Source organism: Paenibacillus sp. J22R98 (genome assembly GCF_059383835.1).
Genome location: NZ_JBXENW010000005.1, coordinates 346,030 through 403,700 on the forward strand (window position 1 = coordinate 346,030; position 57,671 = coordinate 403,700).

Annotated in this window: 44 protein-coding genes (2 of these 44 only partly in view); 12 read left to right on the forward strand and 32 right to left on the reverse strand. The window is 50.3% G+C overall.

Annotated features, from left to right (window positions below):
• The 6 genes from AC50Y3_RS17105 to AC50Y3_RS17130 all read right to left on the reverse strand — a co-directional run.
• Window positions 1-677 carry the 5' portion of a proline iminopeptidase-family hydrolase gene (locus tag AC50Y3_RS17105; protein ID WP_494819936.1) on the reverse strand. Its footprint begins 223 nt before the window's first position, so only the first 677 of its 900 coding nucleotides appear in the window; it begins with the start codon at window positions 675-677; its stop codon lies beyond the left edge, outside the window.
• A 105-nt stretch (window positions 678-782) separates the two neighbouring features.
• On the reverse strand, window positions 783-1,340 hold the full coding sequence (locus AC50Y3_RS17110; protein WP_494819937.1) for a QcrA and Rieske domain-containing protein: 558 nt from the start codon (window positions 1,338-1,340) through the stop codon (window positions 783-785).
• 140 nt (window positions 1,341-1,480) lie between these two features.
• Window positions 1,481-2,785, reverse strand: coding sequence for an alpha-L-fucosidase (locus AC50Y3_RS17115; RefSeq protein ID WP_494819938.1), 1,305 nt, complete (start codon window positions 2,783-2,785; stop codon window positions 1,481-1,483).
• 20 nt (window positions 2,786-2,805) lie between these two features.
• Complete coding sequence (locus AC50Y3_RS17120) at window positions 2,806-4,785, reverse strand: right-handed parallel beta-helix repeat-containing protein (protein WP_494819939.1); 1,980 nt, start codon at window positions 4,783-4,785, stop codon at window positions 2,806-2,808.
• Window positions 4,786-4,795: 10 nt separating this feature from the next.
• Complete coding sequence (locus AC50Y3_RS17125; protein WP_494819940.1) at window positions 4,796-7,708, reverse strand: beta-galactosidase; 2,913 nt, start codon at window positions 7,706-7,708, stop codon at window positions 4,796-4,798.
• A gap of 141 nt (window positions 7,709-7,849) precedes the next feature.
• Complete coding sequence (locus tag AC50Y3_RS17130) at window positions 7,850-12,466, reverse strand: fibronectin type III domain-containing protein (RefSeq protein ID WP_494819941.1); 4,617 nt, start codon at window positions 12,464-12,466, stop codon at window positions 7,850-7,852.
• 409 nt (window positions 12,467-12,875) lie between these two features.
• Here AC50Y3_RS17130 and AC50Y3_RS17135 point away from each other — a divergent pair, with 409 nt between their 5' ends.
• Window positions 12,876-13,358 carry a DUF2975 domain-containing protein gene (locus tag AC50Y3_RS17135; protein ID WP_494819942.1) on the forward strand — a complete coding sequence of 161 codons (483 nt, stop codon included), beginning with the start codon at window positions 12,876-12,878 and terminating at the stop codon, window positions 13,356-13,358.
• Between the two features lie 52 nt (window positions 13,359-13,410).
• Here the strand turns inward: AC50Y3_RS17135 and AC50Y3_RS17140 are convergent, their stop codons facing one another.
• From AC50Y3_RS17140 to AC50Y3_RS17200, 13 genes are all read right to left on the reverse strand, one after another.
• Window positions 13,411-15,792: a beta-mannosidase gene (locus AC50Y3_RS17140; RefSeq protein ID WP_494820037.1), complete on the reverse strand. Its 2,382-nt coding sequence runs from the start codon at window positions 15,790-15,792 to the stop codon at window positions 13,411-13,413.
• Window positions 15,793-15,897: 105 nt separating this feature from the next.
• Window positions 15,898-17,667 (reverse strand): type 2 periplasmic-binding domain-containing protein, encoded by a 1,770-nt coding sequence (locus tag AC50Y3_RS17145; RefSeq protein WP_494819943.1) that lies wholly within the window; start codon window positions 17,665-17,667, stop codon window positions 15,898-15,900.
• Between the two features lie 90 nt (window positions 17,668-17,757).
• Window positions 17,758-18,636, reverse strand: coding sequence for a carbohydrate ABC transporter permease (locus AC50Y3_RS17150; RefSeq protein ID WP_494819944.1), 879 nt, complete (start codon window positions 18,634-18,636; stop codon window positions 17,758-17,760).
• 19 nt (window positions 18,637-18,655) lie between these two features.
• Window positions 18,656-19,561: an ABC transporter permease subunit gene (locus tag AC50Y3_RS17155; protein ID WP_494819945.1), complete on the reverse strand. Its 906-nt coding sequence runs from the start codon at window positions 19,559-19,561 to the stop codon at window positions 18,656-18,658.
• Window positions 19,562-19,723: 162 nt separating this feature from the next.
• Window positions 19,724-21,421, reverse strand: coding sequence for an extracellular solute-binding protein (locus AC50Y3_RS17160; protein WP_494819946.1), 1,698 nt, complete (start codon window positions 21,419-21,421; stop codon window positions 19,724-19,726).
• A 43-nt stretch (window positions 21,422-21,464) separates the two neighbouring features.
• Complete coding sequence (locus AC50Y3_RS17165) at window positions 21,465-23,297, reverse strand: cache domain-containing sensor histidine kinase (RefSeq protein WP_494819947.1); 1,833 nt, start codon at window positions 23,295-23,297, stop codon at window positions 21,465-21,467.
• Window positions 23,294-24,922, reverse strand: a complete 1,629-nt coding sequence (locus AC50Y3_RS17170) for a response regulator (RefSeq protein ID WP_494819948.1) — start codon at window positions 24,920-24,922, stop codon at window positions 23,294-23,296. The genes AC50Y3_RS17165 and AC50Y3_RS17170 overlap by 4 nt, the downstream gene beginning before the upstream one ends.
• A gap of 100 nt (window positions 24,923-25,022) precedes the next feature.
• A complete protein-coding gene (locus AC50Y3_RS17175; RefSeq protein WP_494819949.1) occupies window positions 25,023-25,475 on the reverse strand; it encodes a MaoC/PaaZ C-terminal domain-containing protein in 453 nt (150 codons plus the stop codon).
• A gap of 25 nt (window positions 25,476-25,500) precedes the next feature.
• Window positions 25,501-25,824: an L-rhamnose mutarotase gene (locus AC50Y3_RS17180; protein ID WP_494819950.1), complete on the reverse strand. Its 324-nt coding sequence runs from the start codon at window positions 25,822-25,824 to the stop codon at window positions 25,501-25,503.
• Window positions 25,825-25,838: 14 nt separating this feature from the next.
• Window positions 25,839-26,681 carry an amidohydrolase family protein gene (locus tag AC50Y3_RS17185; RefSeq protein ID WP_494819951.1) on the reverse strand — a complete coding sequence of 281 codons (843 nt, stop codon included), beginning with the start codon at window positions 26,679-26,681 and terminating at the stop codon, window positions 25,839-25,841.
• A gap of 18 nt (window positions 26,682-26,699) precedes the next feature.
• Window positions 26,700-28,022 carry a CaiB/BaiF CoA transferase family protein gene (locus AC50Y3_RS17190; RefSeq protein ID WP_494819952.1) on the reverse strand — a complete coding sequence of 441 codons (1,323 nt, stop codon included), beginning with the start codon at window positions 28,020-28,022 and terminating at the stop codon, window positions 26,700-26,702.
• A gap of 34 nt (window positions 28,023-28,056) precedes the next feature.
• The gene (locus tag AC50Y3_RS17195) at window positions 28,057-29,214 is read right to left on the reverse strand and encodes a CaiB/BaiF CoA transferase family protein (RefSeq protein WP_494819953.1); all 1,158 of its coding nucleotides are present in this window, start codon (window positions 29,212-29,214) and stop codon (window positions 28,057-28,059) included.
• The gene (locus AC50Y3_RS17200) at window positions 29,211-30,368 is read right to left on the reverse strand and encodes an ABC transporter substrate-binding protein (RefSeq protein ID WP_494819954.1); all 1,158 of its coding nucleotides are present in this window, start codon (window positions 30,366-30,368) and stop codon (window positions 29,211-29,213) included. Before AC50Y3_RS17200 ends, AC50Y3_RS17195 begins: the two co-directional genes overlap by 4 nt.
• Window positions 30,369-30,604: 236 nt before the next feature.
• On the opposite strand from AC50Y3_RS17200, the gene AC50Y3_RS17205 reads away from it, so the two are divergent.
• Entirely contained in the window at window positions 30,605-31,312 is a 708-nt protein-coding gene (locus AC50Y3_RS17205; RefSeq protein WP_494819955.1) for a FadR/GntR family transcriptional regulator, read from the forward strand.
• A 335-nt stretch (window positions 31,313-31,647) separates the two neighbouring features.
• Here the strand turns inward: AC50Y3_RS17205 and AC50Y3_RS17210 are convergent, their stop codons facing one another.
• From AC50Y3_RS17210 to AC50Y3_RS17220, 3 genes are all read right to left on the reverse strand, one after another.
• Window positions 31,648-32,415, reverse strand: coding sequence for a class I SAM-dependent methyltransferase (locus AC50Y3_RS17210; protein ID WP_494819956.1), 768 nt, complete (start codon window positions 32,413-32,415; stop codon window positions 31,648-31,650).
• A 165-nt stretch (window positions 32,416-32,580) separates the two neighbouring features.
• Window positions 32,581-33,339 carry a ThiF family adenylyltransferase gene (locus AC50Y3_RS17215; protein ID WP_494819957.1) on the reverse strand — a complete coding sequence of 253 codons (759 nt, stop codon included), beginning with the start codon at window positions 33,337-33,339 and terminating at the stop codon, window positions 32,581-32,583.
• Window positions 33,339-33,947: an N-acyl amino acid synthase FeeM domain-containing protein gene (locus AC50Y3_RS17220; protein ID WP_494819958.1), complete on the reverse strand. Its 609-nt coding sequence runs from the start codon at window positions 33,945-33,947 to the stop codon at window positions 33,339-33,341. The genes AC50Y3_RS17215 and AC50Y3_RS17220 overlap by 1 nt, the downstream gene beginning before the upstream one ends.
• A gap of 457 nt (window positions 33,948-34,404) precedes the next feature.
• Here AC50Y3_RS17220 and AC50Y3_RS17225 point away from each other — a divergent pair, with 457 nt between their 5' ends.
• From AC50Y3_RS17225 to AC50Y3_RS17245, 5 genes are all read left to right on the forward strand, one after another.
• Window positions 34,405-35,478, forward strand: coding sequence for an HD-GYP domain-containing protein (locus AC50Y3_RS17225; protein WP_494819959.1), 1,074 nt, complete (start codon window positions 34,405-34,407; stop codon window positions 35,476-35,478).
• 121 nt (window positions 35,479-35,599) lie between these two features.
• Entirely contained in the window at window positions 35,600-36,214 is a 615-nt protein-coding gene (locus AC50Y3_RS17230; RefSeq protein WP_494819960.1) for a hypothetical protein, read from the forward strand.
• A 92-nt stretch (window positions 36,215-36,306) separates the two neighbouring features.
• Window positions 36,307-36,765 carry a hypothetical protein gene (locus AC50Y3_RS17235; protein ID WP_494819961.1) on the forward strand — a complete coding sequence of 153 codons (459 nt, stop codon included), beginning with the start codon at window positions 36,307-36,309 and terminating at the stop codon, window positions 36,763-36,765.
• Window positions 36,766-36,854: 89 nt separating this feature from the next.
• Window positions 36,855-37,718 (forward strand): SDR family oxidoreductase, encoded by an 864-nt coding sequence (locus AC50Y3_RS17240; RefSeq protein ID WP_494819962.1) that lies wholly within the window; start codon window positions 36,855-36,857, stop codon window positions 37,716-37,718.
• Window positions 37,719-37,780: 62 nt separating this feature from the next.
• Complete coding sequence (locus AC50Y3_RS17245; protein ID WP_494819963.1) at window positions 37,781-38,305, forward strand: hypothetical protein; 525 nt, start codon at window positions 37,781-37,783, stop codon at window positions 38,303-38,305.
• Window positions 38,306-38,358: 53 nt separating this feature from the next.
• On the opposite strand, the gene AC50Y3_RS17250 is transcribed toward AC50Y3_RS17245, so the two are convergent.
• From AC50Y3_RS17250 to AC50Y3_RS17265, 4 genes are all read right to left on the reverse strand, one after another.
• The gene (locus AC50Y3_RS17250) at window positions 38,359-39,633 is read right to left on the reverse strand and encodes an MFS transporter (RefSeq protein ID WP_494819964.1); all 1,275 of its coding nucleotides are present in this window, start codon (window positions 39,631-39,633) and stop codon (window positions 38,359-38,361) included.
• Between the two features lie 90 nt (window positions 39,634-39,723).
• On the reverse strand, window positions 39,724-40,608 hold the full coding sequence (locus AC50Y3_RS17255; RefSeq protein WP_494819965.1) for a stalk domain-containing protein: 885 nt from the start codon (window positions 40,606-40,608) through the stop codon (window positions 39,724-39,726).
• Window positions 40,593-41,183, reverse strand: coding sequence for a hypothetical protein (locus tag AC50Y3_RS17260; protein ID WP_494819966.1), 591 nt, complete (start codon window positions 41,181-41,183; stop codon window positions 40,593-40,595). Before AC50Y3_RS17260 ends, AC50Y3_RS17255 begins: the two co-directional genes overlap by 16 nt.
• A gap of 328 nt (window positions 41,184-41,511) precedes the next feature.
• The gene (locus AC50Y3_RS17265) at window positions 41,512-41,856 is read right to left on the reverse strand and encodes an iron chaperone (RefSeq protein ID WP_494819967.1); all 345 of its coding nucleotides are present in this window, start codon (window positions 41,854-41,856) and stop codon (window positions 41,512-41,514) included.
• Window positions 41,857-42,263: 407 nt separating this feature from the next.
• On the opposite strand from AC50Y3_RS17265, the gene AC50Y3_RS17270 reads away from it, so the two are divergent.
• From AC50Y3_RS17270 to AC50Y3_RS17280, 3 genes are all read left to right on the forward strand, one after another.
• On the forward strand, window positions 42,264-44,978 hold the full coding sequence (locus AC50Y3_RS17270) for a hypothetical protein (protein WP_494819968.1): 2,715 nt from the start codon (window positions 42,264-42,266) through the stop codon (window positions 44,976-44,978).
• A gap of 120 nt (window positions 44,979-45,098) precedes the next feature.
• Entirely contained in the window at window positions 45,099-46,079 is a 981-nt protein-coding gene (locus AC50Y3_RS17275) for an aldo/keto reductase (RefSeq protein ID WP_494819969.1), read from the forward strand.
• Between the two features lie 126 nt (window positions 46,080-46,205).
• Window positions 46,206-47,363 carry an acyl-CoA dehydrogenase family protein gene (locus AC50Y3_RS17280; RefSeq protein WP_494820038.1) on the forward strand — a complete coding sequence of 386 codons (1,158 nt, stop codon included), beginning with the start codon at window positions 46,206-46,208 and terminating at the stop codon, window positions 47,361-47,363.
• Here AC50Y3_RS17280 and AC50Y3_RS17285 read toward each other — a convergent pair whose 3' ends face one another.
• The 5 genes from AC50Y3_RS17285 to AC50Y3_RS17305 form a co-directional block, all read right to left on the reverse strand.
• Complete coding sequence (locus AC50Y3_RS17285) at window positions 47,364-48,071, reverse strand: PIG-L family deacetylase (RefSeq protein WP_494819970.1); 708 nt, start codon at window positions 48,069-48,071, stop codon at window positions 47,364-47,366.
• The gene (locus tag AC50Y3_RS17290; protein WP_494819971.1) at window positions 48,068-48,379 is read right to left on the reverse strand and encodes a DUF1806 family protein; all 312 of its coding nucleotides are present in this window, start codon (window positions 48,377-48,379) and stop codon (window positions 48,068-48,070) included. Before AC50Y3_RS17290 ends, AC50Y3_RS17285 begins: the two co-directional genes overlap by 4 nt.
• Before the next feature lie 540 nt (window positions 48,380-48,919).
• A complete protein-coding gene (locus AC50Y3_RS17295; RefSeq protein WP_494819972.1) occupies window positions 48,920-51,964 on the reverse strand; it encodes an Ig-like domain-containing protein in 3,045 nt (1,014 codons plus the stop codon).
• A 434-nt stretch (window positions 51,965-52,398) separates the two neighbouring features.
• The gene (locus tag AC50Y3_RS17300; RefSeq protein ID WP_494819973.1) at window positions 52,399-53,598 is read right to left on the reverse strand and encodes a sugar efflux transporter; all 1,200 of its coding nucleotides are present in this window, start codon (window positions 53,596-53,598) and stop codon (window positions 52,399-52,401) included.
• Window positions 53,599-53,816: 218 nt separating this feature from the next.
• On the reverse strand, window positions 53,817-54,701 hold the full coding sequence (locus AC50Y3_RS17305; protein ID WP_494820039.1) for an AraC family transcriptional regulator: 885 nt from the start codon (window positions 54,699-54,701) through the stop codon (window positions 53,817-53,819).
• Between the two features lie 211 nt (window positions 54,702-54,912).
• Here AC50Y3_RS17305 and AC50Y3_RS17310 point away from each other — a divergent pair, with 211 nt between their 5' ends.
• Both AC50Y3_RS17310 and AC50Y3_RS17315 read left to right on the forward strand, forming a co-directional pair.
• Window positions 54,913-55,764: an aldo/keto reductase gene (locus AC50Y3_RS17310; protein WP_494819974.1), complete on the forward strand. Its 852-nt coding sequence runs from the start codon at window positions 54,913-54,915 to the stop codon at window positions 55,762-55,764.
• Window positions 55,765-56,165: 401 nt separating this feature from the next.
• Window positions 56,166-57,020, forward strand: coding sequence for an alpha/beta fold hydrolase (locus tag AC50Y3_RS17315; protein WP_494819975.1), 855 nt, complete (start codon window positions 56,166-56,168; stop codon window positions 57,018-57,020).
• Window positions 57,021-57,175: 155 nt separating this feature from the next.
• On the opposite strand, the gene AC50Y3_RS17320 is transcribed toward AC50Y3_RS17315, so the two are convergent.
• A protein-coding gene (locus AC50Y3_RS17320) for a Gfo/Idh/MocA family protein (RefSeq protein ID WP_494819976.1) crosses the window boundary here: on the reverse strand, window positions 57,176-57,671 show its 3' end. The gene runs 632 nt beyond the window's last position; only the last 496 of its 1,128 coding nucleotides appear in the window; its start codon lies off the right edge, out of view; its stop codon occupies window positions 57,176-57,178.

The window sequence follows — 57,671 nt, forward strand, 5'->3', positions numbered from 1 at the left end:
AGCTGCGCCGTGACATCGTAGGTCTTCAAGCTGCCGGTCGGGCAAAATTCAGAGGGTCCCCACATGGACAGATAAACCTCTTTGTTCCCTTTCGGTCTGCTCTCCGCCATAATGTCCGGCCAAGGATCAAGTCGGCACACATGCCGATTGTAATAAGCTTTAATAGCTTCCCCATATTCATCGGAATCCGTAGTCCCTGCCGCTTCATGATGCGCAATAGCCTGCTGCATCTCTGCCGGCAGCTGCGCAAGCAAACGGTCCGCATCCTGTTTCCAGCGAAGCGCACTTAAGCATGGACTGGACAAAATCAAGCTCCGGATACCTATTGGTTTCCGCTGTATGAAATAAGAGGCTGCCAGCATCGTTCCCCACGAATGCCCAAGTAAATACACGTCATCCAGTTGGAGCGCTTCCCGTATGCAAGCAAGCTCCTCCACGAACCGTTCGGTATTCCATAATGACGGGTCCTCGGGACGATCGGAATGGCCTGATCCCAGCTGATCATAGAAAATAACCGGTCGCTCGTCAGCTAACGCACGCAGCGCCGACTTTAAAGGATCATGTACATTTCCAGGTCCGCCATGCAGCACTAAGAGCGGTGTTTTACCTGAATCACCTACTTGCACGTACCAGACTTTACCACCCGGCACTTCAATATATCCTTCATGATTGATCACAATGAGTTCCTCCTACATGACATAGAGCTGTTTCTTTCTTGAAAATCGCTTGTCTATCTCTTAGATCCTACCTGATTGGAGAGGAACTCTGCAACAGCGTTAACGTTACGTCTGCTGAGGATCTTCCTGCATATTCGGTTTCATGATATCCATATAAACGTTGCCGCCGGAGAGGATCGGTTCATATAAGTCGAGTCCTCTTGTTACGACATAGGTAGCGTTTCCGAATCGATCAAATTGTGCACCGTGACAGGGGCAATTAAAGAACGTCGATTTGTCCTTCGCCGCACTGATCTGCGCCTCAGTCGCCGGCTCGATCGTACATCCGAGGTGCGAGCAGGCAGGCGACATGATCCGCAGCTTGCCCTCTGTATCTACCGACACGTAGACGAACCCCTTCACTGGCTTGGAATTCCAAGCATCTACGTAAATTGCGGAGTATTCAATTTTCTTTACACTATTTAACGACATTAATGAATTATGATCACCTAGCAGCGCGTAGCTCTCCGGTAAACCTTCATTAACATTCCCACGGTGCTTGATCGCCCCATAATAGAATAAACCACTCGTTGCGGCCAATGCGCCAACTACCCCAATAGTAAGCTTTCCGGATGTGCCGATAAAGGCTCTTCGCGTCATTTTGTTAGGTCTGATCTCGTCCATAACAATCACCTCCACTTCTTCCATAATACCCCACGCAGGTACGAAAAAGAAGAACAGCATTACGATCGAAGCCCCGACGCTAATTGCTTAAGCCGGTTTTTCAAGAGTAATACTGTCCCATGCAGAAACGTTTAATGCAATTAATTATCCAAAGCATTCTCCAGTAATTCCAGCTCCACAACGGTATCGATGTCATCAGGGAGTGAAGCACCGCTGAAGCTTATGAACGCATCATGCGGATATTCCCAGGCATTCCACGGTGTTTCCACTTTGATCTCCGTGCCGTCTGCGAGCAGGCGTGCACGTTTGATTTTGCCATTCAAGCCGCGGAAGTTAATCGGTCCCATGCCTCGATCGTAGATATGGGCGTATAAGTAGTTGCCATTCTGTGTATAGCGGCCCCACTCCGGTTTCTCCAGCTTGGCAGCTCCGCTGCCATATAGGCTGCCGCCGTTGTCCTCCATCCATCGGCCGACTTCAGCTAGAATCTCCAGGGATTGCCGTGGAATTTCTCCTTTGGCATTCGGACCGACATTAAGCAATAGGTTACCGCCTTTGCTCACGCATTCGACGAGTCCGCGAATGACGGTCTTCGGCGACTTGTAGTTGTTGTCACCTGCGCAATAGCCCCAATGATCGTTTAGCGTTATGCACGCCTCCCAAGGAAGCGGCTCACCGGCTTCATTTACAACGCCTTCCGGCGGCAGAAGCTGCTCCGGACTCATAAAGTCTCCTGCATACACTTCGGGTTCAGCCGACTTCTTATCGCCGCCAAGCCGGTTATCGATTACGATGTCCGGCTGCAAGCTGCGCATCATCTGCACGAGCTCCGTAGCCTTCCATTTCTCGCCCGTCATGTCATCATAGGAGAAATCGAACCACATGACATCTATCGTCCCGTAATTCGTAAGCAGTTCTTTCACTTGTCCGTGCATGTAAGTAAGATAGCGGTCAAATTCAATTCGGTGATCCCGATACTCTTCGTTATCCCGCATGGGATGGATTTTGTCCCCGAAGTGAGGATAATCTTCATGATGCCAATCGATGATGGAATAATAGAGCCCTACACGCAGACCCTCCGAGCGGAAGGCTTCTATATATTCACGGATCAAATCCCTGCCTGCCGGGGTATTGGTCGCTTTATAGTCGGTCAGCTTGCTATCGAACAAGCAGAAGCCATCATGATGTTTGGCCGTCATCACCGCATACTTCATGCCTGCCGCCTTAGCAGCCCTTGCCCACTCTTTCGGATTATACTTAACGGGGTTAAATTCCTCGAAGAACGGCTCATAATCTGCTACAGACAGCTTCTCCAGACTGCGTACCCACTCCCCGCGCGCCGGAATCGCATAAAGTCCCCAATGGATAAACATGCCGAACCGATCGTCCATAAACCATTTCATATGTGGTGCAGCGGTGCTAGTGCTCGTACTCGTGCTTGCCATATCCATACGCCCTCTCTTCGTTATCTTTTGTTCTCCCCATTGAACCGTTCAAACACCTCAGCGAATCGTCCGTTACAGCCTACATCAACAAACGATATCGGCCGAATTCCGCGTGACCATGCCATAGAACTCGCCTCGAACGCAAAATCTCCCGCAGCGGCTCCTGTTATCAGAGGGTCCGTAAACAGGTTCCCGTCTTTCTCTTGCAGCTCATATTCTTGGATCGACTTATAATGAAAATATCGCTTAAACCGCCTCGATTGTTTCCGACTTACCAACATATTGTTCTGTAAGGAGACGATCCCATCCGACGAGGAAAACGTGCTCATATAGGGATGCGAGTCATACTCCTCCGAAATCAAGCCTTCCGGATTCCCCTGCGGTGTATGAATTTCGATTGCGTCAGCAAGGAGAATATTTCGTTCGAATCTCGTGCCGGATGAATTCAAAACCGACACAACCTGCAGCCCTTTATCCATAAAAATATTGTTCTCGAAGCTGCAATCACGCGTCATATGACTGAGCATTGGAACACCGAGATTTACGGCTAAATTGTCCTGGACGATACAATTCGTGCATTTCTCATCCAAGTAGTACGCGTATCTGCGTACTTTATCGGAACCGTTATATAATGCAAATACCGCATTGCCGCTTACTGTCACGTCGTCGCTATACCAGCAGATATAGATCGCGGAGCCGTCCTTCATAAATTGCATCGTATTATATAGCAGATTACCGCTAATCACCGTGTTCGGACTGCTGCTTGCGATTCCGCTATAGGGCGTATTATTAATCTCGTTGTGGATGAGGGTATGATTCATGCCATCGCTGTTGACTGCGATCGAGCTTTGATACGTCAGCCCAATGTCATGGATTCGTGATCGCTCCAGCCGAACGCCTTCGCCTTTCCACTTGATGCCGCCCGCTCCGGTATGGTGGATGTGGCACTCGTGCAAGTGAAGCTCTTTACCGCTTAGGTTGAACGCCCACCCGCCCGTATTCCGTACGGTTACGCGATCGAATGCGATCCTTTCAACTTCTTCACCGTGGATAGCGGCGCTCACCGCGATTGCCCCAAAGCCTCCGGCTGAGAGAGGCGTTGCAGCACAAGCGAAGGTTAGTCCTTCAAACCGAACATCATGGGTTCCGGGCTCCAAAGAGAGGATATGCTCCTTCGAAGGAACGATGAGCTGAATGCGGTCTATCTCCTCACCGGGAAGCGGCCAGTAAACCAGCTTCTCGCTCGTTCGATCTAAGAACCACTGTCCCGGCTGCTTCAAACCTTCGCGCACATTCCAAACCACATAGGTTCGTGCATTCGCATTGCGTTCATAGAACGCACCCGGAGGGTGTCCCGGCGCATTCAAGAATTGAATGTCAGCCTCTTCACCTTCTGACCGAATACACGCAACACCGACAAGCGATTCATCCCATTCATGATAAACGGTCAGCTCCGCATTACGAGCGTCAAGCCAGTCCGAGACATCCTCCCGTTTCACGCGCAGTGACATCATTTCTTCATCCGTCGGCGGACGCTTCCAACCACCGGCGAATGTAGATAGCCACTCCACCTTAAATTCGTTCAAGTGTTGGAATGCTCCCTGCTCAGGCAGCCGTGACCGCTGTCGGTACATCCCATCCACTTCGATCAGGCGAAAATCCAGCTCCCGATCCAACACGCCGGCAATCGGTGTCGTGATCCAATCCCCTTCCCGCTGCCAGGACGTGACGGGAGCACCGCCGAACAAGATCGGTTGTTCTTTCGGATAGGCCGTAATCTGCAGTCCCGCATCTTCTTGACTGAGCGTCAAGCTGACATCGTAATAATGCCCGCCACGAACGAAAATACGTTTCACAGCAGCGGCATCACTACCACCAGCGTTCATTGCTCTCGTGCGTTTCAGCGCTTCACCTAGTGTCCCTACCGGCAGTTCCTCCGTTCCGGGATTGGAATCCAGCCCACTCGGAGCCACATAAATGGAATTAATCATCGTAGTCATCACTCCGAATTCACCTCTTGTGAGCTTCACATTGCTCGAATTGCAGCTTCACGCTGCTCCAATCGCCTGCTTCGCCAAACACGAGCGACGTGTTCTGCGGATTTAATCCAAGCTCCTCGAAGATAATGAGCTCATTATTATCCGGCTTCATCCAGCTTCTCGGTAAATAATAACGATCCTGCGTGCCGCCATACGCCCACATACGGCCGACATTATGACCATTCAAGAAAATTTGCCCTTTCTGCAGCTCACCGATCTGAAGATAGACTGGGCGATCGCCATCCGGCAGCTTAAAATGAGTCTGTAGATAAGCCGGTTTCAAGGATCTGCCTTTCCGGGCAACCCTGTTTCCGACCGGAAGCAGTACAACCAGCCCTTCCTCTTCCTTGGCGTTGCCGTTCATGAGCTGCGAAGCCGAGAAGTCGCCGCTCTCCTCCCAAGGCTTCCACTGCCAGTTGGTCAGTTCACCTGATTTCGGCGCCACATAGACAGCCAAATTCTCCTTCACGGCATCCGGTACATTCTCAGCGTAATGAATCCGCACTTTGAGGCTGCCGCCGATTTCCGCTGTCACGGGAAGCTGCCACGTGATCCATCGTTTGATTTGGGAGAACATCGTCCAAGGAGAGTCCGGATAAGATAACGGCAGCACTTCTTCACCATTCACCGTCACCCATGCCTTCACGCCATGAATCATAATGAAAGCTTGCTGATCCGCCTGCAGGGAAAGCTCGAATTCAATGGCCGGCAGCGGCTCTTGTTCGCGGTAGAAGCGGTTATATAAGAAATGGAATGCTTGAGCGGACATCGGCTGCGGGCTCACTTCACGGAAGGTCTCGATCTGAACGCTGCGCGATCCGACTACTACCGGCCCCTGGATACCGACTGCTATAGGCACGTCATAATTGTGACCGAGATCATCGGATAAGAAGACGAAACGATTCGTTCCCTTCTTCAGCGTGACCGTAATTTCCTCAAACGCCCAATCCGCCGGATGGCCGTATTCGTCTCTCATTCGCACGGATCGGCCTTCCGCATGAATGCCGCACAATTTCCCATTCACGAACACCGTTGCCCGAGTGGGAGTATGACTGAGCAGCATCGTCTCAACACCGTCTTTATCCCATTCCAACTCCGCACTGTACCAGAGATACCCTTGAACGACGCCTAAGTCCTCATGGGACCGAGGCTTTTCAAGTGCAGTCCAACCAGCCGAGTCCCCGCCTGTGTGAAGCTCCGGGCAAGGTGCTATTTTCCAAGAATCAAGCTCTGGCAAGGCGATTTGTAGTGCCTGATGCTTGAAGGTGCGGCTGACCGGAATCCCATTCGCATCGAGATAAACCACCTCAGGTGTCCCATTGCTTACCCGGATATCAAGCGAACCATCGTGCTGCCGTTCAGCTACATAATCGGGGCCGAAGACGATTTGATCCTCGACGATCCAGCATCTTCTGGCCATCTCTTCATCAACAACGATGATAGTAACGCCATCGATAACCGTGTGCTGGACCTTCCGCCTCTTCACGGACAAATCGTATTCCATTCCGTTCACGCTTATCACGCCATCAGTCCCAGCCGGCCCGTACAATAGCAGTGCTTCCTTCGTTTCATGGCAAGCCAGCAGGCACAAATTGCTGTAATTGACCGTTACGCCATTGCCCTCCAAACTACCAAACAACTGCAGCTCCACCGGAAGAACCGCGGCAGCCACCTCGCCAAGATGAACCGTCAGCTGTTTCCCGCCTTTGGTTGTTATCGAAAGCTCCCGCTTCGCATCGGCTGTCGATACAAACGCGAGCGAGCCTCTGTCACTCTCACGAACAATAAGTCGCACGCCTTCTTCGCATGCCATGCCTCCGCGATCTTCCAGTTCCGTGCTATCCGTGATGTATTCACTGAAATGAGTGATAAACAAGTTAGCCGGACGCACCGCATAATATTTGTCCGTCAGCTTCCCGCCTTCACCGACCGGATAGCCGGAGGCATACGAGGTGGCAATATTGTTGCCGCCCCAGAACCCGAAGTTCGTTCCGCCTTCGAACATGTAGTAACAAACCTGCGTAGCGGATGACGTATACTCATAGACCGCTCTTGCCAGATCAAGCCGGTTCGGCCAGTCGCTGATTTGATTGCCCCAATAAATCGGCGCACCGCACCAGAATTCCGTCGTAATCAATGGCGCGTTCGGCTGCTTGCTCTTCAGATCGTAAACGGGCTCAACCTCAACGTGATGGTTGTAGGTCAGAATCATACTCTCGTCGATAAACTGGTCGGCAGCATCCGTAGAGTCATTGATTTTAACGGTCGTCGGGGTAGCGCCATGGACATTACAGGCCAGAATCGGGATATCGATGCCATGTCCATAATAAATTTCATTGATTTTATAGAGATAACGGCGCATGGATTCATCCCAGCCGCCCGGATACTCATTCTCGTTCTGAATGGTGATGACAGGACCGCCCCGCGTAATCTGACGTTCGCTGATCAGTGGTATAAGCTGATCGAACCAGCTCTCTACAGCTGCCATATAGACCGGATCGTCCTCCCGGAATCGAAGCACCGGATTCGCGCACAGCCAAGCCGGTATTCCGCCGCCATCCCATTCACTGCAAATGTAAGGGCCCGGCCGCAGCATCGCATACATGCCCAGTTCCCCGATAAGGTCGATGTAAGCGGCAAGATCCTTATCGCCTGCGAAATCGACTTGACCTTCCTTCACTTCATGAAAATTCCATGCCACATACGTGCATATCGTATTTAATCCGGCGCGTTTTGCCCGGAGCAGCACGTCTCTCCATTCCCTTCGCGGATGACGGAAATAATGGATTTCACCGCCTACAATCCAAATCCGCTCGCCGTCCTTCATAAATGATTTGCCGTCATACGTCAGCTTCATCCTTACACCTCTATCTTCAATAGTCATGGAATCCCACTCTCACACTTTCGAGTATACGAGCCGGAAGCAGTACCCAATATGAAGTAATCTACGATTTTTGGACGATTTCGCTCTATGGAAATAGAAAAAGCGGCCAGCGCACGCATGCACTAACCGCTCTCTCTACTGTTACTGCGAAATCTGGATTTTATCGAAAGAAGCTACGCCGGAGTACCACATGTTGCTGGCATATGAAATCTGTGAAACGCTTGTAGCTGAAGCCATTACCGGCGCATTCGTTAATACAGCTGTGCCGTTGATCGACAGACTAAACGTTCCTGCGGTCAAATTCACAACGATATGGACATCGTACCACTGGTTCGCCGCATACGACATCGTGGTGTCCGTCCATGCGATACTTGAATTGACATAGCCGAACTTTCCGTTCTCCCGGAAAGCGAACTGCACGATAGGCGTTCCGCTGCCGTTCGACAGCGTAGGACCGGCGATGAGCGCATTCGTTTGATTCGCTTTCATCCGCGTATCGATCGTGATCGTTCCCGAAGTGGATGCGAACGACTTCACCGCGCTAACGTCCGCAACGCCATAGTTCGTTTGCGTCAACGTTAACGCGCGATTCGTCGTGTTGGTCCCGTCGGCAACCTGCTGTACCGACGCTGCGCCGCCCGCGGTGTTAACCGTCCAGCCGGCAGGCATTTGCCCAATTGTCGTGGCATCAAACATTTCCGCGAAAATGTTCGTTTTCGCATTAACCGAACTGCTGGCAGCCGACAGGTTGGTTGCGGCATCGTACGCTTTTACCGTATACGCGTAGGTTGTATTCGCCGTCAATCCGCTGTCCGTATAACTGGTGCCGGACGGGGAGCCCACTTCGACGCCATTGCGGTAAACCTTGTAACCCGTCACGCCGACATTATCCGTCGATGCCGTCCAAGTTAACGAGGCAGTTGTGTCCGTTACCGAGGCGGCAGCCAAACCGGTTGGCGCGGTTGGTGCTTGCGTATCTCCGGTACCGACTTGAATATTGTCGTACGAAACCGCACCCGTGTACCACATGTTAGATGAGAAACTAATTTGCGACAGGTTGTCGGATGAAGCCATCACAGGTACATTCGTTAATACAGCTGTACCATTGATCGTCACACTAAACGTTCCCGCAGGCAGATTCACCACAATATGAACGTCATACCATTGGTTCGCCGCATACGACATCGTCGTGTCCGTCCATGCCATGCTCGAACTAACGTAAGCGAATTTGCCGTTATCTCGGAAGCCGAGCTGCACGATCGGCGTTCCGCTGCTGTTCGACAAGACCGGGCTGGCGGTGAGCGCGTTCGTTTGATTCGCCTTCATGCGCGTATCGACCGTTACCGTTCCCGTTGCTGCGGTGAACGACTTCGTGGCGCTGACATCCGCCACACCATAGCTGCCTGACGATTGCGTTAAAGTCAATGCGCGATTCGTCGTGTTGGCGCCATCAGCGACTTGTTGGACAGACACCGCGCCACCCGACGTGTTGACCGTCCAGCCGGCAGGCATCTGCCCGATCGTCGTGCTTTCGAAATTCTCCGAATAGCCGCTCGATCCGGCCGTTGTTGTAGCGTTCACCGAGTTGCTGGCTGCCGATAGATTGGCTGCGGCATCGGTTGCTTTTACCGTATACGTATACGTCGTACTTGCCGTTAAGCCGCTATCCGTAAAGCTGGTTCCGGTTGGCGTGCCCACTTGCGCGCCATTACGATAAACTCTGTATCCCGTCACGCCTACATTATCCGTGGATGCCGTCCATGTCAGCGAGGCGGTTGTATCTGTTACCGAAGCTACCGCCAGACTGGTTGGGGCACTTGGAGCGGTTGTGTCGCTGCCGGATAGCGCCGTCGTCGCCGATAACATAATGTCATCGACGAAAGCATATCCGCCGGTCGTCGGCTTCAATCCGTAAATCGTCGCACTCGTATTGGCGGCTCCGGTCGTAAAGGTAAACGTCTTATTCACCCATGAAGTTGTGGTGTTCTCTTGATACGTGTCGCTGCCGCCGTAATTTTTGACGCCAAGCCGGACGGTTTGCCCGGAGGAGCCGGCCCGCAGATAACCGGAAAGTTCATAGGTCGTATTAGGCGTTAAGCCCGTGATCGTCTGCTCGATTCCATCTGCCCCCGTTCCCAAGCTGGCGCCGGTCTCATAGCTGAATCTAGTCGATACCTTGCCTCCTGAATAGTCATAGGCAGGCTGCGCCGTCAATGAATTCGTCTTAGTCCAGCCGTATAAGCTATCCATCGCCGGATGACGCATCCGGTTCATGTCTAAGCTGCCGTTTACCACCAGATTCTTGTAATCCGTATCCACCAGCTGATAGGTCGGACTTGGCGGGCTGGCAAAATTAACACCGGCCGTCCATGTTGTGCCGCCATATTCATAAGCCCCCGCATCCGGTGCCGTGCCGGTAAAACCATCCGTTATTCCTCTGATCGGCAATCCGATGTCTTTGGCTCCCGAACCGGACTGCAGCTGGAAATTATTCGTCGCCGTATTCACATATAACGGTGTACCGGAGGTCATATTGTTGCTGAACACCGCGCCGATGGCGGAAGCACCGGTTCCCAGCTCTTGAAGCGCAATATTGTTTGCTATTCGGTCTTTGTAAGCATCGATCCCATAAGTAGGCTCCGAAACTCGGATACCCGAGAAATTATACGTCGTGTTGTTATAGACCATGACATAGTCGGAGAGATGATTGACGATCACGCCAACCCAGGACAAATTCCAAGTCACGTTCTTATAAATGAGAGCATTGGCCGAGGATTCGTCCAGGTAGACCCCGCCTGTCCAGCCGCCTGAGCCGTTGGCATCTGCATTGGCACGGCTGACGGAATCATGCCAGAAATTGTGGTGAATCTCGGAGTTCCCGAGATCATTATGGGCTGTATACAGCATCGCGGTATCCTTGGCAAAATAGTTCCCGTGATGGAAATCGTTATATTGGATGACCGTCGCGAAAAATTCGCCGCCGATAAGCGATCTTCCTGAGTTGTAGACCGTATTGTGGCTGATCAGGTGGCCTCTGCCGGTAATATCTACGACGGAGTTGAAGACGATCGGTCCATAAGTTCCGTCATGGATCGAGTTATTAATGAGCTTGTTGTTATCGCCTTTGATGGTCACGATCGCACCGGATGAATACTGCAGCTCGCTGTTCTTGAGCGTATTGTTCGTCCCGCACAGGCACACCCCGGCTGAATAGGTGATCGCGCGGTTGAACTCCGAGACGTATTTGGCATTGATGCCGTCGATAACATTGTTTGAACCGTCTGTCGTATCAATGGCCGCTGCGAATAGTTTCACATTCTTAATGACGATATTGGATTTGCCCGACAAATCGAAAGCCAAATTCCTCGCTTTATACTCGACCGTATGGGATGCCGGACTATTGCTGGCCGTTGTCCGCAGGTACAGCTGTCCGGCTGTTTTGTCATAGTACCATTCCCCCGGATAATCGAGCGCGGCCAGCTTGCCCATAATAAAATATTCCGCCGCCCCATAGCCCCAGTTGGATAAATCGATGACACTGCCCGGCGGCATTTCCTTGCGGAACACAAGGTAAGCGGTACCTGCGCTTGTCAGCTTCACATCTGCGGAGTAAGTGAAATCTTGGGCCGTGGTCAACGATTCATACCAGGCATTCGTCCCAGAAGTTTGAGGCTGCGTGTAGCCAAGGAGCGTAGCGCCGCTTGGTTTCCAGTACCCGGAAGCTTCCGGCGCGTACCAGCCTTTTATGTTACTCGTGAATGGTGCCGCTTCACGGCCAGTCGCTTGATTCGGATCTTGACTCGAAATCGCAGCGTTAACGTTCGTGAATTCCGCTTTAGCCGCTGTCGTGGAACTGTTCGATTCCACGCCTAACCCGAAGCTTCCTTCTTTCAAATTCGTATCGGTCGCCGTGATGACGGGTGAGGCTCCATTGTTCAGATAGACATTAATCGTGCTGCCGGATGTCGTGACTTTCAGGTTATAGGTCGTGTTCTGCGCGATCGTCACATTGTAGGAGCCTAATACCGCACCGCCTACGCCAAGCAATTTGAGCGTGTTATCATAGGTGGAGAATTTAAGGCTGTATGCATTTTGCGAGGTTTTCAGATTCAAATTACCGGGGGTATAGGTAGTTGCCAGCGCGTTGCTGAAATTCCATTCGCCGGAGTCCTCCACGAAGACGGAAGCATTATCCCAATAACCCGCAGCCTGTGTCAAATTGGTGGAATCGACGAGCAGTCCGCGGTTTGAGGTGTTGTTATAATGATAGAGGGCTGGATCATAGAGGTTGCCGACGGCGGTATTCGGAGATCGGGCCAAATTGTTGGCAATTCCATCGACGTAGACCGAATCCAGGTAGTCGCCCATCGGCAGTGTCGCGCTCGCCTTGTAAATACTGCCGGAGTGGACCGACCACGAGCCGGTTACGAGATTCGCACCGCTGATCGTGACGTCTGCACCGGTATCCGGCTGGAACGTTATTTCGTTGCCCGGCGTTCCCGAATTGGTCGGTTTGACCGTTTCGCGATAGACGCCGGTACGAATTTTGGCAGTGTCGCCTGCCGTCATAATGCTTGCCGCTTTGCTGATCGTTTTCCACGGACTGCCCGTGCTTCCGGTGCCGGTTGTGTCGCTGCCGTTCACGCCATCGACGTAGTACGTGTTTCCTGCTGCGGATACCTTCTGCGGGGCTGCCGTAACGCAACCGGTCATTAGCAAAGCCGCAATCAGAAGATACGAGATGAATCTTCTCCTCATCAATTACACCCTTCCCTCACTGCAAGATTGTATCTCAAACCCCTCGACTTGCGGACTTGAAATCAGCTGGTACACCTAGATCCACTCGAATCTACCTACCTCCTATGACTTAAGAAACTGTGTATTGTCCGACGGCCAACTAAACTTGAAAACGCTTTCTTTTACAACTAAGAGTATACTGCTTCGAGGCGGATAGGTGAATGAAGATTTCTACTATTTTTGGACAATTGAGTTATAGGCGATATGAAACCGAATTGTTGAATTTCTATCGCAATAGGAGATATAATAACAATAATAATATAGTCATAAACGAAATTAATTTATTGAATAACGATAAATGATATGGTAAAGTCATAAAATCAGTTACCGTGCTGTATCCCTAGAAAAAACGAAAAAATGTGAGGTGTTTATGTTGAGAGATGTCACAACCTTGTTTTTAAAAATAGCTGTGTTTATTATTGGACTGCCGGTTCTTGCTGTATGTATATTTTTAGTGCCTCAAATAGCGAATTTCGCGGCAGACATGTATCCAAATATGGTCGCCATAAAATATCTCTTGTTCCTCGTGCTGTATGGAGCGGCTGTACCCTTTTACATTGCTCTCTATCAGGCTTTCAATCTACTGCGGTACATTGATGAGAACACCGCATTCTCGGAACGATCAGTAAATGCGTTAATGAACATAAAGCGCTGTGCGATTACAATCAGCGGTATATATGTTTTAGGTATGCCTCTCTTTCGTTTTATAGCGAGGAAAGTTGACCCTCCTGTTGGATTTTTGGGACTCATCATCATTTTTGCTTCGTTGGCAATTGCCGTCTTTGCTGCTATCCTCCAGCGGCTATTACAAGAAGCGATTAACATTAAATCAGAAAATGATTTGACGGTCTGAGCTGTGAAAAGGCGGCAGTACGCTCCATTCGCGCACTGCCGCCCCCAATTACCTATTCGACCAGATTCCCAACAAACTGTACAATCGGCAGCTCGCGATCTTCCGGCCATGGAATCCGATACGCCATTCCCGGCCATACATCGAAGAAGTTATCAGGCAGCGGCTCTGTTCCATTCAAATCGATACAAACGCCCCATGCAAAGACGTCACTGCGGAACAAGGCGTACGATTCCTCTCTGGACACTTCAATACGAGGTTTATTCCATTTCATCTCTACGAATCGAGGTAAAATCAATCGATTCCGCGCCACCGTGTCCCCTTGTTCATCAAGCAGTCTCGCAAAAACCGCGGAATCGCCAATCCCCGCAACTTCCCACTCTGCGTCGCTGAATTCCATCACACATATGGATGTATTCGGCGGCAATTCTACTTTCCGAAGTTCATCCATCACATATTCGCCGGAGAATCGGAACAAACCGACATTCAACTCCCCAACCCATGTCTGATCGGTCTCGTTGATCCCAAATACACGAACCGTTTGTCCCTCCTTGGCTGCCACGACAGAGATCGGTTGAAAAGCCCGCTTAACCGGATAGAACGCAGGGGTCCGGTTCAAATAATAATCGACGACTGTCCAGCTTCGCGTTGCGGGCCAGCAATCATTGAACATCCAGAAGATCGCCGATGCGCAGTCAAACATGCGTCGGCGGAAATTATCGATGTACTCTCTCAAGCCTTCCCCTTGTATCAAACCGCCGTAATAGACGAATTGCTCGATCGACATGGCCCGCGGATCAAGTCCGATCCAATCGCTGATCTGCTTATCAGGCGCCGACAATGCGAACCAAGAGTCAACGGCATTATCATGCTGCTGCCAGGCATACGAGAGCACGGATCGTCCGTTATTTTCAAACCCGACCGTCCAAGGATGCTGATCGCCCCGATCATTCGCATTGGGATACTGATGATCCGGCGAGAACGGGCTGCTCTGCTGATAATACCTGCCAGGGTCCTCCTCCTGCACGATGCGTGGGAGAATATGATGGTAGAGGGCATAATCCGGATAGATAATGCCTTCTTCTCGATAGAAGGTATGCCACTCGTTCTCATTGTTTCCGCAGTACATCACGAGGCTCGGATGATGCGCAAGCCGCCGAACATTATGGATCGCCTCCTGCTTCACATTGCTCATGAATGAAGCGTCCGTCACCGGATAGTCCGCGCAGGCAAATACAAAGTCCTGCCAAACCATGATGCCATGCTCATCGCAAAGCTCGTAGAAGTCATCCGTTTCGTAGATGCCGCCGCCCCAAACACGCAGGAAATTGAAGTTCGCTTCGAGCGCTCGGCTGATCAGCCCTTCATATCGAGCACGGTCTGCGCGTTGAAATATCATATCCGGCGGGATTGCATTCGCACCTTTCGCGAACACCGGACGATCGTTCACCTCCAGATAAAAATAGCTGCCTCCGGAAGGATGCGGATCTTGGTTAATCCGCAGCTTGCGGAATCCAATTCGCTTCGAGCGTTTACCGGCAAGCTCGTCCGCAGCATACAGTTCGACCTCAACATTAGCTAGATGCTGCTCTCCTTGACCTGCCGGCCACCACAGCTTCGGCTTCGCTATCGTGCACTTCGCTTCAAGCCGCTGTATACCCGGTTCAATTGTATAGTCAAACGACTGAACCGCACTCGTATTCTCGCCGATTCGAACCGATAGATTACCTGTTACCGGATTCTCCCCGCAGCCCTCTACGAATGCGCGAACAGTCACTACCGCTTCATCCATCGTTTCATTGACCTGAGATAGTATTACGACATCATCAAGCCGCACGCTTGTCGCCCATTCAAGCGCAACAGGCTTATGAATGCCAACATTCACGAGGCGGGTTGACCAGTCCCAGCCGAAGGAGCTTTGCGGCTTGCGCAGCCAAATCCGCTTATGGAGCTCATGATCCTGCGAGTTCTCATAGTAGCCATCTACGGATTTGTTCCCAGCCATATGTAGTCCGCTGTCGAGTACGATGACGAGCAAATTCTCCTTGCGCAGCTTACCGGTCACGGCTACTTTGCAAGGACGATAGAAATTGGCGTGCTCGCCAATCAGCTCCTCGTTGAGATAGATCTTCGCATGATAATCCAGCCCTTCGAAGATCAACCAAGCATGATTGCTGATGGCTTCATCCGGTGCGGTGAAGCTTCTTCTGTAGCTCCATAGATTCTCCTCCACCCACCGAGCGGACAAGGCATTCAGTCCTTCTGTCGGTTCCTCTATCAGTCCTTGCTTCATTAACTCGAGGTGAACTTCGCCCGGGACGGTTGCGTCCATCCACTTCGCTGCATCCGTTTCAAATAGGTGATGCGTCTTCACCGCGCCGCGCTGTCCATCCGCTCCGCGCAGCTTCCATGCTCCGTTCAATTCCTGTCTGCCCATATTCAAGTCCGTCTCCTCCCTATAAACAGCAAAAAACACAAGCGCCGGACAAGTTGAATCCTCTCAACAGTCCGGCGCTGCATGTTTTAAGCCAGCTTTTGCCGATTATTCAAATTTCGCTTTTGCCTCGTCGAACGCTTTAAGCTGCCATTGGTAGAACTGGTCTGCGCCTGCATCGTTCAGCTTATCGATCAGCTTCTGCTGTCTGGCTTTATAATCTTCATCATTCTTCGCATGCAGGACGATATCCGGAATGCCTTTCGTAATCAGGTCATCCAGCTTCGTTTGGATCCGTTTGATATCTTCCGGCGGCGGCGCCATAGCAGCCTGCACGTCTTGCGGAATGACATCAAGCGTCTTCACTTTGCCTTCATCGGCATACTTCTTGTATGCTGCGGCAGGGTAAGCAACGCCATAGTGCTCGGAATAATCTTTGTTAAGCGAGTTGAGCTTCGTTGCATATACTTCCGGCGAGTTGAACAGGTTGACCGGGAAGCCGTCGCTCAGAACCGTGTTGTCGGAGAGACCCTGTTGGTTCGCCATCATGTTAATGCCCGTTTTCTTCCATGGGTCGCCGCCTGCTGCAGCCAGAGCTACAACTTCCGGCTTCATTTGCGGTTTGCCGTCTACCATATCCCAGTGAACGCCTTGAACGCCGCTTTCAATCAGACGGGAACCTTGCTCCGAGGACAGGAAGTTGATCAGATCCATAGCGCGCGCCGGATCTTTACAGTTCGACGTAATCGCCCAAGCACGGTCGCCCCAGCCTGCGATTGTCGAGCCGCCGGTCCATGCGAAGCCCCAATCCAGCGGAATCGTTACGAAACCTTTATCCGGACCTTCTTTCAGAAGCTCACCGTTCGCTGCTTGGAACGGCCATGTTGCGATGGCATTAAGCAGTGTACCTTGGGAAGCCTTCGTTACGAGATCCTCGTATTTCGCCGTGAATGCATCCGGATCGAGAATGCCTTTTTGTTTCGCTTTGTACAAGAATTCCGATGTGGACCAGAAGCTGCTCTTCGGAACGTCTGTGTAGTTGTTGACAACAGGATCACCAGGGTTTGTCAGAAGTCCCATCCCGCTCAGACCCCATGTGCCCCAGTCATTCCAAATGGCCGTACCGTAAACCTTCTTGCCATCCGGGGATTTCGGGTGCTTCGCAACCATATCGGCAAGGATGTTCACCATATCATCGATATTCTTCACTTCCGGATAGCCAAGCTCTTTGTAATAATCCCAACGAACGTTAAAACCGATTTGTTGGTCAAAGCCCCATCCAGCGTTACCGATTTGTACCGGAACGACGTACAATTGACCGGTATCATTACTCCAGAACTTCTTGCTGTATGCAATGCTTTTCTCGAAGATCGGCTTCTGAATATCCGGACCGTTCGACGCAACCAAGTCATCGAGTGGGATGATGTTTTTACCTTCAATAAGTTGTTTCAAGTAGGTTGTTCCCACGTTCTTCACTTGGATGATATCCGGCAAATCGCCGCCAGCGAGCTCCACCTTGAACTTCTCTTCATCGAATGTTTCGAGATCCATGGTGACGCCCGTTTGTTTCGTAATTTCGTTATATACCTCGGTGTTCTCAAAATCCTTGGTCGTGCTGTTTACTTGAACCTTCAATGTAACAGGTGCTTTGGCAGGCTCTGTCGACTCGTTGGTCGCGGCTGCATCATCTGTAGCTGCGGCGGTGTTGTTCGTTGTTGCAGCATCTGTGTTGGTTGCCGTTTCATTTGCTGCAGGTGCATTCGTCGCCGCTGTATTGTTTGCATTATTCGCCGAGTTTCCACCGCAGCCTGACAATACAACCAGCATAGCGGCCAGCATCATTGCTGCCTTGCCGCGTAATGCTTTCTTCCCCTTCATACCATGACCTCCCGAATTTAAGTTCTATGATGATAGCTGCTATGAGCTATTGCATCCTCCAGCGGTTGAACCCGGACCGAAACTTAAGTATTAACCCTTGATCGCACCCAGCATGAGGCCTTTGACAAAATAACGCTGCAAGAACGGATAAACCAGCATAACCGGCAATGTAACGACCATCGTAATCGTGATGCGAATGGAGTCCGGCGATATTTTGGAAGCCAGACCACGATTCAAATCCTGCATGTTGCTGCTTGCCACAATGCGCTGTGCATCGGTCAAGTAGTTGTACAGAATCAGCTGCAGCGTCTGCAGATTGTCGCTTGAGACGAGGAAGTAATTGTCATACCAGGTATTCCACTGCCCCACCGAAGCGAATACGGCAATGGTGGCTACAATTGGCATGGAGAGCGGGAAGATGACATTGGTGAAGATTTTAAAATGTCCGGCGCCGTCGATCATAGCGGACTCTTCCAATGCTTGCGGAAGCTGTTCAATGAACGTCTTCAGCAGAACCACGTAGTAGGCGACAACTGCACCGGGCAGGATGTAGAGCAGGAAGTTATTTTTCAGGCCGAGCTCCTTCATCGTGATATACCAAGGAATCAGACCGGCGTTGAAATACATCGTAATGACCAGGAAGCGATAAATATATTTGCGCAGATACAACTCGTTCTTCGTCACGGCATAAGCAAACCAAGAACAACAAGCTATGGTGAGCGCGGTTCCGATAACCGTTCGCAGCACGGAAACCACAAACGAATGAAGCATATTGTCGAGCTTGAAGATCGTCGTATAATTGACGATTGACAGCCCCCTCGGGACTAGAAACACGCCTTTGAGCGCCTGCTGCGGATCGCTGAACGAGTAAATCAAGATATAATAGAACGGGTATATGCACATGAGCGTGAATAGGATTTGAACGGTGTAGTTGAAGATATCGAATAGGTTGGTAGAATCTTTTTTCATTGGTCGTCATTACCTCCAGCTAGAATACCGAGTGGCCTCTTATTTTCTTAGACAGTGCATTCATCGAGAACAACAGCAGAATGCTGATAATCGATTTGGCAATTCCGATTGCGGTACCGAAGGAAATGTCGCCTGTCGTAATCCCGACGCGGTAGACGTAGTAATCAAGGGCTTCAATTCGGTCTGCTACAAGGGAATTGTAGAAGACGAAGTTTTGCTCAAAACCGGATGCTCCGTTCGACAGAACGCTGGCAATGTTGAGCAGCAGCAGGACGAAGAAGGTTGGCATGATACCTGGAACGGTTATCGCCATGATGCGTTGAAACCTACCCGCTCCATCGACCTTCGCGGCATCGTACAGCTCAGGATCAATGCCTGCTATCGCGGCCAAGTAGATAATAGCGCCCCAGCCTAAGCTCTTCCAAATCGTAACGCCGGTCTGGAACCACCATGTTGCTGCGGAGTTGCCCAGCACTGTTGTCGGTTCGTCGATGATGTGGAACTTCATTAGGACTTCATTGAGCAATCCACCGGATGAGAACATGAAGAATGCCAGTGAGTATACGATGATCCAGCTTATGAAGTTCGGCAGCGTCGTCAACGTCTGTACGACTTTCCGAAAACGCTTACTGTTTAGCTCGTTGAGCATGATCGCGAAGATGACCGATAGCGGTGAAGCCAGAATGGATAATAAACTGAGTGCAAGCGTATTGGTTAAAACTCGGAATAGATCTTCTTTCTCCTCGATCGCCCAGCGGAAGAACTTCAATCCGACGAACGGCGTCTGCGAGAGTGGAATACCCGGCTTGTAATCGTAGAAGGCATATACCCATCCGAACAATGGAATGTAGTTGAAGACGAAAACCAGCAGGATAAACGGGATAACCATCAGAAACAATGTGACTCTACTTGCTTTCCATTTCATCTCTCGTATCACTCCATCTCTTTTTCTATCCTCAGTATAAGAAATCGCCAAGGACGTAAATATGAAGTTTTCTACGATTTTTGGACTAAAATAGGCTCCCCCACTGCAGCAACATGCTGCTTTGGGAGAGCCTGAATTGATTTTAGATCGAGTTGTAAGGAATTAACCGCCTGGAAGACGCGCCTGTGTTTCCTCATATGATCGTTTGTACCAAGCGAAATAGGTATCTGCACCGGCGGCTATTAATTCCTCTATCAATTCTTGCTGATTGGCTTTGAAGGCTTCATCGTTCTTGGAGCCGAGCACGAGGATCGGCATCCCTTTCACGAGCAGCTCATCCAGTTTGGTCTGAATCCGTTTCATATCATCCGGCGGTGAAGGCATCGCACTCAGCACATCCTGAGGAATATGAGCAAGCGATTTCACTTTCCCTTGATCAACCAGCCGTTTGTACGCCTCTGCCGGGTAAGAAACATCGTAGTACTCGTCATAATCCTTGTTCAATGCATTCACTTTAGTCGCAAATACTTCAGGCGTATTGAACAGATTGACAATTCCTCCGTCGCTGAGCTTCGTATAGTCGGCGAGACCTTGCTGGTTGGCAATCATGCCAATCCCCGTCTTCTTCCAGCTGTCCCCGCCGGCTGCTGCAAGCGTGACGGTTTCCGGTTTCATCGCCGGTTTCCCATCCACATAGGTCCAATGTACGCCTTCAATGCCGCTGGCAATAAGCCGCGAGCCTTGCTCGGACACGAGGAAATTGATCAGATCCATCGCACGCTCCGGATTCTTGCAGTTCGCCGAGATGGCAAAAGCGCGATCGTTCCACCCCGCTATTGTCGTGCCCCCGACATTCGTGAATCCCCAGTTCAGCGGAATGGTGACGAACCCTTTATCGGGTCCTTCTTTCAACAAGTCCGCATTTACACGTGTAAACGGCCATGTCGCGACAGCTGAGATCAGCGTCCCTTCCGAGGCTTTGGCAACAATGTCGTTATATTTGGCAGTGAACGCATCCGGGTCCAGAATCCCTTTCTGCTGCGCCTTATACATAAACATCGCGGTGTCCCAAATTTCACTGTGAAGCGCATCGGTATAAGTGTTAACCAGCTGCATGTTATTCGTATTGAACATGCCGCTGCCGGTAATCAGCCCCATACTTCGAATGCCCCATGTTGCCCAGTCGTTCCACATACTGACCCCGTATACTTTCTTGCCGTCCTTCGTCGTTCCATGCCTTTGAACCATATCAGCCAGCACGTTCACCATATCGTCTATGGATTCGATCTTTGGGTACCCGAGCTCCTTGTAATAATCCCAGCGGACATTAAAGCCAACTTGCTGCTCGAAGCCAAAATCACTTGAGCCAATTTGCACCGGTACCATGTACAGCTTGTTCGTGTTGTCGCTCCAGAACTTCCGGATATACTCGAAGCTCTTCTCGTACACCGGGAGCTGTAAATCAGGCCCGTTCGTCTTCAGCAGCTCATCCAGCGGAATGATGTTATTGCCTTCAATGAGCTCCTTAATGTTCTTATTGGGCACCTGGATAATATCAGGCAAATCGCCGCCAGCCAGCTCGACCTTGAATTTCTGTTCATCATACAATTCAAGATTCATCGTGACGCCGGTTTGTCTCGTAATCTCGTTATAAACCTCTGTATGCTCAAAGTCTTTACCTACACTGTTCAGCTGTACCTTAAGTGTAACCGGCTCTTTGGCCGGCACAACCGTCCCGTTGTTTTCTTCCGACTGTGCAGTCTGCGGCTGCTGCTTCGACTCGTTGGCTTCACTGCATCCGGTAAGCAAGGCAAGTATGATCGTTATCGTGAACACGTTTCGCGGCCTAATTATCGGCATCAAGCTGTTCGCCTCCAGTAAGTTTGGTTCGCGCTTTTGGGTTTTAGGAAGCAGCACTGTCATAAATAGCGGGGATGGTCATGTACACCTTCGTTTCGACCCCTTCTTTGCTTTGCACTTCAATGCCATATCGTTCGCCAAAATGCAGCCTGATCCGCTTGTTGACATTGTTCAGCCCGATTCCTTTCGATGCCCGATCACCGTTAATTTGGGATTGGATCTTCCGATTGACTTCGATCACTTTGTCCGCCGCCATTCCGCCGCAGGTGTCATGCACAACTACCAGCAAATCGCCGTCATGTTCGGAGACCGAAATTTGAATGACCCCTTTATGCATCTCGCCATGAATTAACGCATTCTCGATGGAAGGCTGGATCATGAAGCGCAGCGTTTGACATTGCAACAGCTGCTCCGGCACGTCAAATTCGAATCTCATTTCCTCGCCGTACCTGAAATTCATGATGTTGATATAGTTCTGCACGAACGCAATTTCCTCTTTAATCGACCATAGCGGCGAAGGATCATAGTAGATCGGCCTAAGCATATTGCCTAAGCTGGTCATGCACTCCATAATATTGGGCGCCTTGGCGATAGCCGCCATCCACTTCACCGTATTCAGCGTGTTGTACAGGAAATGCGGATTAATCTGGGATTGGAGCGCCTCGATCTCTAGCTGCCGCTTCGTCTTCTCGGTCTCCTCATTCTGGTTCATGAGCTCCAGAATACCGGTCGACATGTTATTGAACTGCTCAATTAGCAGTCCGATCTCTTTGTTCGATGCTTGCGGCAGCGTCATGCCGATATTCCCCCGACCGACGTTCTTCATCCCTTTAATCAGCTGGTGCAGCGATTTCATAATGCGATCCATCCATAAGGAGGCGAAAACGACGATCAGAATGAGCGACATCAGGAACACGGCGGCCGTAAAGCGCCCGATCTGGCTAATATCTTTCGTATACAGCTCCGTTGGCACCTCATTCACCAAGGTCCAGCCGGTTTCTTTCATGCGATAATAAATAATTTGCTCATGCGTCCCGGCGCGACTGCCTGCTAAGCTGCCGAATGCTTGCTCCGGCTTAAGCTTCGCATAGAATGGATACGGTTGATCGATCGTATCCTCGATCGTGCTTGAGATCACTTTGCCATTGCGGTCGATGATGTGCATCGAGCCGCCCGGTGTACTCTGCAAGCTTCCGTAGCCGGAATTGAAATACCGCTCATTCACATTAAAGACAAGCTCCGCGCTCATCTGGCTGCCGCCGATCCATCTGACTCCGCGAAGGGATGAAATGACTCTGGAATTGGACAATCCGTCCGGAATCGAGCTGCGCATGAAATCAATCGTCTCCAGTCCGCCGCTCCAGGTCGTTTGGGGGAAGCTGGTCTTCACTTGTTCGTACAATGCAGTATCATAGAACGGATAATTCTTGCCTACGTCCGCCGTACTCTGATTTTGAGAGAGCGTGCCACCGATTACGGTGCCGTTCTCCGCGAAGATATAAACCGAATCCAAATAATTATAAGTCGTTAAATATTGATTGATCCGATCCATAATGTCGCGTTCCAGTGCAATGAATTCGAGATCAGAAAGCTTGTCGCTTTGCAGAAACGATTGAACCTTGGTTTCCATGAGGAACGTCTTGGACAGCTTATCCACCTCATGGAGCAAAGTAAGCGTATTCATTTCAATCTGACGAAATTGCGATAAGGTGGTCTCCTGCGTTCTCGTTTGGAAGATATCCAGTGTTTTCTTATAGCTGTAATAAGAGCTGACGGACAGGACAAGCAGCGTAACGGCCATAAAGGAGAAAATCAGCTGTGCCTTGAGCGAGATGCCTGAGAGTCGGAACTTGAACTTCGCTGCTTTAGCAATCATTTGTCCTCCGCCTCCGCTGTACCTGTCCAGTCGTTGATCCAAAGCCTGCGAAAGCCGTTCGGCCTGACCCCTGTATGTTTCTTGAAAGCACGGCTGAAGTAGCTGTCATCGGTAAACCCGACCTGCTGCGCCACTTCGTACGATCTGAGGTTGGTGCCGAGCAGCAGCTCCTTCGCTTTCTCCAAGCGAATGCGGTTGAGGTATTCGGAGAAGTTCATTTGCAGTTCTTTCTTGAACAATACGCTTAAGTAATTCGGCGTCAATTCCAAGTACTGAGCAATTTGCTGGAGCGAGATGTCTTCGTGGAATCGATCCTGGATGAACTTGACGGCACGCGCAATGTCTTTGCTTAGCTGCTTCTTGATGCCGCCTCTTGAAATAATTTCGGTTAGGAATTTACTATAAGCTGTCGCGGCTTCATCCAGCGTTTCGCATTTCTGCATCTCTTCCCCGTAGGTTGAGACAAGCGCTGTTACCTCCGATTCGCTAAGCATAGCGGTGACAGATGGGCAATGCAGAAGCCGCACGAACAGTTTCCGAATATCCTGTTCATGGCTGAGCCGCCCGGATGTGAGGAAGGATTGCACAATGGCTTCCACATCCTTCTGCGCCGATTCTTCGATCATCGACCATTTCTCATGGAACTGCTGCAGCTTCCTGCGCACCAGCTCCTCGGTCGCATCGTTATCCACATCGCTCAGGAACAGCTGTCGCTCCGTACCATAGAAGAATTTCTGTGCAACCGCCCGCTCGCTTTCTTTGTACAGCGTGTGCAGCGAAGCATAACCGCTCTTGATTCCGCTCACACCAAACGTTGCGGAGATGTTAAAGAACCGCCCCAGCACCTTCTGGATCTGGGTCATTATCCCGATCATTTCCTCGCGAATATGATATTCACTCGCGATATCGCGGAAGCTGAAGATGAAGAGATACCGTTTGTCTTCATCGGACACGACTTCGCCGCGCTGCGACTGCACGAGCAGCTCATTCAAGACATTCAAGAAGGTGACGCGAATCAGTTCGCCCTTCTCGTCATTGAATTTCGTCTGCACCAGCTCGAAATGGTCGATTTCCATCATGGATACGATAAGCCGCTCCGGGTTCAGCCGCAGCTTCAATTGATCGATATGATGAACAAACTCGTCTTTGGAATAGAGGTGGTAGAAGACGAAGTTTTTAATAATGTTTTCCTTCAGCAGATCCGGATTGCGGATAATTCCTTTGGATGTACCGAGCGTAATCTGCGTGCCGAGCTCTTCGCGCACACGCATCAGAACATTATGTATCTCCTCCTCCGTCATCGTCAGCTTTAGAATATAACTGGAGATGCCAAGCTGCATCGCTTGGCGAATTAAATCAAAATCCTCCATGCACGACAAGATGACGATACGCGTCTGTGCATCCTGTTCCCTGATCTTCTTAATGAGCTCAATCCCGCCCATGATCGGCATGCGAAGGTCGGTAATGATGACATCCGGACGCACGCTGTTCGTGTAATACTCCCAAGCTTCCCTGCCATTGGCTGCATCTGCGCATACGGTCATCCCGTAATTGTCCCATTGCACGGAGTTTTTAAACCCTAAACGTACGAGCATTTCGTCTTCAACAATCATGACGTTGAACATGCAGAAGCCTCCTAGCCCCTCTGATGGTGCTGCAAGCTTACCATACTATTTTGTCTGGCAGATGGTCAATCGTTTCCGTTTGTTCGATAGATTTGTCCGGTTATTGGGAAGCCGGCTTATTTCGGTTAACCAGCAGCAGATGATCACAGACCAGAACGGTTTCCTTATTCTGATTGATGACCTCCACATGCTCCACAACGACGCCGTATTCCGGACGTTTCGGATAATCCCGTTTCTCCGAGATGGTGATGCGTACCGAGATCGTATCGCCTATAAATACCGGCCTCGTGAAACGCAGCTTGTCGTAACCGTAGGAGAACGCTTCCGGATTCAGTTCACCTGCGGACATTCCGACGCCGACACTGAACACCAACGTGCCATGCGCGATTCGCTGGCCGAACGGCTGCGTTTTGCACCATTCTGCATCCATGTGATGCGGATAGAAATCGCCGGTTTGGCCGGCATGCAGTACAATATCCGTCTCTGTGATCGTGCGTCCGAACGTGCTTCTTGCAGCCCCTATCTCATAATCGTCATAAAATAAGCTTCTCATCGTTATTCGCTCCTCCTAAGTCATGTTAGTCGAGATGAAATACTTCCTCCATGTCCGCCCACCATTCGCCTTCGCGCCTGGTCGCGAGCGGCTGCTGGCATGGCTTGCAAACGTCCCACCAACGCTGCGTCGTCTCATCGGCGGCGATCTGGGCCATGTCTTTCTCGTAATCTTCACCTGTATATTCGAAGTAGCTGAATAGCCAGCCGTCCTTGTAATAGATGGAGTAGTTCTGAATGTGACTCTCCTTGATACGCTCTAACACATCCGGACAAACGGCAGCATGCAGCCGTTTGTATTCCTCCAGCATCTCGGGTTTCACTTGGATGACACTTCCATATCGCTGCATTCTCGCAGAGCCTCCTATGATTTGATTTGATAAAATTTCGCCGCAGTGCCGCCGAGGATCGCATTCCGCTCCGCCTCCGAATAAGCGGAGATGGCGCGGTTCGTTTCTCTCCATACTTTGCCGTAATCCCCGGCTAAGTTCGCGACAGGCCAGTCGCTGCCGAACATAAGACGGTCCGCACCGAACTGCTCCTTGGCGTAATCGATGTACGGCTGCAAATCCTCAGCCGACCAGTTGTCGTGATCTGCAGCCGTATTCAGCCCCGACACCTTGGCGTAGACATTCTCGTACTGGGCTGCACGCGCGAGCTGCTCCGCCCACTCGCCCATTATTTTGTCCTTGATCGGCGGTTTGGCCAGATGATCGATGACGATTCTGAGGTTGGGCACTTCTTTCGCCAATCGTGGCGCATGCTTGAGATGATCCGGGAACACAGCTACGAGATCGAAAGCCAGGTCATAAGAGGCAAGCACACGCAAACCTTCGATGACCGAATCGCGAATGATATAGTCCGGGTCCTTCTCCTCGTGGATTAAATGACGGACGCCTTTGAAATACGGATTCTGCTTGAATTGCTTGAGTTTCTTATCCGCAATTTCAGGGATATTGAGCGGTACCCAGCCTACGACAGCGGCCACCCAGTCCTTCTCCTCCGCCACTTGCAGCATATATTCCGTATCTTCGTAGCTGTTCATCGCTTGAACAATTACGGTCTTATCAATGCCCGCTTCCTTCAGAAGCGGTTCAAGCTCTGAGGCCTCAATCGTTCGGCAAATCGTGCCGAATGCCGGGTCCAGCCACGGGTAAGCAACCTTCTCCAAGTGCCAAAAGTGTTGATGCGCGTCGATTCTCATCATCTTTGGAGTCAACCTCCTTTAAGTGGTAGGGTCAATCAACTGCTTCCGGATTGCTGCTGTATCCTCGCCGACTTTTGGCGAGCCTTTCTCCGAGCGAAACTGCATGCCGTCTATACGGATCGGGCAGCAGGTCGTCCGCATCGTAGTTCCATTGCCTCTGGTGATCGACTGAACCATATTCAGTCCTTTCACATGTTCCTCTTCCAGCAGCTGCCGCCAATCCAGCACTTGTGCGACCTCGTAGCCGACAGGCTCCAGCGCAGTGGTTAGCTGCTGTGCTGTCATAGTGTGGGCGGTGTGCAGGAGGGATGCAGGGTTTGCTGGGTTTGCTGGGTTTGCTGGGTTTGCTGGGTTTGCTGGGTTTGCTGGGTTTGCTGGGTTTGCTGGAATTGCTGGAATTGCTGGGTTTCCTGTGTTCGTTGTGTTCGTTATGTTTGTTGTGTTCATTGTGTTTTTTGTGTTAGCTGCGTTCACTGCATTCTCTGCATCAGCTGCTACTTGCTTCTGCGGAAGCACGGTGACGTAGCCGTCGTTTGTGGCATAAATGCCGCTTGGGACGTGGTAGTCTGTGGAAGGCGGATGAGACTGCAGCTGCGGTTGCGGCTGGGATAGTGGCTGCGCACTTTCGTCCCCGCGATTCATATACGCGGTCAATGACTCTATTTGCAGATCGAGCGCCGATTCCAGCAGGCTCACCTCTACTCTCGCTCCGACTCCGGTCACTCCCCTTCTCACAAGACAGCTCAATAGGCCTTGAACCAGATGAGCACCGGCAATCATATCCGTGACCGCCAGTCCGAGCGGCATCGGCGAACCGCTGCGAGTGCCTCCTTCATTGGTCAAGCCGGACATCGATTGCACCAGCAAATCCTGACCTGGCTTGCCCACCCACGGACCTTCGTTCCCGTAGCCTGTAATTTCTCCATATACAATGGCTGGATTAATCGCTTTGACAGCCTCGTAATGCAGGCCAAGCCGCTCCATGACGCCTGGGCGGAAATTTTGAATGAGCACATCCGCCTGCCGGATGAGAGCATGGACTTGAGCTGCATCGTTCGGATCGCGCAGATCGGCAGCGAAGCTCTCTTTATTGCGGTTAATGGAATGGAACAACGTGCTGTCGCCATCCAGCTCCATATTGGAAATATACAATCGGCGGCAAATATCTCCGCTTCCCGCCCGCTCCACCTTGATCACGCGAGCGCCAAGATCGGCCAGCCTTAGCGCGGCGGAAGGGGCAGACAGAAACTGCCCAAAATCAAGCACGAGCAGTCCTTCTAGCGGACGGTTCTGTTGTATTTTGCTGTGCGCGGTATCGCTATAGCTGCTAAAATCGATCAAGCTCTCTCGCCTCCGTTAGGCTGCTGCCCTTTAACTACTCTGCATTGCGAAGCTGAAATTCCTGCTCGATTGCCGCATTATGCTCCCCAACCCTCGGTGCAGCTTTCGTATCAAACAACCGCTCGCCATTGATCCGAATCGGACAACGTGTCGTCCGAAGTCGACGGCTGCCATCTTCACGCCCTACTTCTTGAACCATACCTAACGCCATAAATCCTTCATGAGCAAACAACCGCTCCCACGTCAGCACATCTGCGCACCAATAGTCCGCCGGCTCCAATACTTGCAGCCACTCTTCGGTGCTGCGCGTGTGGATGTGCGCTACGAGAATTTGTTTAATTTCATCTCGCTGTATGAACCACGATTTTGGATCTTGAAAGGACGCGAGCGCTTCGCATGACAGCAGTTCTCCGAGCCGCACAACCGAGCCCATTGCGAGTGCCAAATAGCCATTCTTTGTTTCATAAATGCCATAAGGTGCTCCCAAGTAGGCATGTGCATTGTTCACCGCACTTCGCTGCGGCAGCTCGCCGCCATCGTTCAAGTGTGTCGTCAGCACCTCAAACTGGAGATCCAGTGCGGATTCCAGCAAGCTAACTTCCACCCGTCCCCCTTGGCCGGTTCGTCCACGACGAACTAAACAAGCTAGAATTCCTTGCACCAGGTGAGCTCCTGCGAACATGTCCGCGACCGCGAGCCCAAACGGTACGGGCGGCTGGTCCGCATTGCCGTTCAGCCATGCAAGTCCGGATAAAGATTGAATCAACAGGTCTTGCCCAGGCTTATCTCGCCACGGTCCTTCCTGCCCATAACCCGTCACAGTGGCATACACGATGCCGCTGTTCAGTTCCTTGACCGCATCATAGCCTAGTCCAAGCTTCTCCATGGTGCCCGGCCGAAAATTCTCAATAAGCACATCCGCTTGCGCAATCAATGCCCTTACGCTTGCTGCATCCTCGCTGTCCTTCAAGTTCGCCGCATAGCTCTCTTTTCCCCGATTAATCGTATGAAAAAGCATACTGTCGCCGTCTACCATCTGATTCTTGATCGACAGCTGCCTGTTCAATTCCCCGGTCCCCGGTCTCTCGATCTTGATGACCCGCGCACCTAAATCACCGAGCCGCAGCGCAGCGGACGGACCGGCCAGAAACTGACTGAAATCCAAAACCAACAGCCCCTCTAATGGTTTCACTTCGCCGCCTCCATTCTGGATGACCGATAAAGCCCATTCAGGCGCTCAAGGACTTCCTGCGGCCGCCCGCCGGAAATGATATAATCCCTCACCACATCGCCCGCATGATCTTGAAACTCCAAGTAGCCGCTGTATCGCGGCCTCAAGTAAGCGCGGTCCAGCGCTGGCAGTGTTGCATGGAAATACCCGTTCGTGCGCCGATTCAGCTCCTCGTCGACCCAAGCCGAGCGATGTCCGGGCTGCCCGCCGTTTTCAGCGAATACGGTTCGTTGGATATCCGGGCTAGCCATGTAGGCCGCATATTCAACCGCCAAATCTATATTAGCGCAGCGTGCCGAGACACCGATTCCGGTTCCGCCAAGTGTGGACCGAAGCGGCCCATGAGAACCAAGCGATACCATGTCGGCAAAATAAAGCAAGTGCCGCGCATACCCCATACGAGCGTAATTCGAGTAACCATAAGCGAACGGGCAATACGCGATGTTATCTCCTGCGGACATGGCCTCGTACACCCGAATTGGATTCCAGTTCAACATATCTTCCGAGCATAAACCCGTTAATTCACGAAGCAGCTCCAACGCCTTGACACCAGTTTCCTCGCTCACTACTTCTTCACCGTTTATGATGCAAGGCTCCTCACCCTGCGTGACGCAGAGCATATAGAAATTCATCAACGTATCGACCGGAATCCCAGCGAAAGCGACCCGGCCTTTCTTCGCTAAAGCAAGCAGCTCCTCCCATGTCTGCGGTACCTTTTCATTAGCCGCCGCCAGCAAATCCTGCCGATAAGAAGCTACCGGGGTCGCCGCATCTACCGCGAATGCTGTCTGCACGCCATCGAAGAGGTAGCTTTCATGTGAGCGGCCAACCGTATGCTGCGCTTGATCAGCGAGAAAATCCGCTGACACATGCTGCTCCAGCGGAACCAATATTCCTTTGTCCGCTGCAAAACCCGCCCAAGGATGATCGATGATGAGCAGGTCATATTGCTCGGCGAGCCGCTCGATTGGTGCGTCGGCAAACTCCTGCAGGGATCTTTTCTCCCATGTGATCTCCACGCCTGGATGCGTTTCCATAAACCGCTGCGCCGTCGCCACCTTCGGCAAATACCCTCTGCTATGGTTCCATGTAATGCCTCGTAATGTTGTCGTCACTTCGTCATCACCTTTCATCTGCTCGGCTTGTATTGGGCGGTATTCTGGTAGTACCACGATTGATGAAATGAATCGTGGCGGATCATGGCCAGTTCTTTACTCGGTTTTTGATTCGTGTTAAGCTTTTTGTGAGAATCGGTTCTCTGGTAGTACCACGAGACCAGATTACCATGAACCATCATCTTCCATCAATGCTAATTTTCAATGCCATGTGCCGACTAAGGAGACTACCTCTTATGATACAGATTGAACCTGTCAAACGATTAACGGTCACCGAACAAATTATGGAGCAAATTGCTCAGCTTATTACGAACGGTCACCTTGAACCCGGAGCGCAGCTGCCTAATGAACGGGAACTAGCCGAGCGGTTCAGCGTCACTCGCGGTCGAGTCCGCGAAGCACTTCGTGCGCTTGCACTTATTGGCCTTATCACCATCAAGGCGGGTGAAGGCAGTTTTGTAAATAAGCAGGAGGAGCCGATTCCTTCGGATACGATTGCGTGGATGTTTCACCGGGAGAAGCATAACCTCGATGAGGTTTATGCTGCACGGCAGTTGATCGAAACCGAGGTTTACCTTTCCGCCGCCGGACAGCTCACCGAAGAGGAGCTTGCTCTGCTCGATAAGAAGCTTGCCCATATGTCGGAATCGGTTCATATGGAGGCGGACGCTTTTCTCCATCTGCTTGATGATTTCGACCTTCGCATCGGCGAACGCTCCGATAATCGGATCTTCAACAAGCTGATGCAAATGAGCATTCATCTCAGAAAAGAAACGAGCCTGAAGCTGCTCCGAGTACCAGGCGCCAAAGAAAACAGCGTCAAGCAGCGGTCCGCCATTCTCGCGGCGCTGACTTCCCGCGATAAGAAACAGCTGAACGCCGCGCTTAAAGGACTGTTCACATCTTCGAAGCAGTTCTACGCGAACATTATGAAAAACGACTAGACTCCCTGCCTGGGTCCTCTGATTTCCTGACCCGAATTGCTTGGAGGGAAGCTGAGAGACGGAAAATCCGACTCTCAGCTTCGAAAACACACTAATCTGACGCTGAGAGTCGCTAAATCCGACACTCGTACTTCAGAACTCCCCATTCTCACCCTCGCCAAGGGCTGAGAGTCTCAAAATCGAACTCTCAACCATAAAAACCCACTTATCTCGCATCGAGAGTTCCGAAATCGAACTCTCACATTCCTTCCCGCCTATCTACCTCTTATCAGCGCGGACAATAAAAAAGAGCCGCTTCAAAAGCCACAAACCCGCTTTCGAAACAGCCCTCTCTATTACTTTCTCATCGCCTCATACACATAACTCTGCTTCCCGTTGCTAGGGGCTCGGCCATACTCATAGTCTGCTGACACGACCACATCTGTGAAACCGATGCTCTCCAGCACGAGCTTAAACTCGTGAACGCCGTACCACCGTAAGGCAAAACGCTGCAGCTCCGTCTCGATCAAAGCACCTTTACGCCACTTCTCGTACTTCAACAGGGACACTTTGTACTGATCGAATAGATTCGCTTCCAGCAGCTTGCCCTCCATCGTGATCAGATCGCCGTCCGGCAAATGAAAGGTCGAAGATCCGCTGAACCCGCCGCTTTCAAAGTTGGTATCCGGCAGGAATAGATCCAGCAACAGGCGACCGCCCGGCTGCAGATGTTCATACAATCGCTTCAATGCAGCAATCGAGTCCTCTCGATTCTCAATTAATAAGAATGAGCCGCCCGGAATAATGATCGCTTCATAGCGATCGGGCAAGTCAAGCTCTACGAGATTCGATTCCAATAATCGAACGTTCAGCCCTCTGTCTTCACATCGTTTCCGGCAAGATTCCAGCATCTCGGCCGAATAATCCACGCCGTCAACAAGCAGTCCCGCCTCCAGCAATGGAATGATGACGCGCCCCGAGCCTACCATGGCTTCGAGAATTCTCCCTTTGCACGAGCTTAACCGTTCTTGGTAATATTCCAAATCGCCGCCTAGAGACTGGCCGACCCGCTTCGTTAAATCATAAACCTCTGTGCATAATTTTCCATAATAGCTATACGACATTTATGCTTCCCTCCATGAGTTTGAATGTTCACGAAAGGGACTCTTCTTCCATTATCCCTTCCGCACCGTTTGATATTGGGATGGACGCATTTTCATAGCAATCACTCACCTTCTTTAAATTAACTCCACTATAGGTCAAAGGAAAAATTTGGTCAATCCGAATTCCTACAATTCAAATTGCAGTTGAAATGATTCCGGCACTAGCAGCGGCTGCTTTCTGCCAAGCAGATGGAGAACGAGCTGCGATACGAGCACACCCGGACCTAAGGCTTGTCCAACGCTGATCGTCGGAATCGTCTTATTCGTCAACCATTCTTGGAGGTGGTCGACCGTCACGTAAGAAGGCAGCTTATCGGCATAGCTGGATGGCGGGAATGTTGCGCCTCTTAGTTGCTCGATCGGCATATCTTCCGGAATGCCGGCGATTTGTTCAATCGTCATCCCGTCCGGCGCGAAAGTGAGTACCGTAGTACCGAACCCAAGTGCCGCTGCCGTAATCATATATTTGCCGTGCCTGCGGGCAGCTCGGTGGAGAGCAACTGCATCGTGAAAGGCGAAATAATCGATCGCATCGATGACATAATCGGCGTCTCGCACGAATTCGTCGACATTCGCCTCACTCACTCCGTTTGGAAACTCGATAATTTCCAGGTCCGGATTAATGGCGAACAAATGATTTTTCAATGCAGTCACTTTGGACATCCCGACGGTATGATGGGTTGCTGCGCACTGCCTGTTAATATTGGAGATGTCAAACGTATCGGGATCAGCCAACACGAGTCGGCCAATACCCATACGCGCCAGCAGCTCGGCCGAGAAGCCGCCAATGCAGCCGCAGCCGGCAATCACAATCGTCGAACGCTGAAGCTTATCCACGTCGATTTCGGACATAATCCCTAAGTTGCGAACAAATTGCTCTTTCATTAATTAAGCACCTCCAAGTAGCGAGCTTCCTGTTCAACTAAGTAGTCGTACAATGCGGGACGCTCTTCTCTAACCGTATTTAATACATCATCCAGCACTAGCACGCATGGGATCGTATTCGAGCCCAAGTAAACGCGAGGTTCTCCGATCAGTCGGAATGGGAATTTGAAGATCCGATTCATATAATTATAGACTCTCTCATCTACACAGCAAACCCAATGCGTGATGCCGATATGAAGCGAATATTGCAAGGCAGTCTTCAGCAAGCCAAGTGCTACGTCATGTGCGGGCAATTTGGTGAAAGCGCTCAGCTCGGCGTACCGAATGACTTCAAGCTGCTGGAGTTTAATGCGCTCAATGTCAAAGATGCGAAAGTTTTGCAAAGTTGGCAGTTCATCCAGCTTTTCGAAAATCAAGCGAGTTACGCCAACTACCTCGTCGGTTCCGATAGGTTGAGAGGTGAAATAGGTAGAATTGGCTTGATAGGGATCCTTCTCATTTTTGTTGAAAAATCCGACTTCAAGGTACCGTTCGACATGCAGCTTAATCGCTTTTTCACGCATTTTCCCTCTTGCAATGCTGTAAAAATACTGAGAATCTGTTTTCATAAATAAACACTCCTCTTATTTTGTTTTATGTACGGTGTTTCGGCACATTTTTATTCATTAAAACGGTTACTTCTTCCTGCTTTTGGTCTTTTATTGTCGAATGTTGAGTGATACACTGATTTTAATAATCTGCATATCTCATGCTGAAGATGACTGGGGCATGACTGAGGATTTATATAGGACTTTTCTCTCTCCATCGATCAACTCCTAGTTCAAATGGATTATATATCCACTATACCAAACGTTTGTCGTATTCATAGAGGTGCAGGAGAATGAGAGATTAATTGATTTACGAATTGGAGTCTACTACTCCGGACGGGATGGACGCATGCTGAGCGAACGAAAAAAACTACTGTCTTCATATTACAAAACACACCAGCGAAATCTCAGCTTAAACATACTGAAGATCGCACTCATCTATTTGCTTCTGAGCATCGGGTGGAATTCGGTTTTTCGTATGCTTCATATGCCATATTCGAGAGCGGAGATCAAATTTCTGCTCATTCCTGTTGCTGTTCTTGCCGTAATACTGCTTCTCAACCGTTTTATCAAAATAAAACCGATTATTATGCAGCATATCGTTCTCTCCTTTAGCGTTCTGGTCATTTGCTGCTTATATTTTGGCTCCGGCTACAGAGAGGCATGGGGCTATTTTCTAGTCATCCCTATTCTGGCGGGCATGTATGGTAATTTACGGATATTGTTCCTTTATTCGACTGTTGGTTTTGTCATGATGTTAGGTGTAAATCTGTACCATCCGCTTGTCAGCGGCGTGTTTGATTCCATCGACATCTCTAATCGGGCACTGCTTTATATGGTCCTTGCTACGTTCAGTTACTTGCTGCCGAAACAACTGGATCAACTGTACAACAATCAGGTTAGCTTGATTATCCATTCGATGGAAACGACGATCGAGCAGGTTGTCAAAACGTTCATCGTATCGATCGAGGCCAAAGACAGCTATACATTCGGACATAGCGAGCGAGTGAGCAAATACGCGGTCGAGCTGGCTGCAAGGCTTCCCGAGTTTCAGGACAAACAGCGTATGCAGACACTTCGGTTATCCGGCTTGCTTCATGATATCGGGAAGATCAACATTCCCGAGTCCGTGCTGACGAAGGCAGGCAAGCTCACGGAAGAAGAATACGAGATCATCAAATCGCATACGGTCGTTGGAGGCCGAATGGTAGAGAAAATACCGGGACTGGGACAATTAAAACCCGGCGTACTCTATCATCATGAGCGGTGGGATGGCAAAGGGTATCCGACCGGAGCAGCAGGTCTTGATATTCCGCTAGAGGCGAGGATATTAAGCATAGCCGATACATTCGATGCGATAACGTCTAGCCGGTCATACCGCCAAGCCGCATCGGTCAACGAAGCGATTGAGCGAATCAAGGAAGCAAGCGGAACGCAATTCGATCCAGCATTAATTATGATTATTGATGAAGTAGTCATGAGCTGGAGGCGAATCTATAAAGAATATAGCGAGGATCTATCGGAGTTTGAGACGTTGCTGGATTTGCCGTAATTTTTGTGTACCGATAGTCTTGACGAACCTAGAAAAGGGACAACCGATGCTGTATCGGGTGTCCCTTTTTTCGATCCAGTTTTATCACAGCGCACTGTTTTGTCCCTCAGCTTTGTTGTCCATGCTAACCATTGTAGGCGGCAACGCCACTCCCCTGCATCTCACGGCTGCGTGCGGAGAGATCATTCCGAAGGAGCAAATCGAACGCGTAATGGATTCTACAATGGATGCTTTAACCAGACAAGCCTATGCCACGCCTGCAGTCCGAGCGAACCTTGTCAATTCCGGCATGGTTTCGCTGTATTGTGATTATTCCGGTTCTGAGCAGCATGTTCATGCGGTTGCGTGCACATTTGTTTTCAACCGTTCCCTGCATGTGCAAGCTAAGCGGCTTGAGTACGATTATGCCCTCGGCTCCGATTACGGCGAGCTTCAGGCGATTCATTTTAGCCTGGAATGGCTAGCCCGTGCCTTAACAGATAAGCAGCTCGAGCCTATGCCCAAATCAGCTGTCGTTTTCACCGATTGCCATGCCATCGTGCGGCTGCTGTCGAAGACTTATTTTGCCGATGCCCGTTATGCCGTTGTTCGGGATGCGATTCAAGACACCGTTGATCGCTTGCGCACCTTGTATCCGAATATCGAGATCCGCATTAAACATATGCACCGTCATAAAACCAACAATGCGCTTCACCGCATGGCGCACAACGCCGCGCGAAATTGTATCGGCAAATAAGGTTAGAAACTTTTCATATACCCCTGATTCCTGACTGCGCGCGCGTATTGTATAGACATGCCATATATTCTGCCAAATGGAGGAAGATCAATATGTCGCAAGAATCCTCTGCAGCCACTGCGCGCAGCTTCACGGTTTCCGGTGAAATCTTCTCGATGCCCAATCTCGATATTTATGCCCAAATGACTTATATCGTGCTCAGTTCCGGCGCGTCAGACTCGTTATCCTTGAGCGTGCCCGACATGGCCCGAAAAGGCCGAATGACCATCAAGCAGGTCATTAAAGCGATGCAGGATCTTACCGAGCAGAAGCTGATCTCCCATAAAGTGTTCCGACACTTAATCGGCGAATTTCAAGACGATCGTCTGTCTTGGTCGGCAAAAGGGCTGCTCACTTACTGCAAGGAACATCCGAGCACTAGCGTAGCCGAACTGATTGCCCTATCCGATCAGTCCGATGAAGATGAAACAACGATTCGCAAAGCGCTGCTTGAGCTGAAGCATGCAGGTTATTTGGAGGACTATCCGGAGCTTCGCCAGATCGCCACGTAACATTGGAACGCGGGCAGGCATGCCGCTTGCCGAGCAAACATACCTATAACCATAATTGCCGCATGTCTGATATAAAGGAGAATCGGCTTATGGGACCTTTTGCACCTGATTTATTGAAGGGGAAAGTCGTGCTCATTACAGGCGGAGCCACCGGCCTCGGCCGTGCGATGGGGGAAAAATTTCTTGCCCTCGGCGCTCAACTGGCCATTGCCGGTCGCCGAGAGGAAGTGTTGCAGCAAGCAAGTACGGAAATGAGCTCCGGAGGTTCGGCACCTGTGTTTTATCAATGCTGTGATGTTCGGGATCCCGCTGCCGTGCAAGCGCTGATGGATGCGGTGGAAGGCCACTTCGGCCATATTGATGTCCTTGTCAACAATGCTGCAGGCAATTTCATCAGTCCGACCGAACGTCTCTCTCACCGCGCAGTCGACGCCGTGCTCGGAACCGTACTGCATGGCACGTTCTACACAACGCTGGAACTCGGTAAACGCTGGATTGAACAAGGAAGAGCCGGAACGATGCTCAATATCGTGACCACCTACGCCTCCTCTACCAGCGGATCGGGTTACGTCGTGCCTTCCGCCGCGGCCAAGGCCGGCGTGCTTGCACTCACCCGCTCGCTTGCCGCCGAATGGGCACCTTACGGAATCCGGCAGGTGGCTATCGCGCCTGGCCCCTTCCCAACCGAAGGTGCCTGGTCGCGCCTGATGCCTACGCCGGAGATCGAGCAGCGACTCCTTAGCCGAATTCCGCTCGGGCGAGTCGGCGATCCTTCGGAGCTTGCCAATCTCGCCGCTTATCTGATTTCCGATTACGCCGGTTACATTAACGGCGAAGTCGTGACCATCGACGGCGGAGAATGGCTGCAAGGCGCCGGCCAGTTCAATGGACTTGCCGATGTCACGGATGAACAATGGGACACGCTTGCCGCTTTGTCTCGCAAAGGCAAGTAAGCGCGTGCTGTCAGGACTAGGACAACGGATGCTCCCCATATCCTCCAATAAGGGAGGGGATCATGATGCGTTTCACAGTCCGCTACATCCCGCTGAGCAAAATCAAACCCGGCTTGCCTGTCGGCATGACCGCCCGCCTTCGCTATTTACGCCATTTGATGTGGGATGGCTTGCATCTCATCGTCGTGCAGAAAGACCGCAAAGACGGCCAATATCGAATCGTACTCGGCAATGACCGCTACGAGTATTTGCGCAGCCATACGAAGAAACTGACGGCACCTTGTATCGTCGATGAATCCAAACTCGGCGCCGGTCTTCAAACCTGGCTGCAGCGCTTCGCTCGCAAGCCGCCCGCGACCGGACCAGCTACTGCCTCTGCTTCTGCGGGTGCGCTGAAACGGCTAACCCCCTCCAGCTGGGCAATCGTTCGTGCCTATCTGAAGGAAGATCACCGTTTCAATCAGCTCTCCCGCAAGCAGCAAGCGCAAGTGCTCCTCCTAGCGGTTCGTCACAAACAGATGATCGTCTCGGCCATGAAAGCCAAGACGGATCTATTTCTTGATGCACAAATAAACGGCAAAGGCTGATCGCGCCTTTGCCGTTTATTTGTGTTTGAGCTTGCTTGTACGCGATCAGGCGCCTACGCTTCAACAGATTCGTGCCTCGTCGGATCGCTCTTCCCTCTTCGCTCCAGCATCCCTTGGATAAACCACGTATACCCGATAAAACCAAGCAGCGTAGCTACCGCCGTCAGAACAAAGGGGAGCAAATAATGATCACCCGCCAGGATGTACCCTGCCCAATAGGAAGCAATCGTATTGCCGACGCTGCGGGATACCGTTCGCATGCCCGCAAATAAGTTGCGGTCTTCCTCGGCTACCGCGGACATCGATTCGCTGTCTATGATGTTGTTAAGCATCGTGAAGCCTGTCCCGCGCAGCAGGAGCAGAATCGCGAATGGTGCCGCCGGTATAGCTACAGCCATCAGCGCCACAATCAGGATGTTGTAGAGAAACAGGAAGATGAAGCTTCTTCGGCTTCCCAGCTTCTCGATGACGTACGGCATAATGATGGAACCGATGAAGAAGAAGAAACCGGACAGCGCAAGCAAACCGGAGATCGTGTCATCATTCATGTCAAAGCGGAATTTGAGTATGACATTCAGAAACGGACTGAGCAGCCCGTAGGTGAAGCCGGAATTGAAGATGAGCAGCGAGAGAGCAAGCAGAAAATAAACGGCATGCCGCTTCTTTTGCCGTCTGCCTGCTTCAGCCTTCGCGTCTTCCTTCTGCTTCACTTGTCCTTCTATCGGTGCTTCGTCAGGCGATGGTAATAAGATCCCTCTCAGTATTGCAGAAAGTGCAAAACAACCTGCCGCTGCGAAGAAAGCATATTGATAGACCGTCGTACTGCCATGAATCCAGTTCGGCAGAAACCCGCCAAGCAGCGTGCCGATCCCTGTAAACAGAGTGAATACGGCAAAGAGAAGTGAATAAGCGTTCGTCTCTTCCTTCTTGCTTTTGCAATATTGGAAGATCAGTTGAATCTCCGAATTTACAATGGCTGTAACGCCAAGCGACCAGATGAGCTGTGCCACTGTGACCGCCGCCCTGCTCGTACCTAAGCCGAACACCACGAGCGAGATAAAAGAGAACAGCATTCCAATAACCAGCATTCGTTTACGTCCGACACGCTGTACGATGAGCCCGACCGGTAAGCTTGTAATTCCGATGGTAAGCGCCCCGAGCGACGTAATTTGACCGATGGCGCCTTTGGAGAATCCAAGATCAAGCAGATGCAGGTTGAGAATGAGACTGAAGATCCCTGCCCCGATGCCAAACAGACTTTCCGTGGCAATAAATCGCTTTACGCCCGGAGATAGATCGCGAAATAGATGATACGTATACTTCCACATATGAACGCCTTTCCTCTTGCTGATGTCCTCCTATTCTAATAGAAGCAGTGGACACCTTCAACCGCTTTCGACATAATGATGGCCTCCAACTCAGTATACGATTGATATTTTGTTATCCTTCGAAGACCACGTAACAGCTGCTCCAAGTTGCTCACTCATAAATTTCAAAGGGATATACGAAGTCCCATTAAGCACGAAGGCTTTTGTTTGGGATACCATCTTCTTTTCTTTTAAGGAGATCTCTCCATTTTTCACGTTTATCGATATACGGATTAGAGGCGAGCTTCCTTCTTTACTTTCCACAACAACCTTACTATTGGTTTCAAAACTTATGTTTGCACCAAGCATGACAAGTAGGGATCGAAGCGGGATAAATGATTGATTGTTCCGTATGATTACACCACTGGTCAGTAATACGTCCTCACCATTGACCTCTAACGATATTGGCGGACCTACTGGTACAGGCGTTTTTGAAAAAGGGATATTGCTACCTGCGCCAAGTTCTGCAGTGGTATTTATTCCCCATCCCCACAAGGTACCGTCCTTCTTTTGCATGATGATATGACTTACGGCCGCTTTAATACTTACTGCATTAGTTGCAAGTAAGTTGAACTTTGGATTTTTCGTCATTTTATTTTGGTTAATCGGAGTTTCGTATACCTCTCCGCTGTCGGTCAAGACAATTAAAGAGTCTCTAATGGTTACAGCGTCCTTCACATCATCAATGGATGTAATCATTACCGGTGTTTGCTGTTTTGTAAGTTCCTCATTGGAGCTGTTAATATAAGTGCCACAGAACCAAAGTCTTGATTGATCGTCGAGAAACATGCTGGAGTAGAAATCCGGTAAAATTGACTTGATTTTGACTAAACCTTTCACTTGTGCAGCAGATTCATTAGGTTCACCAGTCCAATACCAAACAGTCCCGTCGCTCTTTAACGCATGATTACGGTAAATATCTATAATGTCATCCAATCCTTTAACAGCAGAAACTGGGCTGGCATAAAACCACTATACGCCCACACAGTTCCATTATCCTTCAGAAATACCCAATTCCTTCCAACCATATAAGGTGCAGTCTTATCAAAACTCGTAAGATCTGTAATATTATCGACATCTACCCTCTTTACAAGCCGAAAATCGTAGCCAAAAATGTCGGTATCCACCCATGGAATAAAGAAGACATTACCTTTTAAATCACGAATGGCCATTCCAAAAGAATCCTCTGCTTGTGCAAAACCGCCGTCCAATTCTTTAACTTGAACTAAATTAGCATGAAGATCATTTAGTGTTTGATACTTCCAATACCAAACTGTATTATCGTTCTTCACAAAAAAATTGCCAAAGCTATTTTTAACGTCTGTAATACCTTGCACATGTGTTGGAACTAATTGGTCCCTACCCCAAATCCAGTATGAACCGTCACTCTTTATGAATGAACCAGCATCATAATATGGAATGTTTGTGGAACCGGACTCAGCTTTAACTGTCGATACACTCAAAATTGATAGGAGGAATAGGAACGATAATAATGGCAGTCTTGTTATCAATTGAATGAACCCCCTTCTTGACTCATCTCTCATCGCGATGTACATTGGTTTAATCGTCATACTCTATGGAGGACCTATGCCTAAAATACGTCAGCTAAATACACATGCAGACTTCGAACGAATGAGAATTTTCACTCGTCCAATCGTAATATTCCAACAAGATGAACTCCTAGACTCAGGCGTCATTATTAAATCGCATGATGAACATATCGTTACATCTACCAAAAACGAACAATATAAGAAGGCTGATTGTCAATTTTATTACGGCTCCAAATAATTTACGTTCGCCAAGAAACGGCAGCCTTATGCGGCTGCCGTTTCTTGGTGTTTACTGGCTACGCCGGTTCTCGCTAACACGGAACGCCACAATTCTCTTAATTAAATCGTAGGGTATTGGCTTATTAAGTGGAAATTGAACCGATCCCTTCGCCATTTTATAAGGTGAAAGTTCCTCCTTAAACATTTCAATTCCACTGGGCGTAGGATAGAATCCAATGTGTTTTTCGAATGCTGCAAAATGCACCAAATTGCCATTCCATGCGAACGTCGGCATTTGATAACTGATCTTCTCAGTCGCCTCCGGTGCGCAATTGTGAATGAGTTGTCTCAGCTTGTTAAGGATCTCTTGGGTATCGCCGGTAAACTGTGCAATATATTCGTCAATCGTGTTCATTCGAAGTTTCTCCATTCTTCATCCTCCTCTTTATGCTTATAATCCTGTTTTATGTATGTTCCCCTCTACCAATAAGACTCCAATTTATCTTAAATGAACATATTCGTCCTCCATTTCAAGCAATCCTTCCACGAGAGTGCGACAGTTAGACAAAGTTCACTCCAGAATACACCTTGCTAAAGCAGTATTTTTTGCATGCAGGCGGATATGCCGTCGTATGCTTAATTGACAAGCTAGCCGACTCTTTCTATTCATAGCCCCATCGTCCTCCAGCCTCTCGGTATTCTTGTCTTTTCACAACTCCTCAAGCCAGGTACAACCATTTCTCTCTTTATGAAGGAGGCGGTCTTCCACTACATAAAAGCGCTTTCAAAAAAATGATCATTTATGAAAAAGGAGCGAAGTAAATGACAATCATTACATCCAGCAAACGCAAAACCAAGTCATTACCTGTTACGTTGCTTGCAGCCTTAGCTATGGCAGCATTACTGTTCGTCATAGGTTTCGGTTCGCAGACCGCCTTCGGCGCGAATACGACCTATTATGTCAACAATTTGGCCGGTTCGAACTGCAACAACGCAGGGGCGGGAACGTCTACTGCCGCGCCATGGTGCGACTTTACACCGGTCAATAGCCATGGCGCTTTCGGGCCGGGCGACAAAATACTGCTGGCGCGCGGCGCGACCTGGAACCAGCAAATGTCTGTCACTGGTCAAGGCACGTCGACGAACTTGATCGAGCTCGGCGCATACGGCACGGGCAATCGGCCAATCGTCATGCGCAACGGCCTGGAGTCGGACCGCGTGATCAAGATTACGAATCCGTCTTACTGGAGCGTCCACGACCTGGAAATCAGCAATGCCGGTTCGGGAATTTTCGTCTACTTCGATACCATCGGCCACGACGGATTGTACTTCAGCAACATTTATGTGCATGACATAACCGGCATTCATCAGAGCAGCTTAGGCAACGCGTACACGACAGGGCCAAGCGGACCCGCCGACCGGATATGGAATTCCGGCGGCATTCAAATTACCGGCACGGTTACGCTGACCTCGTCAAGCCAGTATGTCCTGCGTACGCTGCGGCTCGATGGCATTGAGGGGACGAATAATTTGGACAGCATCTCGCTCGATTTCGATAATGGCGGAAGCTACGGCGTGACGCTGTCCGGCGGAGCCGTCGGAGAGAACCTGCTGCAAGATGTCATTATCAATCATGCTTATTTGCATGATGACGACAACAGCGCGGCCGGCTGCGACGAAGGAATGCGGTTCGACAACATTAACGGCGGCACGGTGATGAACTCGATTTTCGACAACGAGGCGTCCTGCCATTCCTACAGCGGAACGGCGGCGATTTTCATCGGGGTAACCAAGAACGCCACCTTCGTGAACAATATCATGACGAACGTGCCGAATACTTCTTCTGCGGACATGGTAGCCGTCGATTTGGAATCTTCCACCGACAGTATCCGGTTCCGCAACAACTATATCGCGGGCAACGCGGGAGCTGGCCTTTCGTACTTAGCGATCTGGGGCGACTACAGCAACAACAACGAGGCTGCCGGAAATCTGTTCCAGACCAACGGCAACGGCTCGTTCCGCCGCGCCGGCAATTCCGATCCGATACCGCCCAATGGGACGATCCGCGACAACCTGTACACGGAGCCGAACAATTTCCTATACCAAGACGGAGCCGATTACAGCGGGTTTACGGTTACCAACAACCAGAGTATCAGCTCGACTTCGAATGCTTACCATGCCGCTTCCCAATTCGCCGGCACGCAAGGCTCGAACAATTGGTCCTATCAATACAACAACGGCAGCTCATGGACGAATCTGGGCTACTACGACAGCGCGGCGAAAGTGTGGCAGCTGTCCTCCGCAACGAACGTACCGCAAGTGTCCACATTCGAACAACATCCGGGCACTTGCGCCAATTGCGCGGTCGCTCGCGCATGGACAGCGCCGACTACGGGGACGATCAGCATTCGCGGTCGCGTGCTGAAATCCAATATCGGCGGCGGCGATGGCATCATCGCTCGGGTGACGAAGAACGGGACGCGTATTTGGCCGGCTTCCGGCGACCAATCCATTGCTTACAACGATATCGTCGGCGCTGAGCAAGCACTCGATAACGTGTCCGTCACGGCTGGAGACGTCATTCGTTTCGAGGTGACCAACGGTTCCAGCAACGACAATACGTACGACATGACCAGTTGGGCGCCGGTCGTCGCTTATACGAGCACCGGCACAACGGTAGCGAAACAATGGGACTTCAATACAAATGGCAACTTCGAAGGCTGGACAATGACCAATCTGATCAGCGGCAGCGTGTCTGGCGGCATTCTTACGTTGACTTCAAGCGGCAGCGATCCCTACGTGACTTCGGCGGACAATCTCGGCATCACCAATGCCGCAACGAATCGGTACGTCAAAATCCGGATGAAAAATAATACGAGCGATACGACGGCCGAACTGTTCTTCACGACTACGACGGATACGACCTGGAATGCGGCCAAATCGGTTTCGTTTCCGACAATCGCGAGCGCCGGCGGCTACACGGATTACATCTTCGACATGGGAATCAACGCAAACTGGACCGGTACGATCAAGCAGCTACGATTCGATCCGTTCAGTGTTACCGGTACGATGAACGTCGATTCCATCGTCGTCACAAGCGCCGGTTATACTAGCGTCAAAGATTGGAATTTCAATACGGCCGGCAATCTGGAAGGCTGGACGAACGGCAATCAGGTAAGTGCAATGACCGTTTCCGGGGGTACCCTGAACTTGACGACGACCGGGACAGATCCGTACGTTTACGCACCTGATAATCTTGGGATAACGAGCCCCTCAACGAATCGTTATTTGCGCGTCAGGCTGCAGAACAGCACGAGCAGCTCCTACGGGGAAATTTATTTCATCACTACGTCCGATACGGTATGGAACGGAACGAAGCAAGTGGTCGTTCCGCTTGTGCCCAACAGCGGCTATCGCGACTACGTCGTCGATCTCGGGACGAACGCATCCTGGACCGGCACGATTAAGCAGGTCCGCTTCGATCCATCGATGTCGGCGGGTACCGTGAACGTTGATTATTTCCGCTTGACGAACTGATGAAGAGGTTCCTTTCATTAGCAAAATTGTGATCCCATAGAAAAAACGTTACGATAGAGTCAACAGCGAGATTAGCAGACTCCATTCGCCAAGCGATGAAATCAGAGGAGGAATCGAAATATGGACTACACCCGATTAGGCCAAACCGGCCTGGAGGTATCCAGACTAAGTCTAGGCTGCATGAGTTACGGTATACCCTCAAGAGGATCGCATTCGTGGACGCTGGACGAGGAGCGGAGCCGTCCCTTTATTCGCAAAGCGCTTGAGCTGGGCATCAATTTCTTCGATACCGCCAACGTTTACTCGGACGGCACTAGCGAAGAAATCGTCGGTCGCGCGCTGAAGGATTTTGCCCGGCGCGAGGACGTCGTCATTGCGACCAAGGTTCACGGTCGCATGCGGCCCGGCCCGAACGGCGCAGGCTTGTCGCGCAAAGCAATCATGAGCGAAGTCGACGACAGCCTGAGCAGACTTGACACGGACTATATCGATCTCTATCAAATTCACCGCTGGGACCCGCATACGCCGATCGAAGAAACGATGGAAGCGCTGCATGACGTCGTCAAGTCCGGCAAGGCCCGCTATATCGGCGCTTCGTCCATGTACGCCTGGCAGTTTCTCAAAGCGCAGTTCACGGCAGAGAAGCACGGCTGGACCAAATTCGTCAGCATGCAAAATCATTTGAATCTGCTATACCGCGAGGAAGAGCGTGAAATGCTTCCCCTCTGCCAGGATCAAGGCGTAGGCGTCATCCCGTGGAGCCCTCTGGCACGCGGCCGTTTAACGCGCGGCTGGGACGAAATTAGCGAACGCTCGGAAACAGACGCATTCGGCAATACGTTGTACACGTCCGCTGTAGAGTCGGACCGCGCAATCGTCGAACGTGTCGGACGCATCGCCGCTGAGCGCGGTGTACCGCGGGCCCAGGTAGCATTGGCCTGGTTGCTAAGCAAATCCGCGGTCACTGCTCCGATCATCGGCGCGACGAAGCCCGGCCATTTGGACGACGCGACCGCGGCGCTATCGCTTGCGCTCACTTCCGGCGAAATCCGTGAACTGGAAGAGCTGTACGTGCCGCATCCGATATTAGGCTTCCAGTAATTCAGCAACGAGAGGCGGCCTCCGAACTTTCGGAGGCCGCCTTGTTCATGGCTGGTCATTGCAAACCTACTGCTCGCACTACCCTTGATTTGGTTGCTATACTACTAGGAGAAGGAGTGAGCCATGATGAAACGATTCATTGACAGCCCCATTCGCAACGATGAAGAACGTAACCGAGCTGCGCTTGTCGAGCGGCTGGCAACCTTGTTCGCAGAGCGAGCGCCCCGGTACGATCGCGAGGGCTCGTTTCCATTCGATAATTTTGCCGACCTGCAGAAGAACGGCTATCTAAAGCTGACAGTTCCTCGCGCTTTCGGTGGCGATGAAATCCCTCTGTACGAGTTCGTCCTGCTGCAGGAACGGCTCGCTTACGGGGACGGCTCGACCGCGCTTGCCGTCGGCTGGCATCTCGGCCAGGTCATGCATTTGCGCACGACCGGTAAGTGGCCGGCGGAGAAATTCGAAGCACTGTGCCGCTCCATCGTGAAGGACGGGACGATGATTAACACATTCGCCAGCGAGGCCTCCTCCGGCAGCCCGAGCCGCGGCGGACGGCCGGAGACGATCGCGGTTGCCGCGGACGGCGGTTGGCGGATCACGGGGTGCAAGACGTTCAGCACGCTGTCGCCGATTCTCGACCGCTTCGTCGTTTCCGCCTATCTCCCGGATGAAGAATGCACGGCCGATTTTCTCGTTCATCGGTCGGACCAAGTATCGATTGTGGAGACATGGGACACGATCGGAATGCGCGCGACGGGCAGCCATGACGTCGTGCTGGACGGCGCTTTCGCTGGCGCGGACAGCCGGCTAACCGGCAAAGGCTCGGATGACGGAGGCGGTTGGCTGCTGCATATTCCGGCCTGCTATATGGGCATCGCCTTGGCCGCGCGCGACTATGCACTGGCATTCGCCCGCTCGTATAAGCCTAATTCCTTGGATAAACCAATTGCCGCCCTCCCTTCCGTTCAACAAACGATCGGGGAGATGGAGGTCGAGCTTCGCACTGCCCGCACCCTGTTGTATGCGGCGGCCGACAGATGGGACAAGGAACCGACGGAACGGACCGCAATGAAGCCGGAGCTCGGCCTGGCGAAATATACGGTCACGAATAACGCCATCCGCGTCGTCGACCTGGCGATGCGGATCGTCGGCGGCACCAGCCTATCGCGCGCGAATCCGCTGGAGCGCTATTACCGCGACGTCCGAGCCGGCTTGCACAACCCGCCGATGGACAGCTCGGTCATCCAGACGTTGGCCGCGTCCGCGCTTGGCGAGGGTACATAATCAAAACAAATCGTCGCTCTCCCGCTGCGGCGCGTTGACGTCCCCTTTCAGGAAATACTCATACTTTCCGAAATGGGACAGCGCCGCTTTATCGGATTGCCATACCCATTCGTCGATTTCGGTCTGGCAGCGGTGAGCGCGGAACGCGGCGAGCTTAGCTGCGTTGTGAGCCTGAACCTCGACACGGACGACGTCCTTCTTGGTGTATCCGAAATGCTCCGGACGCTCCAGCGCGTCGCCGAACGTAATAAAGTACAGCGCTCCTATATCAGCTGAACGCCGGAAGGCGGCCGTCGCGGCCTTGCCGATCGCGCAGTGGTCCGGGTGACCGCCATACCGTTCATGGAACGTCAGCACAACGTCCGGCTTTACTTCGCGGATAATCGCTTCAATGCGCTCGATTAGGGTTGCTTCGTCTTCGAATTCAACGGTTTTGTCACGGAGACCGAGAAAGATCAGCCTGCCGATGCCCAGGCAGTCGCAGGCTTCCCGCAGCTCCTGCTCGCGGGCGGCAGCCATCGTTTCGCGATTGAGGTACGGCGGGTTACCCATTCGGCGGCCCATATCGCCCTTCGTTGCACTTACTAGCGTGATCTCGACGCCATCGGCGGCATATTTCGCCAGCGTGCCCCCGCAAATAAACGACTCGTCATCGGGATGGGCGAATACCGCAAGAAGCTTGCGATTCCGCACTTGTTCATGGCTCATTCCGGAAACGGCTCCCTTCCTAGGTGCAGCGCGACGTTCATGCGACCTCTGTCGTCATAACCAGCCAGCAGCAGACTGCCCTGCCCGTCCACCTCGAAATGCGTGAGCGCTTCCATTCGCAGCCAGCCGTGGCCGTCGAACCGAAGCGCAGCGCGGAAAGACCCTTCCCCCGCGATAAAAGCATGCGTTACCCGTACCTTGAAATTACGGACGAACATGAACGACGTCGCTTCGCTGTGGATATAAACCTCGTTTCCGACGAATTTCCGAAGCTCGGCCTCCACTACTATTTTGTTTATAGGAATCATGGCGCAAATCTCTTTTCTTTTGGAATTATACTTCTATTTCTGATTTCTCCGAATTCTGGAAAAGACGAGGAGCCCGGCGATCAACATAGCTATGTAACCCAAGTTTTTGGCTAACTCGGATTCCATTCCTAACACCATACAAAGATTGGTGACCAAACTCTTCGTTACGAGCGCAACCGCAATCAGCATGATCGGACGAATAATATTGAACCTATTCATATGTACCACCTTTTCTTTTGTGTCTGCTAATACTTCATTATGATTCTTCAGCTATCGTGATCCGATATCAGCTTTGTACTCGTTGAATTGTATCACGATTTGTGATGAACGTCAGAATAAATAGAATGAAAGAAACATATCCCCTTAACAGCTTTCCCAATTATCATAACTTGTACGGCATATAGGGTATATGGTTTCGTTTTCATTAGTCGACCATTTGAATATCACCCCGACAAAAATAATATCGTCATCGATCTTAAATAATCATACCGTCGCAGAAAAAAATGGCCAAGGAAGTTTACTCCTTGGCCATTTTTTAATTTATTGGTACGTGATCGACAGCTTCGGCCGGTTAGCCGTTGTGGCGTCTTCTGCGGAGTAGATATCAACCGCAATATTAGTTGGATTATCAATATACAGCAGAACGCCCTGATTGGTGGACGGTGTGGTCAGCCAGCCCTGTACGACCGTAGGATCGAGGGTGATATCGATCACCTGATCGCCGGTCGCTGTAAAGCTGGTTATCGCAAACGATTTGCCGGACACATAATCGGTCCCGTTGCCTTTTGCTCCAGCAGTCGCCCATTGCGCTCCGGACTTGCGGTTCTGCCACCCGATGAGCGAATAAGTCGGATCGTAATCCGTCTGCATGTAGCGGCCTTCCATCGTAAAGCCGGTCGCCCATGTGTTCATCTTGAGTGTCAGCTTTGCCGATGCGACCGTTTTGCCGGCCGGAATCGAAATACTATCGAAGCGCAGCAGCGAATCGATTTCATACGGCATTGTCTGGCTGGTTTGATCGAATACTTTCAACGTGCCGCTGATAATATTGCCGCCGTTGCCGCTGTATTGCGAAGTGAGTGACACATCCTTCGCGCCGGAGTAGCCGCTCACTCCTTGCTGGAAGGTGACCGTTCCCGTGGCGCTATTCGATACGGTTACAGGTACCGAGGAGGATGTCGTCGTATTGCCCGCAGCGTCCCGCGCTACAGCCGTAAACGTATGTGAGCCGTTTGTAAGCGATGTCGTATTATACGAGATCGAATACGGCGAAGTCGTGTCTTCCGTGCCGACATTGGTGCCATCGACTTTGAATTGGACGCCCGCGACGCCAACATTATCGGAGGCGTTTGCCGACACCGTTATCGTGCCCGATACCGTTTGGCCGCTTGTTGGCGCTGTGAGCGATACCGTCGGCGCCGTCGTATCGGCAGCCGCGCTTTTAGTCACGGACACCGAGGACGATGTCGTCGTATTGCCCGCAGCATCACGCGCTACCGCCGTAATCGTATGCGAGCCAGCCGCCAAGCCCGAAGTGTCGTACGAGATCGAATACGGTGAAGACGTGTCTTCGGTGCCGACATTAGCACCGTCGACCTTGAATTGTACGCCCGCGACGCCAACATTATCCGAGGCGTTTGCAGACAGCGTTATCGTGCCCGATACCGTTTGGCCGCTTGTTGGCGCTGTAATCGATACCGTCGGAGGTGTCGTATCGCCAGGGCCGGAGCCGGACAGCAGTTGGGATGCCAGCCACGTGAAGCTCCCGGTTGTGCGGAACTCCCAGCCCCACTTGCGGTTTGGCGTAATCCGGTAAGCGGTTTTTCCCGCTGATGGACCGGTCGGGCGAATCCAGAAGTTGACTCCGATATCGTAGCCGTAGTATAGGTCGTTTACAGCCGATTCCCAGGTCGTATTTGGCGAACCGCCGAGCAGCTGACCGAAGTAGTCGGCCCACAAAATCGCGTTCCCCACCTCCAGGTCATGCTCGATCGTCGTACCGCCGGTCGGATCGCTTGAGCTTCCGCGCCCGCCGTCCAGCGCATCGGAAGTGCCGTCATATTTCACCATATAATCCGGATAGCGAAGCGCTCCGACATAAGTATCGTAGGCGTGATAAGCATCGGAACGCGAAGCGTTATTCAGGAAGGTTCCCATGCGCTTCACGAAATTAGCGATAGTCGAATCTTCCGTGAATGCGTAAGCGCGGATCATTGCATCTTCGGTCAGCACGCTCATCCAGGTCGAAGCGATCAAATCGCCGGTTACGCCGTCGCCATGCTGGCTGCCGTAATGATACAGTCCGCCGTCGACACGGTTTGCCGGTATAAGTCCGCCTGCACCGTTCTGATGCCAGATGAAATCAGCCGTTTGATTTTGCACGTTAGTCTTGTAGGTCGTGTTGCCCGTAACTTCGTAAGCGATCAGGTTGGCGAGCAACCGGAAAGCCGTATGCCGTTCGGTCCAAGTTCCCAAGCTCGGATCCCATCGTGTTGGCTCGTCATTCGTTTCATGCGCCTGAACGATCAGCGGGATGTAGGTCAGCATATCGTTGTCGCCCGTCAGCCAGTACGTATAAGCCATCGACTCGTCGTAGCTGTACATGGCCCCGTTGCCGCCCGGCCAGCCGTTCGGATCGGGATTTTTTAACGTGAATAGCCCGACGGCACGGGAAGGCGTCGTTGTGGCCGGATAAATTTTCGTTTTGTAAAAGTCGGTATGCCGCACCGCCTCTCGCAGTGCTTTCAACGATCCGCTCCGCATGTATAGCGTGTACATCGTTGCCGCGCGGTCATATAGCCATGGATCGTAGTTTGTTTTGTAGTCGCTCTTGTAGCCTGAGCCGGAATCGCCTGCGATAACGGCAGGATCATCCTCATTGATGAGCATGTAGAAGTTGTTTTTGAATGCATGCTCCATCTCCGTGTAACCCGTCCAATGTTCGGTTGCATCCATCGTGGTCGGATTGTCCCTTGACTCGGTTATGCTGCTGTCGAACGTGCTCATCCGCGTTCCTTTCAGTACGCCTTCAGCAAGAAAGTCTTTCGGCAGCACCGCATAAACGTCGGGCTCGTAAACATTGTCCGATGCTACGAACGTGCCCGACGTCACTTGATGCCATGCCGATCTCGGATTCGTAAGGGTAGAAATGTTCTGGCTCCGGTTGTTGAGACCCCATTCCACTGTTATCGTCTCCGAATTCGGATAAACGGAAGCAAACGTGTTCTGAATCTGGATGCGCGCAACCCGAACGGAAGCCCCATCCAGAGAAGAGTTTGTTATGCTGCGCCATGGCGTTTGCATTTCAACATAAGCGGGAATTTCCGTGCCGCCCTTCAGCACGCGAATTTTCGATATATTCGCGGGCGTTATGGAGCCTCTTGGAAACGGTACGCCGAACGTAACAAGCTTCGTTTGTCCTGAGGTGACATTTTCCATCGGATACAGTTTGACGGAGATGCTGCCGGATGTTTCAGCCGGCGCAAAGAACGATTGGGTCGCGCCGAACGAGACGACAGGAAATAAACCAGTAAGCAGAGCGATCAAACATAGGAGGGAAACTAATTTAACGGAAAGCCTTCGCATAAATCCACACCTTCCAACATGTATTTGTTGGGTCTTCGAGTAAAAGCACGCTGTTGTCTTGGATGAGATAGCGAGCTAATACATGATGAGATCTCTTTTTTACTCACCTCCTTCTCGGAAAGCCCTAATCTCCACGATTGAAATCTTCTCAATTTATTCCAGCTGAAGAAGAGTATGAGGGATGTCTTCTTTATTTGATATATCGATATTTTTTAAAACTACCGTTTTTTTTTGAAAGCACAAAATAAGTGAAGAAAGTGATAAAAGAGGCAAGAAAACGGAATAAATCCCAAGCGTATAAGTAGGAAGCACAAAAAAGACCATCGCTATAGGTTTGGCAATGGTCTGGCTTCCACTCCATTTCGTACGATGAACCCCACCTTGCGGAGCAGTAAACTTATGTTTAACTTCAACCCGCTTTTAGTTAAATTCTATTAGGCAGATACTACACCACGATTATTTTGGGGCTTTGTCTTCCAAAAGATAATGAACGAAATAAAGACAACTACCAGGCATACCCAATAAACATCGCGAATCCCTACATACTGGGCAATGAGACCGCCGCCTAAATTCCCCGCTAGCCTTCCTATAATGGTTCCGTTGTAATAGATCGACGAGGACATCCCAGGTGAGTTCGGCAGCAGCTCCGAGAAATAACTAAGCCCGTTGCCCATTACAATAGCCACAAAGATCGCCTGTAGAAGCTGTGCTCCGATGAGCTGCCAGGAGTCCGTAGAAACACTTAGTGTTACGTTGTACATAATTGAGATAAAGCATGCGGTAATCATCAACGTATGGTTCGATAACTTTATGCCCAAAGCGCCGAGCGCAAGCATAATGGGAATTTCCAAACCAGCACAAATGCTAACAACCAATCCTACATCTGTATGCGTACCATGAAGCTCGTTTACGATAAACAATGGCGTAATGATCCCATTAACGGCATTTACCGCGAATAATAATACGAATGCAAGCAACGGATATAATATTAGCCTACGGTTAAGCGATCTTGTGCCAGCACTACCTGATTTCTTCTTTTGAATTGCTCTTCTTTTAGGCAAAAATAGGAGCACAAGTGTTGCGATTACAAGAAAAATGGAGGAAGTCCCAAGAAAAAGCCCATTATATCCAACCACACTTAAGATTATGGTTCCGATTAAAGGTCCAATTAGAAATCCGAGCGACACAAGTGAACGTAAAGTTGACATTGCAAACGTCTTGTCATCAGAATTGCTTTCATTTGCGGATTCCTGAGCATAGGCATAAATTTGCGGCATAGCAGCTGCTCCCAAACCACTAAAAAAGCTGACGATTATAAGCAATGCCATGTAATTATCAAAAAGGACATATGAAGCATATCCGGCTGCAGATGAAACAGTAGCTAAAATAATAATTCGTTTCCGATCCAAATTGCGATCCGAATACTTGCCAAAGAGCGAGTTTGCTAAGACACCGCTTAATGAACTAACCGCTGTGAATGCGCCGAAAGCTCCCGCACTCATACCGAGCTCTTCCGTGCAGTAGAGAGCTAAGTACGGCATTGTAATGGAAATCCCGATGCCGACAAAGAGAACACAGATGACAAATAACCGATACCCTCTAATGGCAAACAATTTATTTATTCGATTGTACACATTTATGTCTCCTTAAAATGAATTATAATCTTTTACAAATTTAGTTCCTTCCTCTTCTCTCTCGAATCCAACCTAATTATGCGAGAAATACAGGCGTAATCGGTATCCCATTCGTGCCGAATCTTTGCCTATTCCTCTCAAACCGGTTTTAGGTCCTGTCACCCGTACAACTCAAAAAGGCAAGCCATGTGGCTTGCCTTTTTCTCAAGGATATTCGTTTATGCTTTTAAGCGCTTAATATCTTGTCTAGGGGGAAAACCAAACATTCGGGAATATTCACGGCTGAATTGAGAGGTGCTTTCATAACCTACTCTGTAAGCTACATCGGTGGCATCGGCAGACTCGGTTAACAATAAGCGACGGGCTTCCTGGAGTCTCATTTGTTTTTGATATTGAATAGGACTCATGGCCGTTACTTCCTTGAAGTGCCGATGAAAAGTGGAGACACTCATATTCGCAATTTCAGCAAGTTCCTCGATTCGGAAGGAACGCTCATAATGGGTTACGATATGTTCAATCACATCTCGGATTTGGTGAATAGCGCTCTCTTCCATTACAATCGCCTTTAAAACATCTCCGTTTTGCCCTTGCAAAACTCTGTAAAGGATTTCCTTCGAAAATAAAGGAGCAAGCACAGGTATTTCGTTAGGCTTATCTAATAGCCGGACTAATCGGATGACAGCATCCAATAAAGACGATTCAATATGACTGACAAACATAGCACGTTTTGAATTTACTTTCGAATCATCTAACAACTCAGAGTCATGTAATACCTCTATAATCTGACTCGGTGTAAATTCAAGCCTCAGCCCCAAATAAGGCATTTCAGGAGTAGCTTCTGTGACTTGAGTATTAACCGGTAAGTGTACGGAAGCCACAAGATAATCGGCAGGACTGTACCTGAAGCGCTCTCTGGCTAGCCAAACCTCTTTCGCCCCTTGCACGATCATGCAAAAAGAAGGCTTGTATACCCCGTGGCTAGGTTCAGTCGTATTCGAACGACGTATGAAATACAGAGAAGGAATTGAAGTTTGATGTACGCCATCACTAACTGAATAACGTTCAATAATGTTAATAAGCTCCTGCTGACCTGTTAGGTTCATTTCAGACACTCGAGTCCCCCTCTTTCGTCAATCTTATAAACCTGATTATAATCTATCTTCTGCTCGGAATTTAAGTGGAGTGAGAGGATTAGGCAATAATTCGAGATGATTATGGTAACGATTAAAGCAACCCATGGTACATAATGAATAGGAAACAAGCTCGTAAATTCAAATTTCATTTCAAATTAAGAATAGAACCGGAGGATTTCGAATGCAAAAAGTAACTCTAAATAATGGCATTGAGATGCCTATTCTCGGCTTTGGCGTTTTTCAAATTCGTGATGACAAGGAATGTGAACAAAGCGTTTATGACGCTATTATGGCAGGCTATCGTCTTATTGATACTGCTGCCTCTTATCTAAACGAGGAAGCCGTCGGAAGAGCGATCAATCGTAGTGGTGTGGCAAGAGAAGAGTTATTCATTACAACGAAGCTTTGGGTTCAGGATACCGGTTATGACCGCACCAAAAAAGCATTCGAGAACTCACTGAAACGATTACGGCTGGATTATTTGGATTTGTATTTAATTCATCAGCCGTATGGTGATGTTTACGGATCTTGGCGCGCAATGGAGGACTTGTATCGTGAAGGAAAGGTCCGCGCAATTGGAGTCAGTAATTTTCACGAGGATCGTCTAATCGATCTAATGCTTCATAACGAAGTTGCTCCTGCCGTTAACCAGGTAGAGACACATCCTTTCAACCAGCAATTCGAAAATGCAAAATTCATGAAAGAGCATAACGTCCAAATCGAGTCCTGGGCACCATTTGCTGAAGGCAAAAATAACTTATTCCAGAATGAAGTATTGTCAGCTATAGCAGCGAAGCATACTAAATCCATCGCTCAGGTCGTATTACGTTGGTTAACACAACGAGAAGTCGTCGTGATTCCAAAGTCGGTACGTAAAGAAAGAATTATCGAGAACTTCCAAATTTTTGATTTTGAATTAGATCAAGCCGATATGGAGTCGATTGCTACGTTAGATACGAAACAAAGCCTGTTCTTCTCACATCGCGATCCTGAGATGGTTAAATGGATTGGTACGCGTAAACTGGATATCTAATTTCTAATCAAATTAAGCTTTTCTCCCGTTAGCGTAGTGAAGGCTGCCTGATCAAATTGACGGCAGCCTCTCAAAAATTTGTCCCCTATGATGTGATTCGTGTTCGAGATGCCGCTGACTCATTCCTGAATTTTTTTCTACAATCGTTCTCCGAACATCCTCCAGACACCATATCCACTTACCAATTTCCTTTTCGAAATCGGGTAAGGCTCTCCATCTTCATCCCCTCCTTATTGTTCAAACATACCGCTAACACAATGAGGGCAAGCTAAATATAGCGGATCCGGCGCATATTTAATGAGATCCCCACCGATAATTCGGAAGAAACAATCCACCTGCTTGGGTAACGGTGTTGATCGAACCGACCAGTTTTACAACTATATTTTTCAGGAGGAATTGGATTGACAAATAGTGACGCGTCTGTCGAGGCAACCGCGGAAACAGTAGAAACTTCTTATGTAGAAGCGGAGGGAATTCGCTACGCCTTTCGGACTTTCGGTAAACCGTCGGATATTCCGCTCGTTTTCTGCCAACGTTTCAGAGGTACGATGGACGATTGGGATCCTGCTCTCGTCAATGCGCTGGCAAGAGAACGGACGGTCATCCTGTTCGATAGTGCGGGCATCGGATTGTCATCGGGAGAAACGCCGGATTCGTTCTTTGGTACGGCGAAATACGCTTATGCTTTCATTCGGGCATTAGGACTTCAAAAAGTCGACTTGATGGGTTTTTCAATGGGCGGTTACATTGCTCAAATCGTGACGATAGAGCATCCGGATGTAGTCCGCCGGTTGATTTTGGCAGGTACTGGGGGAGGAACCGGAGAAGGAACGGAAGCCGGAAAACCGGAAGTGTTTCAAGTTGCGTTCAAACCGGTTAACGATGCCGATGATTTCCTGTACTTGTTCTTTGAGCCAACCGAGACGAGCAGAGCTGCAGGCTTAGCTTATTTAGAACGTCTGGCCAGAAGAAAAGAATCAAGAGCACCACTTGTAAAACCGGAATCGGTACAAGCTCAAATCAAAGGTGCCGGCGCATGGAGAACGACTTCAACCTTCGAAAGACTGGGAGAAATCAATCAGCCCGTGCTCGTAGCTAACGGAAATCGCGATATCATGATTCCCACCGTGAATTCTTATATTGTTTCTCAACGAATTCCGAATGTTCAACTGATTATTTATCCGGATTCCGGCCATGGCTTTTTATTTCAATACGCGGAGTTGTTTGCCGAGCACGTATTGATGTTTCTTAGCTAATTTATAGCTTGCATTGTGCTAATATGCCGATTGATTGTTTTGTGCACAAATCCAATGAAACGAAAAGCGACAACTTTGGACGAGAAAATAAAGTCCAAGACTGTCGCTTTTTTTTCGCACTATCGTCTCCGATTAGCTTACTTCTTTCTAATTATTCAATCGCTCAGAGAAGCCCATCCTCTTCCGGATCGAATCACTTCAATAATGCGTTGATCACGATATCCCTCTCGGAAAGTGGGATAGGATTGATAAGGCTCTCCTTTGACGTCTTTAACAAATTCACCAAAAAAAGCATTCCATTTATTCTGTTCGCCATTACCAGTATCCGGATATCCCTCTATAAGTCGATCCGGCAGTGTTTTAGAAATAGTTCCCTCATGGTCAACAATGCTTACATCATAAGAAAAAACACCTTTTGCATCTATAGCTCCTCTGTCTCCATAGATTCGAAAACAAGGGTATGTGGGAGAAAATGGCATCATGGCGTCGAACTGAATTACGCAAGTAAAACTGTCTCCAGATGGAAGTCGATATTCCATTATGGCATTAAAGGCTGAATCTGCATCCACCAATTTCCACTCGGCCTCAGCAAGCGCCTCTTCGCTCGAAATCACGAAGGATTGACGCCAATCATGAATATCACCAATAACA

Bases quoted from the DNA above. Each gene is read 5' to 3' on its own strand.
- AC50Y3_RS17165 (WP_494819947.1), bottom strand. From the start codon at position 23,297: ATGATTGCTAAAGCAGCGAAGTTCAAGTTCCGACTCTCAGGCATCTCG.
- AC50Y3_RS17170 (WP_494819948.1), bottom strand. From the start codon at position 24,922: ATGTTCAACGTCATGATTGTTGAAGACGAAATGCTCGTACGTTTAGGG.
- AC50Y3_RS17250 (WP_494819964.1), bottom strand. From the start codon at position 39,633: ATGTGGAAGTATACGTATCATCTATTTCGCGATCTATCTCCGGGCGTA.
- AC50Y3_RS17180 (WP_494819950.1), bottom strand. From the start codon at position 25,824: ATGCAGCGATATGGAAGTGTCATCCAAGTGAAACCCGAGATGCTGGAG.
- AC50Y3_RS17270 (WP_494819968.1), top strand. From the start codon at position 42,264: ATGACAATCATTACATCCAGCAAACGCAAAACCAAGTCATTACCTGTT.
- AC50Y3_RS17155 (WP_494819945.1), bottom strand. From the start codon at position 19,561: ATGAAATGGAAAGCAAGTAGAGTCACATTGTTTCTGATGGTTATCCCG.
- AC50Y3_RS17275 (WP_494819969.1), top strand. From the start codon at position 45,099: ATGGACTACACCCGATTAGGCCAAACCGGCCTGGAGGTATCCAGACTA.
- AC50Y3_RS17280 (WP_494820038.1), top strand. From the start codon at position 46,206: ATGAAACGATTCATTGACAGCCCCATTCGCAACGATGAAGAACGTAAC.
- AC50Y3_RS17265 (WP_494819967.1), bottom strand. From the start codon at position 41,856: ATGAACACGATTGACGAATATATTGCACAGTTTACCGGCGATACCCAA.
- AC50Y3_RS17235 (WP_494819961.1), top strand. From the start codon at position 36,307: ATGTCGCAAGAATCCTCTGCAGCCACTGCGCGCAGCTTCACGGTTTCC.
- AC50Y3_RS17225 (WP_494819959.1), top strand. From the start codon at position 34,405: ATGCTTCATATGCCATATTCGAGAGCGGAGATCAAATTTCTGCTCATT.
- AC50Y3_RS17215 (WP_494819957.1), bottom strand. From the start codon at position 33,339: ATGAAAGAGCAATTTGTTCGCAACTTAGGGATTATGTCCGAAATCGAC.
- AC50Y3_RS17160 (WP_494819946.1), bottom strand. From the start codon at position 21,421: ATGCCGATAATTAGGCCGCGAAACGTGTTCACGATAACGATCATACTT.
- AC50Y3_RS17305 (WP_494820039.1), bottom strand. From the start codon at position 54,701: ATGAACCTAACAGGTCAGCAGGAGCTTATTAACATTATTGAACGTTAT.
- AC50Y3_RS17205 (WP_494819955.1), top strand. From the start codon at position 30,605: ATGATACAGATTGAACCTGTCAAACGATTAACGGTCACCGAACAAATT.
- AC50Y3_RS17130 (WP_494819941.1), bottom strand. From the start codon at position 12,466: ATGAGGAGAAGATTCATCTCGTATCTTCTGATTGCGGCTTTGCTAATG.
- AC50Y3_RS17140 (WP_494820037.1), bottom strand. From the start codon at position 15,792: ATGGGCAGACAGGAATTGAACGGAGCATGGAAGCTGCGCGGAGCGGAT.
- AC50Y3_RS17115 (WP_494819938.1), bottom strand. From the start codon at position 2,785: ATGGCAAGCACGAGTACGAGCACTAGCACCGCTGCACCACATATGAAA.
- AC50Y3_RS17145 (WP_494819943.1), bottom strand. From the start codon at position 17,667: ATGAAGGGGAAGAAAGCATTACGCGGCAAGGCAGCAATGATGCTGGCC.
- AC50Y3_RS17310 (WP_494819974.1), top strand. From the start codon at position 54,913: ATGCAAAAAGTAACTCTAAATAATGGCATTGAGATGCCTATTCTCGGC.
- AC50Y3_RS17125 (WP_494819940.1), bottom strand. From the start codon at position 7,708: ATGACTATTGAAGATAGAGGTGTAAGGATGAAGCTGACGTATGACGGC.
- AC50Y3_RS17110 (WP_494819937.1), bottom strand. From the start codon at position 1,340: ATGGACGAGATCAGACCTAACAAAATGACGCGAAGAGCCTTTATCGGC.
- AC50Y3_RS17150 (WP_494819944.1), bottom strand. From the start codon at position 18,636: ATGAAAAAAGATTCTACCAACCTATTCGATATCTTCAACTACACCGTT.
- AC50Y3_RS17210 (WP_494819956.1), bottom strand. From the start codon at position 32,415: ATGTCGTATAGCTATTATGGAAAATTATGCACAGAGGTTTATGATTTA.
- AC50Y3_RS17290 (WP_494819971.1), bottom strand. From the start codon at position 48,379: ATGATTCCTATAAACAAAATAGTAGTGGAGGCCGAGCTTCGGAAATTC.
- AC50Y3_RS17120 (WP_494819939.1), bottom strand. From the start codon at position 4,785: ATGACTACGATGATTAATTCCATTTATGTGGCTCCGAGTGGGCTGGAT.
- AC50Y3_RS17245 (WP_494819963.1), top strand. From the start codon at position 37,781: ATGATGCGTTTCACAGTCCGCTACATCCCGCTGAGCAAAATCAAACCC.
- AC50Y3_RS17185 (WP_494819951.1), bottom strand. From the start codon at position 26,681: ATGATGAGAATCGACGCGCATCAACACTTTTGGCACTTGGAGAAGGTT.
- AC50Y3_RS17295 (WP_494819972.1), bottom strand. From the start codon at position 51,964: ATGCGAAGGCTTTCCGTTAAATTAGTTTCCCTCCTATGTTTGATCGCT.
- AC50Y3_RS17135 (WP_494819942.1), top strand. From the start codon at position 12,876: ATGTTGAGAGATGTCACAACCTTGTTTTTAAAAATAGCTGTGTTTATT.
- AC50Y3_RS17240 (WP_494819962.1), top strand. From the start codon at position 36,855: ATGGGACCTTTTGCACCTGATTTATTGAAGGGGAAAGTCGTGCTCATT.
- AC50Y3_RS17230 (WP_494819960.1), top strand. From the start codon at position 35,600: ATGCTAACCATTGTAGGCGGCAACGCCACTCCCCTGCATCTCACGGCT.
- AC50Y3_RS17285 (WP_494819970.1), bottom strand. From the start codon at position 48,071: ATGAGCCATGAACAAGTGCGGAATCGCAAGCTTCTTGCGGTATTCGCC.
- AC50Y3_RS17220 (WP_494819958.1), bottom strand. From the start codon at position 33,947: ATGAAAACAGATTCTCAGTATTTTTACAGCATTGCAAGAGGGAAAATG.
- AC50Y3_RS17175 (WP_494819949.1), bottom strand. From the start codon at position 25,475: ATGAGAAGCTTATTTTATGACGATTATGAGATAGGGGCTGCAAGAAGC.